Raw genomic sequence first — 56,401 nt, forward strand, 5'->3', positions numbered from 1 at the left:
CGACGCCTTCACCTGGACGCTCAACGTCCCGAAGGACGGCACGTACACCGCGTACGTGAAGTACCCGCGGGTCACGGGCGCGGCCACGGCGGCCACGTACACGCTGTCGCAGGGGACGACGACCCACCCGTCGGTCAGCAAGGACCAGACGGCCGGCACCGGCACCTGGGTGACGCTGGGCTCCTACAGTCTGAAGCAGGGCAACGACGCCAAGCTCAAGCTGGCGCAGGGCAGCTCGGGCATCGTGGTCGCCGACGCGGTCAAGCTGGTCAGGGACACGTCCGGCGAGACGGACTCCGAGAAGCGGACCTTCACCTACGGCTACGACGTCAACGGCAACGTGACGTCGATCGACGACACCTCTTCCGGCGCCGAGATCGACGCCTACACGATCGCCTACACCGGCCTGAACAAGGTCCAGAAGGTGACCGAGGCCCTCGCGGGCCAGGAGAAGAAGGTCACGTCGTACACGTACGACGCCAACGGTCAGGCCGATACGGTCACGCACCCCGACCAGTTCTCGAAGTACGCCTACGACCTGCGCGAGCTGGTCAGGTCGGTCTCGGTCGGCAAGTCCGCCGCGGACGCGTCGCCGAAGGTCACGTCGTTCACGTTCAACGACCGCGGCCAGCGGCTCACCGAGACCAAGGCCAACGGCAACACCGTCGACCACACCTACCTCCTCGGCGGTGATCTGAGGTCGACCACGGAGAAGAAGGGCTCCGGGACGCTCGTCTCCTCGCACACCTACGCCTACGACCTGAACGGCAGCAAGGCGCGGGACGTCGCGAAGAAGATGAACGCCGACAACCACGCGGCGTACCTCGAATCGACCACCGACTACACCTACGACCCGGCGGGCCGGCTCACCCAGTCGGTCAAGACCGGCACCGGCGCGGGCACCGAGAAGTACGTCCACGACGACAACGCCAACGTCATCTCGCAGACGGTCAAGAACGTCACCACCGCCTACGAGTACGACCGCAACCGCCTGCTCCGGGCCACCACCGGGGGCTCGGCGGCCACCTACAACTACGACCCGTTCGGGCGGCAGGAGTCCGTCACCGCGGGCGGCCAGGTCATCGAGAGGAGTGTGTACGACGGCTTCGACCACGTCGTGGAGTCCCAGAAGCGGGACGGGACCGGCGCGATGAAGTCGACGACGTACACCTTCGACCCGCTCGACCGCACCGCCTCGAAGACGGCCGACGGCAAGAAGACCGACTTCAACTACCTCGGCCTGTCCGGTGAGGTGCTGAGCGAAGAGGTCGCCGGCCAGCTCACCAAGTCGTACCAGTACAGCCCGTGGGGCGAGCGCCTGTCCCAGGTCAAGCACAACGCCGACGGCACGGGCGAGGACGGCTTCTACGGCTACAACGCGCACAGCGACGTCGAGACGCTGACCGACAAGGACGGCGACACCAAGGCGACCTACGGCTACACCGCCTACGGCACCGACGACGAGTCGGAGTTCACGGGCATCGACAAGCCGGATGCCGGGGACCCGACGAAGCAGGCGTACAACCCCTACCGCTTCAACGCGAAGCGCTGGGACGCCCAGTCGGGCACGTACGACATGGGCTTCCGGGACTACAGCCCGGGTCTCAACCGCTTCACGACCCGGGACATGTACAACGGCGCCCTGGCCGACATGAACCTGGGCGCGGACCCGTTCACCGGCAACCGCTACGCGTTCGCCGGCGGCAACCCGACCAGCTTCGTCGAGCTGGACGGCCACCTCGCCTTCGCGATCCCGGCCATCTGGTGGGCGGGCGCGGCTCTGGTCACGGCCCTGTACGCGGCCACGCCCGAGGGGCAGAAGAACCTCTCGGACGCGGCGACGGCGATCGGCCAGATGATCCCGACCGCGGAGGAGGCGTCCTCGTCCAGCGCGTCCAGTGGGACCAGCACGGCGCCCACGCCGTCCCCGTCGCCGGGATCGGCTCCCACGCCGCCCGGCAGCGGTCCGCAGGGCTTCCACACCGGGAAGGCGGTCTCCGACCTGGTCCGGCTGTTCGCGCGCCTGGCCCCCACGGCCGAGGAGGACAACTCTCCCCAGCGCAAGGCGATCGACGGCGCCGGTGAGGAGAGCCGGAAGTGCCAGAGCTCGTCCGGGCCGAGCCTCGTATGGAACACCCCGGTGGACACGCAGGGCCGCGCCACCGGCGGGTTCGCCTGTCTGGACCCCTCCCAGCCGGCCAGCCTCGACAACACGGGTCCGCAGAACCCGCGCGGCTGGGACCTCCAGGACGAGGCCGACGACTGGAACCGGGCCCACCTCATCGCCCGTGAGTTCGGCGGCAGCCACTACCGGGAGAACATCGTCCCGACGACCATGTACCAGAACCAGAAGGAGGGCATGCGGACCGTCGAGTACGAGATCGAAAGGCGTCTCAAGCTCGGCGAGAAGGTCTACTACCAGTCCATTCCGGTGTATGCCCCTGGCTACGTGAACCCGATCGGCGTGCACATGTACGTCTCGAGTTCATCGGGGGCGTTCTCCCGGCTGATACCGTCCGGAGTCCACGACTGACGGGCCCGGAAGCCACTGAAGCCGTGAGTCCCCCGAGGGGCTGATGCGGCGCAGAAGAGGCGGTGGGGTGAGCGGCGTCGGCCGCCGCCCCACCGCCGCTGCCGTCAAGGAAGGAACACATGAATCATCTCGACGTCGTCCGGCTGCTGGGTCTCGACGCCCCGGTGCGGCCGGAGGGAGAGGGGTACGGCCAGGTCGTCCCCGAGGACTTCGAGCTGCTGGTCCAGGTCCTGCCGCAGGGGGTGATCGCGGCTTCCGTGCTGATCGGCGGGACCGACGCCCCGGTGCGCTCCCTGGAGGACTTCACACGGGAGACCGCGCTGCGCATCGCGGACATGAAGGAGGCCCTGGAGAGCCGCGAGCAGGAGCTCTGGCTGCCGCTGCACCCGCAGCCCCGCGGCATGGTGCCCTGGGGGCGCACCGCCAACGACGGCGTGCTGCTGTGGGACACCACCTCCGCCGACACCGCGGACTGGACGACCGTTCTCACGGACACCGACTTCCAGTTCTGGCTGGACCTTCCCTTCTCCGCCTCGGAGTTCGTCGCGCGGGCCGTCACGGGACGTTCCGAGGGAACGCCCGCTTTCGAGACGTACCAGGAGTACGAGGCGGGCACCTTCTGGAAGGTCGCCGACGACAAGCGTGCGACGGCCGTGGTGCTGGCGAACCGCGACATCGGGGCGGTCGAGGAGATCGTCACCCGCGTGCGGAGCATCGGCGTTCCCGGCGTCCGGCAGTACGCGGAGGAACTGCTCGGCCGGGCGGGCGAGTCGCTCGGCGCGCTCCCGGAGGACTACCTGGCGATCATGAGGGAGTTCCCCGGCGGCGTCGTCGCCGGCGTACGGGTCTTCCCCGTCTCGGGCGGTCCGGGGACCCCGGCACTGCGCCGGCTGGACGAGGACGGGCTGTTCCTGCAGTGGGGAGAGGTCGGGGGCCGGGCGTTCGGCTGGCTCACCGCCAAGGGCGCCCCCGAGGAGTGGCGCGTCGCCTACATCGAGCCGGACGCCTCGGCCCTCACCTGCCTGGAGGACCAGACCTTCGCCACGTTCCTGCGACGCCGGCTGCGGGGTGACAACTCGCTGTTCTGACCCGCCGGGCGACCCGTCGCCCAGCGGTACTCGCAGAGGTGGGCGGTCTCCATCGCGACCGTCAGCTGGAACCTGCCGTCCCCGGGGACCTCGAAGCGGTCCCCGGGGCGGCGAAGGCCTTCCACGCGTCGGAGGTGACGAGAAGAGGGTCGTGCCGAGCCACGGCCAAAAGTGCCCACGCACCCGTGCGCGATCACGTTCTCGCGTCGAGAACTGCACCATGATGCGCACTCGCAGGGCTCGGACACGGCCGCCATACCTGATGACGCATCAGAGAAGTCGGCATCGAGTCGTCATCAGCACCGTGCAGAATCACCCCTCACGGCCGTGAATCGCCGAGATCATGGACTCGCCCCGCCTACTCCGACCTGCGAAGACCCCTCTCAGAAGCTTGCCGTCAATCTCATGAAGATCCTTCGGGACGCCCATCACAGGGGCGGGACAGCCGACGCCCTCTTCCGGGGTGTTGTCCCGCCGGAGTACATCCCCACTCGGATCACCATTTCCACCGTGGAGGAGATCCACGCCCTCAAGGAGGTCGCCTCCAAGGCGCTCGTCGTCGTCATCGACCTGATGTCCGGGTGCGGGCACCGGAACGGTGAAGCGTTCGCAGCCGACCTCGAAGGGATGGTCGCCGACGGCGTGTACCGCATCACCGAGCAGATCGACGGGAGGACCCGCCAGCGCGCCCCGCTCAAGCACCGCAAGGCCGGCGACTTCCGCGAAGTCCCCATGCCGGCCACGGTCCGGGAGTCCCTCCTCCGGTACGCGCACGACGTCGGCACGGACCGGAGCGACGTCCGCATCCGGTGAGTAACTCGGAAGCGGGAAGACGGTGAGCCGGTCCGCGTGGTCGGCGATGAACTCGCGCAGCGGCTCGACCAGGTTCATTCGCAGGTTGTCCCGTACGAGCACGATCGGACCGCCGAGCCGGATGTGCGCTCTGACCAACAGGTCGCGCCGGCCGATGCCCTTCGGCTCGCCCCTGCGGCCCCGGTGCTCGCGGACCGAGGAGGGCATCCGGGACCGCTTCCCCGGCTTGTAGCAGGTCAGCCCGGCCATGGACACCCGACCCGAGGGTCGGCCACGGACCCGGACCACCGGCGTGGAGCTCCGACGTGGAGCCCCGGCGTCCCCAGCTCCTGGCTCGCGGCGGTGTGTGGCGGCCGGCTTCGTCCTCGAAGACGATCCGGTCGCCACACGCCGCCGCGGTGCTCTCACCCGCGGCCAGGTCTCCTTCTTCCGGACCTCGACCGCCACGTCGTCACGCCCGATCGCCCGCCGGGCGGGCTGCTGCCAGAACCAGCCATGCCGCTTCAGCAGCAGCCACGTGTACCACCGTGTAGCCCACGTGGAACAGCCGGCCGATCAGCGTCCTGATCCGGACCGGTGTCCACCGCTGGTCGACCCAGCCGTGGACCAGCGGCCCGCGTCCCAGTTCCCGTTCCAGCCTCGCGATCTGCGCGTCGCCGAGCCTCGGCCGCCCCGGCGATCCCTTCGACAGGACCCCGCTACGCCGTACTTGCTCCACTGGCGGCGCCAACGCTCCACGGACCGCTCGCCGACCCGCGGCGCGGCGGCCGTCGCGGGGATCGAATCGGGAGGCGAGGGCGCGCCGGTCCTGCTGGTCGGGCTCCAGGAGTACGTCCTTCTGCCGGGATGGATCGCCCTGGCCGCGCCGACCGGGGCAGTCCTGCTGGGCCGAGCCCGGGACGCCTGACCGGCCATCACATTCCCTGTACCGACACCCCTGCCCGCCCCCATGGAGAGACGGGAATCTTGCGTGATCTGTTCAACTGTAAATCAGCGAAAATCGCCGCAGTGAAGCCGCTTCCCCGAGATGTATGACAGTGAAATCTGGAGCATTATTGAACTTGGGGGCGTTTGGTTCGACCGGGATTCGCCGACTGCGATCACCGATCACTCGTCGAACCTTCCAAGATCACAAGCCAGGCCAGGAAAAGTCCTTCAGTGGTCAATCACTCTCGGCCCGGGCGTGTCCCGGAAATTCCGCCATCAGTAGAAAGTGATGGGGTAATTCACTATGTCCAACAATCAACCGACCGGTACCCCGGCGCCGCTCCAGAGTTTCGAGCCGGCTGTCGAACTGATCCAAGAGGCACCGGAGGAGGATGTTCGGAGCGGGCTCGACTCAACACTTCATGAGGTCGAGGTTCAGGCGGCCGATGGCTCTGGCGCCGCGGCGGCACCGGCACCTCCCGTCGTGTCCGTGGAAGAAGTGCCGCAGACCACTCTCGCAGAACGGTGGCGCGAGCACGTAGAGGCGTCTCGGCAGCGAGGAGAATGATCATGCCGTACTTCCGCAACAGTCATTCCTCGACGATCCAGGTGGTTGGAATGTACTGGGACCCCCAGAGCTGTGGGCAGTACGGAAACTACCGGACCATGGGCTGGTGGCGCATCAAGCCCTACGAGCGAATCCTTCTCGCACCCAACAACCGGCAGTTCTTCTACTGGTACGCCGAGTCCGACGACGGCTACAAGTGGGAGGGGCGCTACGGGCCCGTGTATACGTATCTCTACCCGTTCGACTCCTGCATTCAAATCGGCTCGACCGGAGCATGGAAGACAGTGACGATGCGCCCGCACGACCAGTATGCCTATCCCGGTGGCGTGAACGTGGACATCTGAGCTCCACCGCGAGCATGAAGTCAGGAGCACCACCATGACCGCTCAACAGGAAAAGGATGCTCAGCGGTACTGCGCCCAGCCTCCACAGAGAATCCCCGTACTACCCTCGAGCCTCAGTCGTCCGCGGACCAGGGCGATACTGGCCAATCATGCGAAGTGGCTGAACGGTACCCAGCTGCGGTACAGCTTCCTTGACGGTGCCGGCGACGGCGTGGCGAAAGCGTGGTTGACCGAGGTCCACAACGGTTTCGAGGAGTGGGAGAGCCTTGGCATCGGGCTGAAGTTCCGTCCCGAGGACAACCCTGAGGAATCGGAGATCCGAATCACCTTTGCCGATGACGGCTCCTGGTCGTACGTGGGCACGGACTGTCTCGGCATCGGCTCCTCAGAGGCCACGATGAACTTCGGATGGGACCCGACCTCGCCCTACGGAAAAGCCACGGTCCGGCACGAGATAGGGCATTCGATCGGCTTCTGCCATGAGCACCAGAATCCGTTCGCCGGCATCGAGTGGTACGTGGACAAGGTCTACGAGTACATGGCGGGCCCACCCAATTTCTGGCCCGCGGAGACGACCTATCACAACATCATCCGCAAGCTCTCCACGGACCAGGTGAGCGGTTCGCAGTGGGACGTGCTGTCCATCATGGAGTACGGCTTTGTATCCGGTCTCATCAAGCGGCCGGAGGAATACCGGGCCGGAATTTCTTCTCCGCTTCAACTGTCTGATCATGACAAGGAGTACGTGCGCACGTGGTATCCGCCGCTGGCTCCGCACATGGAAGAGCTGAAGCCGTTCCAGTCGTCGGTACTTGACCTCGCCTCAGGAGAACAGGCCGACTACGAGGTCATCCCGGAGATGAGTCAGAAGTATCAGTTCAGCACCTTCGGAAACGCCGACGTGAAGATGGTCCTCTTTGAGCAAGTCGGTGAAGAGAACCCGCGCTACATCACTGGCGAAGACGACAGCGGCGAGGACCGCAATGGCCGCTTCGAGGCAAAACTCTTCAAGGGGCGCCGGTACATTCTCCGCGTCCGGATGTACTCCACGTGGGGTTCTGCGAACGCGTCGGTCATGTACTGGTGACCGCAGGCGGGTCAGGGCTGTTTCACAGTCCCGGTCGCGCATGAGTCCGCTGGTCGCGGCGGTGTGAGTGTCCGGGTCGGCCCGTCACGAACGCAACGAAGCTCCGGTTGAACCGGGTGACCTTCCCAAGTCGCCCTGAACCACCGGAGCTTCGATGTGCCGCCAGTCTGCCACCGTGCGTCTGATCAAGTCGCCCGCGCCGGACGGCACGGCAGGGTTGTCGCTGGTGGAACGACTGCAACTGCTGCCCGACCCGCGTAGGCGGCGAGGGCTGCGTCACCCACCTCCTGAGCATCGCCTGACCAGCGCACCCACGAGATCACCGGACTTTGCAACGCCCCTGGAACGGCAGCCCCGTGGTGATCGAGTTCAAGAAGGGCTCCGGCAGCGGGGTGCTGTCGCAGACGGTCTCGTACCTGTGCCGGCCGCGTTCGGCGCGGCACGAGTTAGAGGCGCCGGTCCGGAAGGTGCTGGGCGCGGGGGCCGCCGATCCGACGGGTTCCGGCCCCGTGCCGGAGTCCTTGCAGGACCTGCACGCGGAGCTGGACGAGGCGCTCACGACGTGGGGCGGGGTCGAGGTGGCGCCGCTGCGGCACTTCACCGTCTACGGGACACCGTCAACGCTCCGACATGTTCACGCACCGCACCCTGCAGGCTGCCCTGACGGGCGGGCCGCTGCGCCTGTACGGAGACGGACACCAACGCCGGGGCTTCACCTACATCGACGACGCGGTCTCCGCCACGATCGCGGCGGCCACGACGTCGAACCCGAGGGACGTGATCAACGTGGGTGGCGGCTCCAGCGCCTCGCTGCTCGAAGTGATCGGCATAGCACGGAGCCTGGTCGGCCGCGAGATCGAGGTGCACCAGGAGAACCCTCGCAGCGGCGACGTCCTCACGACCCGCGCCAACCCCGGCCGCGCCCACGAGGTCCTGGGTCGGCAGCCTCAAGTCGACCTCCACAACGGCATGCGATCCCACATGCAAGCCCTCGCCGCCGACGCATACATCAACGTCCAGGGCGACGAGCCGTTCATCGCCCCGACCGCGATCGACGCCGTCTCCCAGGCGCTGGACGACCTACCCTCTGGCGCACTCGCGGTGAACGCGTGCACGAAGCTGGACAGCGCCATCCTTCAATCCCGAACAGGTCGATCTGCCCACACGGAGTCGTCCACGCTGCGATGACGTCCGTGGCCACGGGCGAGCCTGCCCCTACGCACATGAGGAACCTTGATGAGCAACGACCCGTGGAACACGATCCGCACCCTTGCCGCGCTGTTCACCCGGCTCGGTGCGTGGCACTCAACGCATCGGGCCGGAAGGCTTCGTCAAGCTCGCCTCAACCCAGATGGCGTTCCTCTGAGGTTGCTCACTGTCGCCCCAATCGGAACTGGCCTCCGGGCCCGAATCCCAGTCGCTCGCACAACCGTGTCAAATGGTTGGTCAGGGTGCGCGTGCTGACGTCCAGTTCGTTCGCGATGGACGCTTGAGTCCTGCGCCGACTCAGCCCACTCAGGATCGACCGCGTCATCGGGGTCGTGAGCATCTCCGTCGGCGCCCCGCTCGGCTCGCCGCCCCTCCACGGCTCCGCACGCCTCCGCTGGTCCTCGAAGACCGCCGCGGCAAAGGCGAGCATGCCGTCATGCTGCGCCTTCACGGGCGCCGAATTCAGTCCGGGCCGGCAGGCCCCCAGGCCGGCGGCCGGGCCTATCTCGCGCGCTTCGACCGGCACCGCACCGAACCCGACGGAAGCGTTCGGGCGTGGCACTGCGCCGACGTCCCCTTCGCCTTCGGCAACCACCACAACAGCGACCTGGCATTCCTCATCGGCGGCGTGCCGATCGCGCCCATGACGGCGTCACCACCTCTGGTGGTGACGCCGTTCGGCCATCATGCGGCCGAGGTACGGGGCGACGCCCCTCCTCGCAGGCCGCGGGCCACCAGGTTCGGGCGAGCAAGTGCGTGAACAGCGTGTCCAGTTGCTGTACGGCCGTGGGCGTAAGCGGTGTGTCGCGCAAGGTACGGCGGGCGGTGTACAGGTGGCGGAGTGCCTCGTCGTGGGTTGCCGACCGGCCGCCGGCCTTCTCCACCAGCGCTGCGACGTGTGCGGCCTCGTCGTCGTCAGGGCGCCCGTCTTCTGGTCGGCCATCGAACGGTACTCGTCCGGGCCTACCGCTCCGGACCCGTGCCACGGGCGGTCCTCGAAGCCCAGATCCTGTGCCTGGCCGCTCACCAGTGTGTTGAGGGTCCTGCACGGGCACCGGACCGCGGCTCCTGTGTGCCGGCTCCGGGCCTCGGCCAGGGTCGCCACGGCCTGGGCGAGGAGCGCGTCGCTGCGAGAACGGCCGGGCCCGTCCCGTACGTCTTCCACACCGCCGGGCGCTGTCGGCGCCGTGCGTCGGCATCCATGATGTCGTCGTGGAGCAGTCAGAAGGTGCGGACGAGTTCGACGGCCACGGCTCCCGGGACGGCGTCGGCGCCGTCGGCCCCGACGGCCTCTGCTCCGAGCACAGCCAGGGTCTGCCGTACCCCCCTTGCCCTCCGATCCGCCCGGGTTCGGCGTCCCTGAGGCGTCGGCCCAGCCCGGTGCGTACGCCGACATCTCACCGGTCCAGGGGTACAACCTTCCCACCGCCTCCACCAGTGCCGGCCGGACCAGCGCACGGCAGCGGTCCAGGACGGCGGACGGCGAGGGGTGGTGAGGGCGGGGCGGGCTCATCAGCGCCGCGCCCGCAGGACCGACGGCGGATGAGCCGGCAGGTGTGCCTACGCGTGAGCAGGCCGACGACGACGGCTTCGGCAGGGCGTTCATCGCAGCCCCTCCACGTCCACCGCCCGCAGGGCCTCCGGTACGAGAGCAGTACGCGCAGTGTCCCTGTGGTCGGACCTGGTTCTGCTGCCCGCGCCCGGCCACGGCTGGGCGACGCACTTCGCGGCCCCGGACGAGGCGACCCGGGCCGTCACCGCCGCCCTCGACGGCGAGCGACCGGCCGGCTACCGGTGCGCCTGCCCCGCCCCCGCGCCGGAGGCGCCCCTTCGTGAGGGGGTGCCGGTGCGAGCGGGGAACGGGCCCTCGACGAACTGACCGTCCACCAGCCGCTCGGGCGCATCGCGTACTTCCACGTCCTGTTCATCGCCCCGATCTGCCGGCCGCCGATCGGATGCCGGCGTCGGGGCCGGCCTGCTGCCACCATCGGGCTCACGGGTCCCTGTCCCCGGAGACGGTGCCGGCGGGCTCCGCGCGGGGAGCGCCCCTGGAGGTCGCTGCCGAGTTGCCCCACCACTACCGGCCCTGCCCGCGCACGTCCGGCACGTGCTGTGCGGCCTGCCGTGTCACGTCGGCCACGGCGGCGGTAGGGAGTGGCCGAGGCGTGCCCGGCTTGTCGCCGAAGCGGACGTGCTCGTCGCCCTGGGAGCAGGACGTGACGAACAGGGCGGGGCGGAGGAACCGTGCGGCCCCGGGGGGAGGGCCCGCACGGCATTACCAGACGTAGAGAGGGGAAGCGCGCACGTCCGGTTCCACTCCGCACCGCCTATGACTGTGATCCACGTCGCACCTCGCGTGCCCGCCGTGGCGGGCACGCGTCCGGGCTCAGGCCACGCCGTCCTCCCACCACCACGACTGCGAGCCGTACGCGTACTCGACCCGGGAGTCCACGTGCTGCCACGACACCGTGTACGTCTCCAGACCCGAGTACCCGCAGGTCTCGGCCTTCTGGTAGATGCTCTTCGTGGACAGCCCGGAGATGGCGACGTCCGCGGCGATGCCGTACAGGTGCATGGAGTTCGAGGCGCCGCCCACCGAGGAGTTGTGGGAGATGCTGCGGAAGCCGGAGTTGATCGTGACGGCCCGGTCGCCGCACTTCTTGCGCAGCGCCTCCAGCTTGTACATGTTGCGGCGCACGTTCTCCTTCACGGTCGCCGCGCCCACCTTGCCGCCCGAGAAGCCTGAGCCGTCCTTGCTCTGGAACTCGGAGAAGTCGAAGTGCGCGGTCGAGCCGTCGGAGCTCTCCAGCGCGTTGAGCTGGCTGAAGGTCTGGGGCCCGGCCACCCCGTCGGCGGAGAGCCCGTACGCCGCCTGGAAGCGGCGCAGCGCCGCGCCGGTGCCGGGGCCGAACTGGCCGTCGACGGTGACGTACGTCTGCTGGGCCGAGCTCGCCGCCCAGCCCGCGATCCTGATCTGGAGCTCCGTGACGGCCGCGCCGCTCGCGCCCTGGGCGAGCTGCGAGGGCCAGCCGTACGCGGCGGCCGGGGAAGCCAGGACCAGACCGCCGGCGACGGCCAGACCGGTGGCCGCAGCCGCGCCGGCGCCGAAGCGCAGCAGTGAACGGCGGGACAGGTCGGATGCCGTTGTCATGGTGAACTCCTCTTTTCCTAGTACCAGTTGTGGGACTGCCAGAAGGACCATGCCCCGCACGGAGTGCTGTAGCGGGACTTGATGTAGTCGAGTCCCCACTCGATCTGGGTGGCCGGGTTGGTCTACCAGTCGGGGCCCGCCGCGCCCATCTTGTCGCCGGGCAGGGACTGCGGAATGCCGTAGGCGCCGGACGAGGGGTTCGTCGCGTACACCTTCCACGCGCTCTCGCGGATCCAGAGGTTGTCGAGGCAGCCGAACTGGCCGCTCACGGACCAGCCGTGCTCGGTGATCTTCCACTGTGCGGTGATCTTCACGGTACGGGCCACCCGCATCGCGTTCATGGTCGCGGGACCCGCGACACCGTCGGCGGACAGGCCGTTCGCCTGCTGCCAGGACGTCACCTTGGACTTGGTGCCGTCGCCGTACGCGCCGTCGGCCGTGGCGCCGGCCTTGCGCTGCACCTCCTTCACCTTGTTGTGCAGGGCGAGTTCGGTGCGGCTGCCGTAGTCGCCGTCCTCGGCGAGCCCGTTGTCCTGCTGGAAGGAGCGGACCGCGGCGGTGGTCTGCGCGCCGTAGACACCGTCGATCCCGCTGGCCGGCAGATAGCCGATGCCCGCGAGGTTGCGCTGGATCCAGGTGGTGGAGTCCAGGGCGTGCGCGGGGACGGAGGGCGCCAGCACGGCGAGCAGGGCGGCGGCCAGCACGAGCGCCGCCTGGGCGAGCGGCAGGCGACGCCGGAGGTCCGGCGTTCGGGTGGGTATCACTCGGAGTCCTTGTCTTCGCGGTGGATCGGGGAGCGGCCGAAGTCATGGTGCTGCCGGGGCGATTGCTTCGGAGCCTCTCGCGAGCGATACGGGACGGGACCGGGACGCGCGGGACGCCGGGGGCGTGCGGGACGGGACGGGGCGGGACGACTCGTGCTACGCGGCTGCTTGTGGCACAGATCACTCGCGCGGGCCCTGGAGGTCTGTGAGTCCGCTGTGTCGCGGGTGTCCCGGTGTGACAAAGTCCTGCCGCAGGTAGCGGCAAGTTGTTCATGAACTCCCTTACTTGCAAGGTGGGTTCAACACGGGGAGAGGCTTCGGATGACTGCTGTCGAGAAGCAGGCCCGGGACGATCGGCGTCGGCGGGACGCCGAGCTCAGGGCCGTCCGCGAACGGGTCCTGGCGGGGATGCGCCGGATCAAGGAGGAGTTCGGCCTGAGCTACGGCCGGCTCGCCGAGAAGACGCACTACAGCCGCTCGTCCTGGGAGCGCTTCCTCAACGGGAAGCAGTGGCCGAGCCGCGCCGCGATCCAGCAGCTCGCGGACGTGGTCGGACAGGACCCCACGCCCCTGATCGCCCTCTGGGAACACGCCGAGAAGCTGGCCCGCAGAAGCAGACGCGAGGGAGCCGGGCCAGAGGTCCAGGGGGAGCAGGAGCCGGAGCGGGGAGAGCGAGAGGGGACGGACGGCCTGGGCCCGGAGGGCCTGGGCGAGGGCCGGGGCGAGGGGCAGGACGAGGGCCGGGGCGCGACGGCGCCGGGGCCGGAGGAGCCGGCGGGCCGGGGGAAGCCCGTACGGGACGGGGAACCCGTACGGGAGAGGGGACCCGTACGGGAGGAGCGGCCCGCGCCGGGTGGCGCGCCGGCCTCGTCACGAGAGCCCGACGGGTCCGCGCGGGCAGGGGCCGGTCCGGCCGCGGAGCCCGCCGGAGGCGCGGCCACGGCCACCGGCGCCGCGCCGGATCCGGACCGCGCCGCCGGGCCCGGGCCCCGCCCCGCCGGACGGGTGCGGCCGCTCGTCCACATGGCGATCGGCGCGGTCGTGGGCGCCCTGATCGTGATCGCCGTCCTCGGAGTGAAGTCCGCTCCGGACGGCGCGCGGTCGGACGCGGGTAAGCCGACGGCGAGCGGCGAGAGTTCGGGGGTGACGGCCCAGGGCGCGGCCGAGCGCACGCCCGGCGCCGAGTCCGACCACCCCCTGCCCGGCTGCTCCGGGGAGTCCTGCCTCGGGCGCGAACCGCAGACGATGAACTGCCAGTGGGACGCGAAGACCGTCCGGCTCCTCTACCTGCGCGGGCTGCGGATCCAGCTCCGGCACAGCGCCGCCTGCCAGGCGGTCTGGGGGCGGCTGGAGAACGGGGCGATCGGCGACGGTGTGATCATCACCGACAAGGGCAGCCGAACGGAGGAGTCCACCATCCGGGTGGACCGCGACACCTACACGCGGATGCTGTCGGTGGCCGAGTACCCCCTTTCGACCATCTCCATCTGCGGAGTGATCCCGAAGGTCAAGGAGCAGGAGTGCGACCCCTCGCAGGACGCCCCGCAGCCCTGAGGCGGCGACGCCCGGCGGGATACCGGGGCGTCCCGAGAAGCCGACGCGCCCAAGTCCGAGGTGCGGGACTCGCTGATGGGACAAGGGAGTTGCTCATAGCATTCGGCCGCCGCTCCGCGTTGTGCGGGGCGGCTGCCGAACACATGGGGAGAGACGATGAGCGACCTGCCGATGCCGCGTCCGCGACGGCGCGCGCTGCTGTCCGGGGCCTTCGCCCTCGGTGCCGGAGCGGTCCTGGGGACCGCGCTGCCGGGGACCGCGCGCGCCGCCGCGGGGGCCGCGCTCGCCGGACCGGTGATCTCCGGGTGCGTGGCCTGGGGCGCCCGCGAGCCGAGCACCCCGGTGAAGCTGCTGGCCACCGGGCCGCAGAAGATCATCGTCCATCACACCGCGACCCCGAACAGCACCGACCACTCGCAGGCGCACGCCTTCGAGCTGTCCCGGTCGATCCAGGCCGACCACATGGACGCGCGGGGCTGGATCGACTCGGGCCAGCACTTCACGATCAGCCGCGGCGGCTGGATCACCGAGGGCCGACACTCCAGCGTCGCCGCGCTGGCCGCCGGTACCCAGCAGGTCGAGTCGGCGCACTGCACCGGCCAGAACACCGTCGCCGTCGGCATCGAGAACGAGGGCACGTACACGTCGGTGGACCCGCGGTCGGCGCAGTACGCGAAGCTGGTCGACCTCTGCGCGTACATCTGCTCCCAGTACGGGCTGCGCGCCTACCAGATCTTCGGGCACCGGGACTTCAACAACACCGAGTGCCCCGGCGACCGGCTGTACGCGCTGCTGCCGCAGCTCAGGGCCGACGTCGCCGCCCGGATCGGCGGCAGCCCGGCGTGGGGCGGCTGGCCGGTGGCGCGGCTCGGCGACTCGGGCGAGCGCGTCAGGTCGCTGCAGTACCTGCTCGACTCCCGGGGCGCCACGGTCGTGGTCGACGGCTCCTTCGGGCCGGCGACCGAGAGCGCGGTGCGGGCGTTCCAGACGACCAACCGGGCCGGGGTCGACGGCGTGGCCGGAAACCAGACCTGGCACCAGCTCGCCAACCCGCTCGCGCGCGGAGCGCAGGGCGACGCGGTGAAGGCGCTGCAGGGCCAGCTCAACGCGCGCGGTCAGACGCTGGTCGTCGACGGCAGCTTCGGCTCGGGCACCGAGGCGGGGGTGCGGGCGTTCCAGACCTCGGCGAGCCTGCCGGCCGACGGCGTGGCGGACGCCCGTACCTGGAGCCGGCTGCTGGCCTGAGTGGCCGGTATCCCGGGCCCCTGGCCTCCCGCTGCCCGTCCCGTCCCCTCGCGTCCCCTCCCGTGTCCCGTGCGTCCCGGGGGGGCGCGCGTCCCGGGAGTGTCCCGAGTGGGCGATGGGACCTACGCATTCGCCGGTCGGCATGGTCAGGATTCCGATGGGCCGAGAACGGCGGCGGCCGGAACAGGCCCCTCGCGCATCATCCATCCCCACCACTCATCCGACCACAGGAGTCACGGCATGCGTCGCAACGGGACGACCCGCGAGGCCCTGCGGACCCTGCCCGGCTGCCTCACGTGGTACGGCGTCGAGGTCGAGGACGAGGACGGCTTCTTCGCCCTCGTCGACCGCACCGTCCAGGGCATCGAGGACGGGTCGGAGGCCGCCCGCGCCGACCGGGGCCTCGGGGCGGCCTACGCCGCCTGCATGGCCCCGGTGGAAGCGGTCCGGGAACCCCTGCGCACCGCCCCCGCACCGCCTTCGCGGCGGCGCACCGCGACGAACTCCGCGCGCTGGAACGCGGCCTGCTGCCGCGCATCCGGGAACTGGAGCACCGGCACGGCCTGACCTTCGGGCACCCGGTGCCCTGAGCACCGTCACGAGGACGTCCGCGGGAACGCGCCAGGCACACCCCGCGCACGTGACCCGCCCCCCCGTTCCCGCACTCCGTCCCCGTAACCCATCGCAACCGAGCCCGACATGATTCGACACGAGAGGGATCGCACCATGCTCCGATCGTCCGGTCTGCGCAAGCAGAGCGTCCGGATCGCCCTGTTCCTCGCCCTGACCACGGCCCTGTTCGTCCAGACGGGCACCCCGGCCCAGGCGTTCGCGGGAGCGGCGTACCACCTGCAGAGCTCGGGCAACCGAGGCAGCGACGTCGTCGCCCTCCAGCACCTGCTGAGCGCGCGCGGCCAGTCCGTGGCCGCCGACGGGGTCTTCGGCTCCGGCACGGCGACCGCCGTCAAGGCCTTCCAGAGCTCCCAGGGCCTGACGGCGGACGGCATCGTCGGCCCGAACACCTGGGGCAAGCTCGTCGCCACAGTGCGCCAGGGCGACAACGGACCGGCCGTGAAGGCCGTGCAGTACCTGCTCAACGCCAAGCGTTCGGCGGGCCTGACGGTCGACGGCGACTTCGGCCCGGCGACCGCCACCGCGGTGAAGACCTTCCAGAGCCACGCGGGCCTGTCCGCCGACGGAGTCGTCGGCCCCGACACCTGGCGCAACCTGGTCTGGCACTACGAGCTGGTGAACTTCACCAACATCTGCGACCAGAACCCGGACGGCAACGCGACCGCGAACTGGGCCACCGCCGCGGCCGTCGGCCAGCTGGAGGCCGCAGCCGCGTCGTTCGCCTCGACCGGTCAGGGCAAGGTGCCGATGGGCGACGCGAGCTTCGAGCACGGCGGCGACATCCCGGGCCACGCCAGCCACGAGGTCGGGCTCGACATCGACATCTGGCCGATCCGCACCGATTCTGCGCAGTGCTCGGCGGGCCGGATCACCTGGCAGTCCGGCACCTACGACCGGGCGGCGACCCGCCAGCTCGTGCAGGCGATCCGCGCGGCGGCCCCCGGGCACATCGAGGTCATCTACTTCAACGACCCGACGCTGATCTCCGAGGGCCTGACCACGCAGTACCCGAACCACGACAACCACCTGCACGTCCGCTACCGCTGACGCGGGCCGACGCAGCACGCGAAGGAGAGACATGCGCAGACGCTTCCCGGCGCTGGTCGCCGCGGTCATCGCCGCGATGATGGCCGTCCTGCTCGGGCCGAACACCGCCTCGGCCGCCACCTGGCCCGTCATCGCCAACGGCGACAGCGGGGCCCAGGTGACGACGATCCAGCACCTGCTCAACCACCGCGGGTACACGACCGCGGTCGACGGCCAGTTCGGTCCCACGACCGAGGCGAAGGTCTCGGCGTTCCAGAGCGCCAACGGGCTCACGGCCGACGGCTCGGTGGGCCCGCTGACCTGGCCCAAGCTGGTCGCCACGGTACAGAGCGGCAGCACCGGCAACGCGGCCAAAGCGGCACAGACCCAGCTGAACCGGTACGGGTACGGCCTCGTCGTCGACGGTGACTTCGGCACCGCGTCGACCAACGCCGCCAAGGACTTCCAGTCCAAGCACGGCCTGACGGCGGACGGCATCGTGGGCCCGAACACCTGGAACGCCCTGGTCGGCGGTTCCGGCAGCGGCGGGGGCGGCACCAGCCGCGCCCAGCTCGCAGCGTCGATCGACGCCAACTCCCGTATCTCCCTGCTCACCTACCACGTGAGCGGGGTCGTCGACGCCGACTCCACGGCCCAGGCGAACATCACCGACACGAAGAACGGCACCACCGCCGAGACCAGCAACTACAGCGACGTCGGCGAGCGCGAGGTCTGGCTCTCCACGGCCATGCTCAACGGCATGCTGAAGCTGGCCACGGAGCGGGGCTACACCTTCCTGGTCACCGAGATCGCGGGCGGCGACCACTCGTCGAACTCGAACCACTACAAGGGCATCGCGTTCGACGCGGACAACATGTCCGTCAGCAACGCCACCTTCGTCAGCGCCTGCCGCGCGTACGGCGCGACGGAAGCCCTGGACGAGGGCAACCACGTCCACTGCGCCTGGCAGTAGCCCGAAAGGCAGGAGAAGCGGCCGACGCCCACCCCCGGCGTCGGCCGCACCGCTCTACTCGCCGTCCGGCCCGTCGGCGTCCGACCGCCGCTTCAGGTCCTCGACCTCGGCGTCCAGTTCCCCGACGCTCAGCCGCTCCACCGAGGCGCCGTGGCGGGCGGCGAGTTCGTCGGCGGGCTCGGGGTGGCGTTCGTGGAGGTGGAGGACGAGCATGGCGCCGCCGTCGGGGCCCCGGGCGCTCAAGGTGATCAGCGCCTCGCCGCCCGCCTCCAGGTTGTGCTGCTCGGCCGCGTCGCCCAGCAGCGCACCGGCGGTGAAGCCCAGCAGCGCACCGACCGGGCCGCCGAGCGGCCCCAGCGCGAGACCGGCCGCGCCCCCGCCGACGGTGGCGGCACCCGTCCCGCGCACGTGCGCGTCCAGCACCTCCAGCTCACCGTCGGTCCGCCGCGCCACGCTCACCTCCTGCCGGTACCCCGGCAGACGCTGCACCTCCCGGAACGCGGCGCCGCAGCGCTCCGGATCCTGGAAGGCCAGCAGCAGGACGTCGTCACGAGATGAGCTCTCCACGGCCCGAGCCCAACCGCGCGTCACCCCGAACCCCCGGCTGCCCGAGGTCGCCGAACGAGTGAGCCGCGAGCCAGAAGTCGTAGGGGCGGGGGTGGTAAAGCCTCTGGGCGAGCGACCGTCGGACCAAGATCCGGACCATTCCCGGACCAGCCATCGCCACAGAGCCACGCCTGGCAGCATTTCCCCAGGTCAGCATGGGTTCAGCTGCTGCACCACCAGCAGGCGAAGAACCTGCTGGTCAGCCACTCGCCGAAGTAGAGCGAGTTCTTCTGGGCGTTTGGGCGATACGCACCAGAGAAAGCTCATCGAGTTCGCGAGCTGCCGGGCGCCGTCGTGGTCCCGTCGCACGACCCCTACGGCTCCGGGGGCGGAACGGGCCCGACCCTGGACTGATGACCCGTCAGCAGATTCAGCAGAAGGTCAGCATTCAGCTGACCGGACCCGCTCGCACACGGGCACGCTCCGGGAACACACCCGTCGGCCGCGCGACTGCGGGAGGGCTGCAACGCACCCCCTCCCACAGTCGCCACGGCAGCCACAGGAAGAGGCCGAGCACCCCCGACCCCACATCGAATCGGCAGAGGAAACAGCAGTTCAGCGCACCCGTCCCCCGCGCCTTTAGCTGCGTCGCCGGCACCTCCGGGGCGTCCAGCCGGCCTCCGTCGCACCCCTTCACCTCGCCGAAGCGCGAGCCGGTCATCCAGTTCTCCCGGGCCTTGCGGATCTCGCCGTCGGTGCGGCCGCGGCGCTGCGGCTTCGCCGGCTTCAGCGTGTTCGGGTGGACCTGCCCCCGCACCCGGTAGATGTCCTGCGTCGCGACGTCGTGGACGTTCAGCCGGTCGCCCCCAGCACCGCACGAAGCCGACCGGCCCGGAATCGGCCGCTTCCGACCGCCGACGCACCGGTGCGCGGCCGCGCCCCTGCAGCGATAATTGCGTCATCATGCACAGATGCAAAGAGCACCCACCACAAGCCCTTCCTGATGACCAGTCAGGAAAGTCGGCACCGGGTCGGTGCCAGTACCGCACGGAACCGCTCCCGAGCGCCATGAAACGCCAAGGCCAATAACATTCCTCACCCATTCTGACCTGCGAAAAGCCTGCTCAGCTACATGACTGCCAGTCTCACCAGGAGGTACCCGTGAGGATGCTCATCAACGTTCCGGAGACCGTCGTCGCCGATGCGCTGCGGGGGATGGCGGCGGCTCATCCCGAGTTGACCGTGGACGTGGAGCGGCGGGTCGTGGTGCGGCGGGACGCGCCGGTGGCGGGGAAGGTGGCGCTGGTGTCCGGGGGTGGGTCGGGGCACGAGCCGTTGCACGGGGGGTTCGTGGGGCCGGGGATGCTGGCGGCGGCGTGTCCCGGGGAGGTGTTCACGTCGCCGGTGCCCGATCAGATGGTGCGGGCCGCGGCGGCGGTGGACAGCGGGGCCGGGGTGTTGTTCGTCGTGAAGAACTACACCGGGGACGTGCTGAACTTCGAGATGGCGGCGGAGCTCGCGGAGGACGAGGGCATCCAGGTCGCGAAGGTGCTGGTCGACGACGACGTGGCGGTGACGGACAGCCTGTACACGGCGGGGCGGCGCGGGACCGGTGGCACGCTGTTCGTGGAGAAGATCGCGGGGGCGGCGGCCGAGGAGGGCGCGCCGCTGGAGCGGGTGGAGTCGATCGCCCGCCGGGTGAACGAGCGGTCGCGGTCCTTCGGCGTGGCGCTGAGCGCGTGCAGCACGCCCGCGAAGGGCAGTCCCACCTTCGACCTGCCGGACGGAGAGCTGGAGTTGGGCGTCGGCATCCACGGTGAGCCGGGCCGCGAGCGCCGGGCCATGATGACGTCGCGGGAGATCGCCGACTTCGCCGTGGACGCCGTCGTCGAGGACCTGGGGCCCACCGGTCCGGTGCTCGTGCTGGTGAACGGCATGGGCGGGACGCCGCTCCTGGAGCTGTACGGCTTCAACGCGGAGGTGCAGCGGGTGCTCACCGAGCGGGGCGTGCCGGTGGCGCGGACGCTCGTCGGGAACTACGTGACCTCGCTCGACATGGCGGGCTGCTCCGTGTCGCTGTGCGAGGTGGACGAGGAACTGCTGCGGCTGTGGGACGCGCCCGTACAGACGCCCGCCCTGCGCTGGGGCCGGTGAGCCGGGCCGTGGGGACGCCGGCGGGCGAGAGAGAGGGAGAGGGAGAGGTCATGACGGAGACGTTCGGTGCAGAGTTCCTGCTGCGCTGGCTGGCCGCGGTCGCCGAGGCCGTGGAGCGCGAGGCGGAACGGCTGACGGAGCTGGACTCGGCGATCGGCGACGCCGACCACGGCGCCAACCTCAAGCGGGGATTCGCCTCCGTGGCCGAGACGCTGGCCAAGGAGCCGCCGTCGACACCCGGCGCCGTGCTCACCACCGCCGGACGGCAGCTCATCTCCACGGTCGGCGGCGCGTCGGGCCCCCTGTACGGGACGCTGCTGCGCCGCACGGGCAAGGCCCTCGGCGAGGACGAGCGGTTCGACCGGGCGCGGCTCGCCGAGGCGCTGGGTGCCGGCGTCGCCGCCGTGTCCCAGCTCGGCGGGGCGCAGGTGGGCGACAAGACGATGCTGGACGCGCTGGTGCCGGCCGTGGAGGGCCTGCGGACCTCGTTCGGCGCGGCCTCCGCCGCCGCCGGGGAGGGCGCCGTCGGGACCGTACCCCTGCGGGCGCGCAAGGGCCGGGCGAGCTATCTCGGCGAGCGGTCGGTCGGGCACCAGGATCCGGGGGCGACGTCGTCGGCGCTGCTGTTCTCGACGCTGGCCGGGACCGCGCGCACCGAGGGGGCTTCGTGAGCGCGGCGGCCGATGGTTCGGCTGACGGCTCGGCGTCCGGTGCCTCCGCGTTCGTCGGCATCGTGCTCGTGTCGCACAGTGCGGCGGTCGCGGGGGCAGTGGCCGAGCTGGCGCGGGGGCTGGCGGGGGGCGGGAGGCTCGCGCCGGTGGCGGCGGCGGGGGGAACGCCGGACGGGGGTCTGGGGACGAGTTCGGAGCTGATCGCCGAGGCGGCGAAGGAGGTCGACCGGGGGGCGGGGGTGGCGCTCCTGGTCGATCTGGGAAGTGCGGTGCTCACGGTGAAGGCCTTGCTCGCCGAGGGGGACGAACTGCCCGCGGGTTCGCGGTTGGTGGACGCTCCGTTCGTCGAGGGCGCGGTCGCGGCGCTGGTGACGGCGAGCACGGGCGGAGACCTCGACGCGGTGGCCGCGGCGGCCTCGGAGGCGTACGCGTACCGCAAGGAATGAGCCCGCGCGGCGAGTGCGCGGAGTGACGGAGGGGGCGCGGCGGGTGGCGGCCGTGTTGTGATGCAGCAGGTCAACCCACTAATGTCGCAGGGCCTTGGTGTACGGGAAACCGGTGGAGTACCGGTGCGGCCCTCGCCACTGTGATCGGGAGGTCCGGCTCCACCCCCGCGGGTAACACCCTCGGGGAAGCCACTGGACCGCGGCGGGAGACCGTCTCGGTGTGGGAAGGCGGAGTCGGACGGCATGACCGTCAGCCAGGAGACCGGCCAGGGTGCGTTGTCCATCCACGAGGTGCTGGAGAGGTCTCCCGACCATGCATATAGCCGAGGGGTATCTGCCCCCCGCTCACGCCGCCGCCTGGGGCGTCGCGGCCGCCCCGTTCGTCGTCCACGGGGTCCGCGCGCTGACCCGCGAGGTGCGGTCCAATCCCGAGTCCACGCTGCTGCTCGGCGCCTCCGGCGCCTTCACGTTCGTCCTGTCCGCGCTCAAACTGCCTTCGGTGACGGGGAGCTGCTCCCATCCGACCGGTACGGGACTGGGCGCGATCCTGTTCCGGCCGCCGATCATGGCGGTCCTCGGCACGATCACCCTGCTGTTCCAGGCGCTGCTGCTCGCCCACGGCGGCCTGACCACGCTCGGCGCCAACGCCTTCTCGATGGCGGTCGTCGGGCCCTGGGCGGGGTACGGGACGTACCGGCTGCTGCGCCGGTTCGGTACGCCGCTGATGGTCGCCGTGTTCTTCGGCGCGTTCGTCGCCGACCTGTCCACGTACTGCGTCACCAGCGTCCAGCTGGCGCTCGCGTTCCCGGACGCCGGTACGGGGGTGCCGGGCGCGCTGGCCAAGTTCGGCGGGATCTTCGCGGTGACGCAGATTCCGCTGGCGGTGAGCGAGGGCCTGCTCACCGTGCTCGTGATGCGGCTGCTCAGCCAGTCGAGCAAGGGCGAGCTGACCCGGCTGGGTGTCCTTCCCCGGCCGCGGACCGCGCTCGACAAGGAGGCGGCCGCGCGATGAGCGTCAAGATCAGCCGTAACACGAGGATCAACGGACTGCTGCTGCTCGTCGTCGTCGCGCTCGCGGTGCTGCCGCTCGCGCTGGGTCTCGGCGACCACAAGGAGCAGCCGTTCAGCGGGTCCGACGGGGAGGCCGAGACGGCCATCACCGAACTCGATCCCGACTACGAGCCCTGGTTCAGCCCCCTGTACGAGCCGCCGTCCGGCGAGATCGAGTCGGCGCTCTTCGCGCTCCAGGCGGCCCTGGGCGCCGGATTCCTGGCGTACTACTTCGGCCTGCGGCGCGGCCGCCGGCAGGGGCAGGCGCGGGCCGCGGCGGCCGTGACCGGGGCGGACGGCGCGGCGGACGGGGACGGGGACGGGGCGGTCGGTGCGGCGGCCGTGACCGGGGCGGACGCTCCGGCGGCCAAGGCCGAGGCGGAAAGTACGCCGGCGGCGGACGAGGGCGGCGCGGGTGCCGCTGCCCCGCCCGTCGACGGGCGGGGCGTGTAGGCGCCGATGCTGCCCATCGACGCGGCCGCGCACAGCAGTCGCTGGCGCTCCCGCCATCCCGCCGAGAAGGCGCTGCTCGGTTTCGGTCTGACGCTGTGCGCGGTGGCCCTGCCGCCGTGGCCGGGTGCGGTGCTGGTGGCGGCGGTGACGCTCGGGGTGCTGCTCGGACCGGCCGGTGTGCCGGGCCGTCAGTTGTGGCGGGCGTTTCGCGTTCCGCTCGGCTTCTGTGTCACGGGCGCGGTCCCGCTGCTGTTCGAGGTGGGCGGGGCGCGGGGGATCGTGGCGCTGGCGCCCGGTGGCCCGGAACACGCGGGCGGGCTGCTGCTGCGGACGGCGGCGGCCTCGCTCGGGGTGCTGCTGTTCGCGTTCACGACGCCGGTGTCCGACGTGCTCCCCCGGCTGGTCCGGGCGGGGGTGCCGGCGCCGGTGGTGGACGTGGCGCTCGTGATGTACCGGATCATCTTCCTGCTGCTCGACTCGCTGTCCAGGATCCGGCAGGCCCAGGCGGCCCGGCTGGGGCACACCACCCGGGCCGCGACCTGGCGTTCGCTCGCGGGGCTCGGCGCCACCACGTTCGTCCGGGCCTTCGACCGGGCGCAGCGCCTGCAGTCGGGGCTCGCCGGGCGTGGCTACGACGGAACGCTGCGGGTGCTCGTGCCCGCGTGCGGGATCTCCCGCCGGTTCCTCGCGGCGACGGCCGTGCTGCTCGGGGGGCTCGTCGCCCTCACCCTCGTACTGGAAAGGTTCCTTCCGTGACGCCTCAGAACGCGACGACGCCCCGGGGCGCGACGCCCGTCGTGGAGCTGGTGGGGGCGGGGTACGCCTACGAGGACGGGCCGGCCGTCCTGTCGGGGGTGGACTTCGCGGTGGCGGAGGGGCGGGCCGTCGCGCTCCTAGGCCGCAACGGCAGCGGCAAGACGACGCTGCTGCGGTTGCTGAGCGGCGGGCTGCGGTGCGCGAGCGGGTCGCTGCTCCTGGACGGCGCGGAGGTGGCGTACGACCGCCGGGGGCTGACCCGGCTGCGGACCACCGTGCAGCTCGTGGTGCAGGACCCGGACGACCAGCTGTTCGCGGCCTCGGTCGGCCAGGACGTGTCGTTCGGGCCGATGAACCTGGGGCTGCCCGAGGAGGAGGTGCGGCTCCGGGTGCGCGAGGCGCTGGAGGCGCTGGACATCGTGGCGCTCGCGGACCGGCCGACGCACCTGCTGTCGTACGGGCAGCGCAAGCGGGCCGCCATCGCCGGCGCCGTGGCGATGCGGCCCCGGGTCCTGATCATGGACGAGCCGACGGCCGGCCTCGACCCGCACGGGCAGGAGATGCTCCTCGACGCCCTCGGGCGGCTCCGCGCGGCGGGCACGACCGTGGTGATGGCGACGCACGACGTGGACCTGGCGTTGCGCTGGGCCGACGAGGCGGCGGTCCTCGCCCCCTCCGGTCTCCGCACGGGTCCGGTCGCCGAGCTCCTCGCCGACGACGCTCTGCTCGCGAACGCCCGGCTCCGCCGCCCCTGGGGGACCGCCGTGGCCCGCCTCCTGCGCGAGCGGGGCCTGCTCGCCCCGGGCGCCCCCGAGCCCCGGACGCCGGAGGACCTGGACGCCTGGGTCGGGGCCGGGGCGTACGCGGCGGACGGCTCGCCTTCCTGAGCGGCGGCGGCCCCGTGGTTGCCGAGCAGCGCCTGTGGGTGCCAGCAGCGCCCGTGGGCGCCGAGCAGCACGCGTGGTCGCCGAGCAGCACGTGTGGATGCCGAGTGGCTCCCGCGGTCACCGAGCAGCCTCCGTGGTTACCGAGTAGTAGACGTCACGTCCCGAATCTTCTGCAACTAGTTGCATAACGACAGGGGGTCCCCTAGAACTGAGGTCGACGATCCTGCGCGAGGAGGCGCCCCCATGACCCCGTACCCGCACCTGCTGAGCCCGCTCGACCTCGGGTTCACGACCCTGCCCAACCGGGTGATCATGGGGTCGATGCACGTCGGACTCGAGGAGACCGAGCACGGCTTCGAGCGCATGGCCGCCTTCTACGCGGAGCGGGCCAAGGGCGGCGCCGGCCTGATCGTCACCGGCGGCATCGCGCCCAACGAGGCCGGGCGGCCGTGGGACGGCGGGGCCAAGCTGACCACCGCCGAGGAGGTCGCCGAGCACCGGCTGATCACCGACGCCGTGCACGCCGAGGGCGGCCGGATCGCGATGCAGATCCTGCACTTCGGCCGGTACGCGTACCACCCCGGCCTGGTCGGCCCCAGCGCGCTCAAGGCGCCGATCAGCCCCTTCGTACCGAACGAGCTGACCGACGCAGAGGTCGAGCAGACCGTCGAGGACTACGCCCGCTGCGCCGAGCTGGCCAAGGAGGCCGGCTACGACGGCGTCGAGGTCATGGGCTCCGAGGGCTACCTGATCAACGAGTTCATCGCGGCCGCCACCAACCAGCGCACCGACCGCTGGGGCGGCAGCTACGAGAACCGCGTCCGCTTCCCCCTGGAGATCGTCCGCCGGATCCGCGAGCGGGTCGGCGAGGACTTCATCCTCGTCTACCGCCTGTCCATGCTGGACCTCGTCCCCGGCGGCTCCACCCTGGAGGAGGTCGTCCAGCTCGCCAAGGAGATCGAGGCCGCGGGCGCGACGATCATCAACACCGGCATCGGCTGGCACGAGGCGCGCATCCCCACCATCGCCACCTCGGTGCCGCGCGGCGCGTACACCTGGGTGACGAAGAAGCTGATGGGCGCGGTGTCCGTGCCGCTGGTCACCAGCAACCGCATCAACACGCCCGAGGTCGCCGAGGAGATCCTCGCCGACGGCCGTGCCGACCTCGTCTCGCTGGCCCGGCCGTTCCTCGCCGACCCCGCCTTCGTCGCCAAGGCGGCCGCCGACCGCGCCGACACCATCAACACCTGCATCGGCTGCAACCAGGCCTGCCTGGACCACACCTTCAACCTGAAGATCACGTCCTGCCTGGTCAACCCGCGCGCCTGCCACGAGACCGAGCTCGTCCTCTCCCCCACCCGCCTCGCCAAGCGCGTCGCCGTCGTCGGCGCCGGCCCGGCCGGTCTCGCCTGCGCGGTGTCGGCGGCCGAACGCGGCCACGCCGTCACCCTCTTCGACGCCTCCGCCGAGATCGGCGGCCAGCTCAACGTCGCCAAGCAGGTGCCCGGCAAGGAGGAGTTCGACGAGACGCTCCGCTACTTCCGCGTCCAGCTCGCCGAGCGCGGCGTCGACGTCCGGCTGAACACCCCGGTCGCCGCGGGCGACCTGGACGGCTACGACGAGGTCGTCGTCGCCACCGGCGTCTCCCCCCGCACACCCGCCATCGCGGGCGTCGACCACCCCAGCGTCGTCAGCTACCTCGACGTGCTGCGCGACGGCGCACCCGTCGGCGACCGGGTCGCGATCATCGGCGCGGGCGGCATCGGCTTCGACGTCGCCGAGTTCCTCACCGACGGCGGCGAGGGCGCCAGCCAGGACCCCGAGACGTACTTCCGCCAGTGGGGCGTCGACACCTCCTACGAGAACCGCGGCGGCCTGCGCGCGCCCGAGCGCAACGCCCCGCCCCGCCAGGTGCACCTCCTCCAGCGCAAGACCTCCAAGGTCGGCGCGGGACTCGGCAAGACGACCGGCTGGATCCACCGCACCGAACTCAAGCACCGGGGCGTCACCATGGTCGCCGGCGTCTCCTACGACCTGATCGACGACGAGGGCCTGCACCTCACCATCGACGGCGAGCAGCAGCTCCTGCCCGTCGACACCGTCGTCCTCTGCTCGGGGCAGGAGCCGAAGCGGGACCTGTACGACGCGCTGGTCGCGGCGGGCCGCACCCCGCACCTGATCGGCGGCGCCGACGTGGCGGCCGAGCTGGACGCGAAGCGCGCCATCGACCAGGGCACCCGCCTCGCGGCCACCCTGTGACGCCCGCTCCGTGATCACCGTGGCCGGCCGAACCTAGGATGCGAGCATGTCCCTCCCGCACGCGATCCTCACCGCGCTGCTCGAAAAGCCGTCCTCCGGCCTCGAACTGACGCGCCGCTTCGACAAGTCGATCGGCTACTTCTGGTCGGCCACGCACCAGCAGATCTACCGCGAGCTCGGCAAACTGGAGCAGGCGGGGCACATCCGCGCCCTGCCCGCCCCGGTGCCCGCGCGGGGGCAGAAGAAGGAGTACGAGGTGCTCCCCGCGGGCCGGACCGAACTGAGCACCTGGGTGGCCCGCGCGGAGGACCCCAAGCCCATGCGCGCCGCCCTCCTCCTCCGCATGCGCGCCGCCGCCGTCGTCGGCGCCCCCGGACTCCGCGCCGAACTCCGGCGCCATCTCGACCTGCACCAAAGGCAGTTGGACGAGTACCTCGCCATCGAAGCCCGCGACTTCCCCACCGACCGCCGCCACACCGAACCCGACCGCCTCCGCCACCTCGTCCTACGCGGCGGCATCGACATGGAACGCTTCTGGGTCCAGTGGCTCACCCACGCCCTCACGGAACTCGACGAGAAGTGACGGAACCGGGGAAGCCGAATCGGCGGACCGGAGGGGAGCGAGGCGGCGGCCGGACGGGAGGAGCCGGACGGGGACCGACCGCTGCACGACCGGTCCCCCGCCTCCGCCGACCGGTCCAGGCGCGCCAGAGCGCGCCGCGTCGGTGGCGTGTCGGCGGGACGTCCATGGTGTCCGGGGCCGTGCGGGCGATCGTGCCGTCGGTGCCGTTCAGCAGGCGGGTGAGGGTCCGGGTCCGGGCGCGCAGGCGCTGTCGTGCCCTGCGCTCGTCGTGCGCCGACCAGCGGGCGACGGCGCGGTCCTGGCAGAAGCGGGGCCAGGTGTAGAGGTCGACGGTCCGGTGGACCGCCTCGGGTCGGGGTCTGGCGTGTTTCCGCGCTGCCTCGGCGAGGTGTTCGGCGCTGTACCTGAGGTCTCGGAGGACTCCGGAGCACCAGGGGGTGCCCCGGAGGCGGTCGATCGGGAAGGGGCGGCGGGAGGCGGGGAGGTGATGGGCGGTGCGTGACATGCGGCTCCGTGGGTGAGGACCGCCAGGGATCTCCTGGCGGCTACCTGAAGCCGGTGGGGGCGGTGGGGCGTTCGGATGCCATGGGCCCGCCTTACGGCAGGGGCGACGGGGGTGGTGGGGGCGTGGATACTGGGGAGTTCTGGTTCCGGGAGAGGAAAGGGCGGGTATGACCGACGACTTGGGGCACCGGGGGACGCGTCACGCGGTGGTCATCGGGGGGAGTCTGGCGGGGCTGCTCGCGGCACGGGTACTGGCGGAGCACGCGGAGCGGGTGACGGTGGTCGAGCGCGACCGGTACCCGGAGGGGCAGGAAGCGCGGCCGGGGGTGCCGCAGGGGCGGCACCTGCACGTGCTGATCGCGGGCGGGCAGCGGGCGCTGGACGAGCTGCTGCCGGGGTTCATGGCCGAGTTGGGGGAGCTCGGGGCACCGAAGGTGGGCGTGCCCGAGGACATGGTGCAGTGGCAGAACGGCCGGTGGTTCCGGCGGACGCCCGCGACCGCGCACTTCTACACCGGTCCGCGGCCCCAGCTGGAGTGGCTGGTGCGGCAGCGGGTGCTCGCCGATCCGCGGATCGAGCTGGTCGAGGGCACCGAGACGGTGGGACTGGCCGGTGACTCCTCGCGCGTGACGGGCGTACGGCTGCGCGGGCGCGGCGCGGGGGCCGACAAGGAGACCCGCGTCCTGGAGGCCGATCTGGTGGTGGACGCCTCGGGGCGGTCCACGAAGGCCGCCGACTGGCTGGCGGGGATCGGCGCGGAGGCCCCGCACGAGGAGACCCTCGACACCGGTCTCGCGTACGCCACCCGGGTCTACCGCTCCCCCGCCGACCTCCCGGGCACGGACGCGGTCGGCTACTACCTCGTGCCCAACCCCGCGCAGGTGTACGGCGGTGTCGTGCTGCCGCTCGGCGACGGCCGGCACCTGGTGACGCTCTCCGGGCTGCGCGGTGACGAACCGCCCACGGAGGAGGGCGCGTTCGAGGAGTACGCGAAGCGGCTGCCGCACCCCGTGGTCAGCGACTGGCTGGCGCGGGCCGAGCCGGAGTCGCCGGTGTACGGCTTCCGCAAGACCGCCAACATCCGCCGCAGGTACGACCGTCCGGGTCGCCGGCCGGCCGGCTTCCTGGCCACCGGTGACGCGCTCTGCGCGTTCAACCCGATCTACGGGCAGGGCATGGCCGTCGCCGCGATGAGTGCGGTGGCGCTGCGCCGGGCGCTCACCGACCCGAAGCGCACGCCGACCACCTTCCAGGTGCAGCGCGCCCTGTTCGACGCGTCGAAGCAGGCCTGGGACATCTCGGCGGGTGCCGACAAGAAGATGCCCGGCGCCACCGGCGACGCTGCGCGCCCGGGGCCGGCGGACAAGGCGGTCGGCTGGTACCTGCGCCGGGTCCAGGAGCGGGCGGCGGGCGACCCGGTCGTCGGGGCGCCGTTCCGCGCGGCTCTCACGCTGACCGCCCCGCTGACGGCCCTGTTCGCGCCGGCGGTGGCACGGGCGGTGCTGTTCGGCCCGGTCCGGGAGACGCCGGCCGAGCCGCCGCTGCGGCGCGACGCGTGAGGCCGTTCGCGTGAGGCCGTTCGCGTGAGGCCGTTCGTGTAAAGACCGTTCGCTTAAAGACCGTTCGCGTCAAGGTCGCTCGCGTAAGGCCGTTCGGGTGAGTGGCCGCCCCCGGTGACACGGGGACGGCCACTCGTCGTCGTCGCGGCCGGTCAGGCGCCCGGGGCCGCCGTGATCACGCCGGCGGCGATGGCCGCGCCGAGGCTCGCGTAGTCGTCGGCGTTCTGGCCGGCGTAGGCGAGGGAGAAGTCGGCGACGGCGCGGTCGAAGACGTCGGTGGAGCCGAGGTAGGAGGCGATGGCGATGCGGTCGCCGGAGCGGGCGTGGGCGCGGGCGAGGGCCCGGCCGCAGAGCCGCGCGTAGTCCCGCAGGGTGCCGGGGGTCATGGTCTCGACCTCGGCCGAGCCCTTCATGTCCCGCAGCTGGCGCCAGTAGAAGTGGCGTTGCTGGGGGCCGGTCATCCAGCCGAGGAAGATGTCGCTGGCGGCCTGGATGAGGCGCTGTCCGGCGACGACGCGGTGGCCCTGCTGGTCGTACGCGGAGGGGGCGAGGTACGGCTCCAGGACGGAGGTGCCCGCTTCCTTGATCTGGAGGACGAGCGGGTCGGAGGCGTCGCGCCCTTCGAGGAGGAGGACGAAGCAGCGGGTGCCGACGCTGCCGACGCCGACGACCTTGCGGGCCGCGTCCACGTAGCGGTAGCGGTCGAGGAGGACGCGCTTGTCCTCGGCGAGGGAGCTGCGGTAGTCGCTGAAGATCTTTCCGAGGGTGACCCGGTCGATGTCCGTGACCCGTTCGAGGAGGGGCGGGTCCTCGACGAAGCGCCGGGTGCCGGAGTCGTCCTTCTCGGTGAGTTTGCCGAGCGCCTGGAGGCTGGTGCGGCGGCGGGCGCTCGCGAGCCTTCGGGTGACGCGGGCCTGTTCGCCGTGGCGGACCAGGGAGAGCACGTCGTCGGCGGCGATCCGCTCGTACCAGACGGGGAGTTCGCCGAGCTCGGCGAGGCGGCGCATGGCCGTCCGGTAGGACTCGACGGCCGCGAGGGCGGCGCGGTGGGCCTTGGACTTGGCGCTGCCGTTCTGGAGGGCGGCGACGGTGATGCTGGCGGCGAGCCTCTTGACGTCCCATTCGAAGGGGCCGGGGAGGGTCTCGTCGAAGTCGTTCACGTCGAAGAGCAGCGTCCGTTCGGGTGAGGCGTAGACGCCGAAGTTGAGCAGGTGGGCGTCGCCGCACAGCTGGACGGTGAGTCCGGTGTGGCGCTGGGCGCCGAGGTCCGCGGCCATGACGGAGGCGGCGCCGCGGAGGAAGGCGAAGGGGGAGGCCGCCATCCTGCCGTACCGGAGGGGTGCGAGGTCGGTCAGCCGGTCCACGGCCTCGCGTTCGAGGACGTGGATCGGGTCGGGGCGCTGGGAGCTGGGTATCCAGCGGCCGTGGGACGAGCGGGACACCCGCTTGCGGGCCGCCTTGCCCAGTGCGGCGCGCTCCGACGGTGTGGTCATCCGGCCCCACCCCCTTCTTCCGCCGTAGCGGTCTCGTGCCTGTCACCTGCTTCCTCATTACAAGGCGCGGTGCTCCTTTCGGCCACTCTGCGGGGCCGCCCTAGCGAAATGGTTTAGACCAATGATAGGAATTGATCACCCACACGGCCCACGCAGTCACGCTGAGCGAAGAAAGGGTTGAACATGGTCGAGCCCGCATCCGAGGCGGCGGAACCGCCGCTCTATCTCCGGGTCGCCGCCGCCCTGCGCGAAGACCTCGCCCAACGGCGCATCTCCCCCGGGACCCGGCTCCCGTCGGAGCGGTCCCTGGTCCAGCGCTACCACGTCAACCGGCAGACGGTACGCAGCGCGCTCCAGCTCCTCAGGGACGAGCGGCTCGTGGTCACCGACCGGCGCGGGACGTTCGCCGCCGGCGCGGGCGACACGACCGCCGCCGAGCCGGCGGGGCCAGCCCTGACGGCCCGTCGGCCGAGCTTCCCCGGCGGCCCCCGCGCGGCCGAGGCGCTGGTGCGGGCCTCGCTGACCTGGGAGCCGCCGCCCACCCCGCTGGCTCCCCGGCTGCTCCTCGCCCCCGGCGAGCCGACCCTCGTCCACCGGCACCGGGTGCTCGGACCGCACGGGTCGGCCCTCCAGCGCGCGGTGTCGTGGTTCTCCCGGCCTGCGCTCACCGAGATTCCCCAACTGGCCCGCTACCGGCGGGGCCGGGACTGCCACCGGCAGCCCGATCTGCGCCTGCTCTACCACTGGATGCACCAGGCGGGGCTGCGGATCACCCACCGCGAGTCGGTCGGCATGCCGCCGGGTCCCACCACGACGACGGCCGGCGGCGCGGCCCGGCTGCTCGTCCACCGGGTGGTCAGCGACCAGCACGGGCACGCCCTGGAGATCACGGACATCGATTTCTCGGCGCAGTCGGCGCCCTGGACCTACGAGTTCAGCGCCTGACCCCGCATGCCGCGCGCCCCGTGGTCCGCGTCGGCGGGTCACGGGGCGCGTGGCGTGTGAGGGCCCGGGCGGGAGCGGGGGGCCTCCCGCCGGGTGCGGCGGGCTTCCTAGACGATGCCCTCCGCGATCTCCGCCTCCTCGCGGGCCGTTCCGTACGCCGTCGGCGTGCCGTACGAGCGGCGGGCCACGTACCACCAGACGCTGGCCAGGACGAGGACGACGGCGAGCGCGATCACCGCGTAGTTCATGGTGTCGACGGTGACCGGGGACTTCTGCGGCAGGCAGAAGAGGACGGTCACGACGGCGACCCAGACGACGGCGGTCCAGCCGATCGGCTTGCTCCAGCGGCCCAGGCTCCAGGGACCGGGGACGAACCGGTCGCCCGCGCGCAGCCGCAGGTAGATCGGGATGGCGTAGGCGGGCGTGATGCCGATGACGTTGATCGCGGTGACGGCGCCGTACGCGGTGGCGGAGTAGAGCGAGGGGACGGCGAGCAGCGCGGCCACGGCGACCGCGAGCCAGACGGCGGGGACCGGGGTCTGGGTGTGGGCGCTGACCTTCCGCCAGAGCGCGGAGCCGGGGAGGGCGTTGTCGCGGCTGAAGGCGAAGACCATGCGGCTGGCGGCGGCGACCTCGGCGTTTCCGCAGAAGAGCTGGGCGACGATGACGACGAGCAGCAGGGCGGTGGCGGCGCCGGAGCCGAGCGCGTCGAGGAGGATCTGGGCGGGTGGGACGCCGGTGTCGCTGGCCTGGGTGGCGGCGTAGTCCTGGATGGCGAAGCTCAGTCCGGCGAGGAGCGCGAAGCCGGCGATCCAGGAGACCCAGATGGCCCGCACGATGCCCTTGGCGGCGGTGACGGAGGCGTTGGACGTCTCCTCGGAGAGGTGGGCCGAGGCGTCGTAGCCGGAGAAGGTGTACTGGGCGAGGAGCAGGCCGATGGCGGCGACGTAGAAGGGGTTGGCCCAGCCGGTGTCGTTGACGAACTCGGTGAAGACGAAGTCGACGGACTGGTGGCGGTCGGGGACGAACGCGAGGGCCCCGACGATGAGCGCCACGCCGGCCAGGTGCCACCACACGCTGACCGAGTTGAGCACGCTGACGAGGCGGACGCCGAACAGGTTCAGGACGGCGTGCAGCAGCAGGATCCCGAGGAAGATGAGGAAGGTGGAGCCGGCGGTGGGTTCGAAGCCCCACTGGAGGTTGAGGAAGGCACCGGTGAAGAGGGCGGCGCCGTAGTCGATGCCGGCGATGGCCCCGAGGAGGCCGAGGAGGTTCAGCCAGCCGGTGTACCAGCCCCAGCGGCGTCCGCCGAGCCGGTCCGCCATGTAGTAGAGCGCGCCCGAGGTCGGGTAGGCGCTGGTCACCTCGGCGAGGGCGAGGCCCACGCACAGCACGAACAGGCCGACGCCGGCCCAGCCCCAGAGCATGACGGCGGGGCCGCCGGTGGCCATGCCGAAGCCGTAGAGGGTCATGCAGCCGGAGAGGACCGAGATGACGGAGAAGCTGATCGCGAAGTTGCCGAAGCCGCCCATCCGGCGGGCCAGGACGGGCTGGTAGCCCAGCTCTCTCAGCCGCGCCTCCTCGTCGTGGACGGGGGATGGTTCGTGTATCGCGTCGGCGGGGACTGCGGTGCGGGACATGGGTGCCTCCGGGGGGACGGGCGGTGAGCGGGGTGGGGCGTACGCGGTGGGGCGCGGGGGCGGGCTTCAGCCGCCGAGACAGCGGGCGCGGGCGCGCAGGAAGACCTCTTCGGCCAGGTCGCGGTCGTCCGGGCGGGCGGTCCGGTAGGCCCAGGGAAGCGTCGTGTAGTACGGGCCGAGCGCTTCGAAGACCCGGGCCGCGTCGGGGAAGCGGAGGGCGCCGAAGAGGGCGTGGGCCAGGTGGTTGAGGTCGAGCAGCGAGGCCTCGTCGGTGGCGCAGAAGAGGAACCAGTCGTCGAGCGCGCGGCGGGCGTCGCGTACGGCGTCCTCGGCGACCCAGTGGAGGTCGAGGGCGCGCTCGTGGCCGCGCTCGCGGCGGTAGCGCTCGACGCGCACGTAGAGCGGGAGCGCGTGCAGGGCCGAGCCGACGGGGGCGGCCGACGCGGCCCAGTGGGAGTAGTTGACGGCCTCGGAGAGCGGTCCGGGGCGGCGCGCGTAGACGAACTGGAGCATGCGGTGGTGCGCTTCGCGGTTGTACGGGTCGCGCTTCTCGGCCTCGGCGAGCAGGCCCCAGGGGCCGGGCGGCAGCATGGGGGCGGGCGGGGTGAGCCGGTGTTCGGCCATGCGCTGGCGCTCGTCGAGGGCGGCGAGGGCGATGAGGCCCACCCAGGGCACGGGGTCGGCGGGGGACCGTTCGGCGGCGTCGCGGCAGGCGGTCCAGGCCTCCTGCCAGAGTTCCCTGGTGCGGGCGTGGCCGGCGCGGTGGGCGCGGACGGCCCGTTCGACGGTCACGCGGCTGTGCATCACGGTGGCGGCGGTGCTGTCGGGCTGTTCGGCGCGCCAGGTGTGGACGACGTCGGTGCCGGCGGCGACGGCGGCGAGGACCTGGGTGCGGCGGGTCCAGCCGTCCCAGCCGGTGGTCTCGTCGAGCAGTCGGGCCATGGCCACCCAGCGGCCGGTGCGTAAGTCCTGGACGGCGTTGCGCAGGGCGTGGTCGTGGCCCGCGGGGTGGTAGACGGGCCGGAAGCCGTGCGCGGCCATCAGGGGGTGGGGCGTGGTGTGGATGACATGGGTCCTCGGTGGCTGGAGGGGGTGGTCAGTCCCCCGGCGGGTGTCCCGGCCGTTGATCGGCGATCACTATAGAGGGCGATGGATGCGACCGGTCCACTTTCTTTCGTGACAGTAACTATTAGGCCAACGACCGAATTTGACTTACTGTCAGGTAGGTCGGCGGACCTGACGGGAACGGCCGCCGAGGCTTGACGCCGGACCGCCGCGACGGCACCCTGACCCCTTTCGGTGATCGGATGGTCACTGTGCGGTCCAGGGACGGGAGCAGCACGATGACAGGCGGCCCGGTACTCGCCGTCGACCAGGGGACGTCGGGCACGAAGGCCCTCGTCCTCTGCCCCGAGCGCGGCGTCGTCGGCAGCGGCACGGCGCCGGTCAGGCCCCGCTACCTGCCGGGCGGGCTCGTCGAGGTCGACCCGCGTGAGCTGTACGACTCGGTGGTCGCGGCCGGCCGGGCGGCGCTCGCCGAGGCGGGCACCTCCGTCGAGGCGGTGGGCCTCGCCAACCAGGGCGAGACCGTGCTCGCCTGGGACCCGGCCACCGGCGAACCCCTCACCGACGCGCTGGTGTGGCAGGACCGCAGGGCCGCCGGGGTCTGCGCCGGACTCGACGCGCACGCCGAGCGGTTGCGGCACCTGACGGGGCTCCCGGTGGACCCCTACTTCGCCGCGCCGAAGATGGCCTGGATCCGCCGCCACGCAACCGGCGCGGGCGTCGTCACCACCAGCGACTCCTGGCTCGTCCACCGCCTCACGGGCGCGTTCGTCACCGACGCGGCGACCGCCGGACGGACCGGACTCCTCGATCTCGACACGCTCGCCTGGTCGGACACCGCACTCGACCTGTACGGACTCGGCGGCGAGCGGCTGCCCCGGGTGGTGGACTGCGACACCCCGGTCGGCACCACGACCGCGTTCGGTCCGCCGCTGCCGCTCACCGGCCTCCTGGTGGACCAGCAGGCGGCCCTGCTCGCCCAGAGCGCCGACGACCCGGCCGCCGCCAAGTGCACCTACGGGACCGGGGCCTTCCTACTCGCCCAGACCGGGCCCCAGCCCGTGCGGCCCGCCTCCGGCCTGGTCGGCTGTGTCGCCTGGCGGCTCGACGGCCGGGTCACCCACTGCCTGGACGGGCAGGTGTACACGGTCGCCTCGGCCGTCCGCTGGCTCACCGACCTCGGTGTGATCGCCGGGGCCGAGGAGCTCGACGCGGTCGGCGGCGCCGTGCCGGACACCGGCGGCGTCACCTTCGTGCCCGCGTTCGCTGGGCTCGCCGCGCCCTGGTGGCGCGGTGACGTCCGCGGCTCGCTCACCGGACTCGGGCTCGACACCGGGCCCGGCCACCTGGTCCGCGCGCTGTGCGAGGGGATCGCCGCCCAGGTCGTCGAGTTGGCCGCGGCCGCCGCCGCGGACCGGGGCGCGCCGCCCTCCGCGCTGCGCGCCGACGGAGGCCTGACCCGGTCGGCGCTGCTGATGCAGACCCAGGCCGATCTGCTGCAACTCCCCGTCGAGGTCTCCTCTTCACCCGACGCCACGGCTCTCGGAGCCGGCGCGGTCGCCAGGCTCGGGCGCCACCCCGGGCTCGCCCTCCGCGAGGCCGTGCCGGCGTGGAAGCCCTCGGCCGTGTACGAGCCGCGGATCTCGGGCGACGAGGCGGCCGCGCGGCTCGCCCGGTTCCGTACGGAGGTGTCGGCGCTGGTCGCACGTTCCGGGGGCGGCGACGCCCCGGGGGCGGCCTGATGGGCGTCACGCGGACGGGTCCGCTGCCGGCCGGACCGGCCGCGGAGTACGACGTCGTGGTCGTCGGCGCCGGGGTCGTCGGCTGCGCCGTCGCCCGCGCGCTCGCCCGCCATCCGCTGCGGATCGCGCTGGTGGAGGCCGCGAACGACGTCGGCGACGGCACGTCGAAGGCCAACACCGCCATCCTGCACACCGGTTTCGACGCGGCACCCGGCACCCTGGAGGCGCGGCTCGTCCGCGAGGGGCACCGCATGCTCGACGCGTACGCGCGGGAGGCGGGCATCCCCGTGGAGCCGCTGGGCGCGCTGCTCGTGGCCTGGGACGAGCAGCAGCGCGCCGCACTCCCCCGCCTGGCGGAGAAGGCGGAACGCAACGGACACCGCACGACCCGACTCCTGACGGCGGCGGAACTCGCCCTGCGGGAACCTCACTTGGGCGCAGGCACGCTCGCCGCGCTCGAAGTGCCGGGCGAGTCCGTCATCTGCCCGTGGACGACGACCCTGGCGTACGCGACCCAGGCCGTCCGCTCCGGGGTGGACCTGCACCTGAACTGCCGGGTGGAGAAGGTGCGTCCGGGTGACACCCACCACCGGCTCGTCACCGGGCGGGGAGTGCTCCGCACCCGCCACCTCGTCAACGCCTGCGGGCTGCACGCCGACGGCTTCGACGCGCTGCTCGGGCGCGCCGACTTCACCGTCACCCCGCGCAGGGGCCAGCTCCTCGTCTTCGACAAGTTCGCCCGCGACCTCGTCCGGCACATCCTGCTCCCGGTCCCCGGCCCCCTCGGCAAGGGCGTGCTCGTCTCGCCGACCGTGTACGGGAACGTGATGCTCGGGCCCACCGCCGAGGACCTGGACGACAAGACCGCCACCGGCACGACGGCCGAGGGGCTCGCCGGGCTGCGCGAGCAGGGCGGCCGGATCCTCCCCGCGCTCCTCGACGAGGAGGTCACGGCCGTCTACGCGGGCCTGCGGGCGGCCACCGGCCGGGAGGACTACCGGATCGCCGCCCACCCGGCGCTGCGGTACGTGACGGTGGGCGGGATCCGCTCCACCGGGCTCACCGCGTCCCTCGCCATCGCCGACCACGTGCTCGGGCTCCTCGCCGACTGCGGGCTCGACCCGGGGCCCGAGCGGCCCCTCGCCCCGGTCCGCATGCCGAACATCGGCGAGGCCTTCCCCCGGCCGTACCGCGACGCCGGACTCATCGCCCGCGACCCGGAGTTCGGGGAGATCGTGTGCCACTGCGAGCAGGTGACCCGCGGCGAGGTGCGGGCCGCGTTCGCCTCGGCCATCCCGCCGGCGGGGCCGGACGGACTGCGCCGCAGGACCCGGGCCCGCGGCGGGCGCTGCCAGGGCAACTTCTGCGGCGCGGAGCTGAACGCGCTGAGCCGGGAGTACGAGGAGGGGACCGGGTGACCCGTACCGTCGACGTGCTCGTGGTGGGCGCGGGACCCGCCGGGCTCGCCGCGGCCGCAGGCCTCGCGGCCGCGGGCGCCGGCCGGGTCGAGGTCCTGGAACGGGAGCCGGCCCCGGGCGGCGCCCCGCGGCACTGCCTCCGGCCGGGGTTCGGCGCGGACGCCCTCGGCCGCCCCCTGGACGGCCCCGCCTACGCGCGGCGCGCGGCGCGGGCCGCCCTGCGGGCCGGTGCCACCGTCCGTACGGGCGTCTCGGCCACCGGCTGGGCCGGGCCGCTGACCCTGGACGTGACCGCCCCGACCGGTCCGGAGCGGATCCGGGCCCGCGCGGTCGTCCTGGCCACGGGGGCCCGCGAGCGGCCGCGCAGCGCCCGGCTGGTGCCCGGGTCGCGGCCCGCCGGGGTCCTGACCACCGGTGAGCTCCAGCGGACAATCGCCCGGTTAGGCGCGCGGGGCGGACACCTCGGGCGGCGGGCGGTGGTCGTCGGCGGCGACCCGGTGGCCCGGCACGCGGTCCGTATGCTGCGGGAGGCGGGCGTCACGGTGGCCGCGGTGGTCGGCGCACCGCCCGGGACCGCCGGGGCCTTCGGGGCATCCGGGTCCCGAGCCGCCGTACCGGTGCTCGTCGGCGCGGTCGTGACCGAACTGATCGGACGCGGCCGGCTGACGGGGGTCGCGGTCCGCGGGCAGGACGGGCGGACGGCCGTGCTGCACTGCGACACCGTGGTGTTCACGGGCGACTGGATCCCCGACCACGAGCTGGCCAGGTTCCTCGGACTGCCACTGGCGCCGGGCACCCGGGGCCCCCTGACGGACGGGGGCCTCCGTACCGCCGAGCCCGGCGTGTTCGCCGTCGGCAACCTCCTCCACGGCGGGGAGCCGGCCCAGCGGGCCGCCGCCGAGGGCCGTGCCGTGACCGGCGCCGTCCTCGCCCGGCTCGCCGGCCGGCCCTGGCCGACCGGCGGGGTGCCGGTGGTGACGGCGGGGCCCCTGCGGTGGGTGACGCCCGGACTCCTCGGCCCGGAGGCCGTCCCCCTGCTCGTACAGGCGGAGCGGCGGCTCGTGCGACCGGTCCTGGCCGTCCACCAGGGCGGCGTCCCCCTGCGGCGGGAGCGGGTGGCGGGGACGCTGGCTCCCTGGCGATCCGTACGGCTCGGGGAGCGGTGGACCGGCGGCGTCGACCGCGCGGGCGGTCCCGTGGTGGTCTCCGTCGAGGAGTGAGGCCGGGGCGGTGCGGGGTTGGGACGGTCCGGGTCGCGGACCGCCGGGCCGGGCCGTCCGGATCGCGGGCCGCCCGGGGCCGGGGGGCCGTTCGAGACTCGGGCGGCCCGGGGACGAGGACGAGACCGGGGCCGGGGACAGGGGCGGGGCCGGGGACGGCAGGCGAGGCTGCGCCGGCAGGGGGTGTTCGGCCACACTGGGGCCCATGCCGGACACACGCAGCGCGGGTCTCCTGGTCTTCCGCCGTACGGAGGGCGAGGGCGTCGAGGTACTCATCGGTCATATGGGCGGGCCCTACTGGGAGTCCCGCGAGGAGGAGGCCTGGTCGATCCCGAAGGGGCAGTACGGGCCCGACGAGACCGCCGAGGACGCCGCGCGGCGGGAGTTCCGGGAGGAGCTGGGGCTCGCGGCCCCGGACGGCGAGTGGGTCCCGCTCGGGGAGGCCCGGCAGCGCAGCGGGAAGATCGTCACGGTCTGGGCCGTCGAGGGCGATCTCGATCCCGCGCTGGTCGTACCGGGCACCTTCACCATGGAATGGCCGCCCCGGTCGGGTGTCACGGCCGAGTTCCCGGAGATCGACCGGGTGGGCTGGTTCGCCCCCGAGGCCGCCGCTCCCCTGCTCGTGACGGGTCAGCGGGTCTTCCTCGAACGGCTCGGCGGGCACCTCGGCGGGCGGGGCTGAGCCCGATTGTCAGACCCGTGCGAGAAGGTGGTGAGCGCCGAACTGTCGAGAGGGAGCCCGACATGACCACGTTCACCGCAACCGAGCGCGCGGCGGCCCAGGCGTACCTGCGGCTGCTCGAGTCCACCCAGGCCGTGCTGACCGACCCGCAGCTCGCCCCGTACGCGGGACTGATGCTCACCCATCCCATGGCGGAGGCGGACGAGGCGCTCCGCGCCGCCGGCCTGTCCGGGAACGAGGACCGGCTGCTGCGCCTCGTCTCCTCCCTGCGGGCCTCCCCCGTGACCACGTGGGGGCGCGGCGGCTGAACCCGCGCGCCCGAGGTCGCGCCGGGCCGGGAGCAGCCCCCGGCTGGGGGCGTGCGCCCGGCGGGGCGTGCGCCCGGCCGGGACGCGTGGCCGGTCAGGCCCCGAGGCGGACCGGGAGGGCGCGGACGCTGTTGCCGACGAAGCCCGCGTGCCGGGTCAGCTCGTCCTCGGGGAGGGCCAGGTCGAGGTCCGGGAAGCGGGTGAACAGCGCTTCCAGGGCGATCTCGGCCTCCATGCGGGCGAGCGGGGCGCCCAGGCAGTAGTGGGGGCCGTGGCCGAGCGAGAGGTGCTTCACCGTCGACGTGCGGGTGATGTCGAAGCGGTCGGCGTCCGGGCCGTGGGCCTTCGTGTCGCGGCCGGCCGCCGAGTACCCGGCGAGCACCGGGGTGCCCCGGGGTGCCCCGGGGGATGACGGTGCCGTCGACGGTGAGGTCACGGGTGGGGTAGCGGAACGGGAAGGCGCTGACCGGGCTGTCCCAGCGGAGGGTCTCCTCCACCACGTCCGCCCATCCGGCGCGTCCTTCGAGGACGAGGGCGAGCTGGTCGCGGTGGGCGCAGAGGGCCCGCACCGCGTTGGTGACGAGGTTCAGGGTGGTCTCGTGGCCCGCGATGATCATCAGGATCAGGGTGCCGATGAGCTCGGGCTGGCTCAGCCGGTCGCCGCCCTCGTCCCGGGCCTCGATGAGGGCGCTGATGAGGTCGTCGCCGGGGGCGGCGGCCTTGGCCGCGGCGATGGAGCCCAGGAGTTCGGCCAGCTCGCGGTTGGTGGCGACGGCTTCCTCGGGCCCCGTGTCGGTGGCGACGACGAGGCTGGACAGGCGGTGCAGCCGGTCCTGGTGGACCGGGTCGACGCCCAGGAGCTCGCAGATGACGCCGAGCGGCAGCGGGAGCGCGTAGTGGCGGCGCAGGTCCGCGACGCCGCCGGCGGCGCGGGCGGCCTCGGCGAGTCCGTCGAGCAGTCCGGCGGTGACCGCCTCGACGCGCGGGCGGAGCTCCTCGACCCGGCGGGCCGTGAAGGCGCTGCTGACCAGGGTCCGCAGCCGGCGGTGGTCGGCGCCGTCGGCGGTGGTCATGCCGGGCACGGTGGCGAACGTGAGCAGCGGCCAGCCTTCGGGTATGCGGCCCTCGGCGAGCGCGGTGAAGTGGTGCGGGGCCTTGGCGACGTCGGGGTGGGTGAGGAAGTCCCGCAGGGCATCGTGGCCGAGCACCGCCATGCCCTCGATCTCACCGGGCAGGATCACCGGGGTCACGGCGCCCTCGGCGAGCAGTCGGGCGTTCGCCGCGTGCGGGCAGCCGCCCGACGTGTCCATGCGGTACGGGGCGCGGCCCGCGGCGGCGCTGTGCGGTGTGTTCAAGGAAGGGGCTCCTGACTGCGGATGCGGGCCGGTTCGGCACGCGAGCGGTCAGATCCTACGGTCAACCCGCCTCCGTTCGTACGGAGTTGTCCACCCCTTCGCCGCCACCCGGTGGGCCGCTCAGGGCGCCCCTGCCCAGGAGTTCGGCCAGGCCGCGACGGGTGGCAGCCACGACGACCCGGTCGCCGGGGACGAGGACCCGCTCCGGGTCGAGCCGCCAGCCCCTCCCCGGGTCCGCGGCGCCGGTGCGGGACGCGGCACCGGCGGCGCCGTCGAGGGCGATGACCCGCCAGGCACCGGGGACGAACGCGTCGGCGACCGTCCGGCCGTCCAGGAGGGGATGGTCGGCGACGTCCACGGCGGCGAAGAGCAGCACCCGGCGCTCGACGGGCACGGCACCCAGGACCTGGCGGCCCATCATGGCCCCGGCGAAGGCGGGCGCGGCGAGGTGGGAGACGCTGCGGCTGCGGGTGACGGCCGCCGGGTGGGCGGTGCGCAGGGTGCGGAAGACGGCGGTGGCGAAGTCGTCGTCGTACAGGCGCAGGACGACCCGCAGGTCGGGGGTGACGGCGCGGGCGGAGAGCGCGGCCTCCAGATTGGTGATGTCGACGCTGGTCAGGGCGAGGAGGGCGTGGGCGCGGTGGATCCTGGCGGCCTCCAGGACGCCTTCCTCCGTGACGTCGCCGACGACGGTGGGCACGCGCAGCCGGCGGGCGACGGCGATGCCGCGGGCCTCCGGGTCCGACTCGACGCAGACCACGGGGATCCCGAGTCGGCGGAGCCGGGCCAGGACGCGGGTGCCGACCTTGCCGAGGCCGAGGAGGACCACGTGGCCGGAGAGGCCGCGCGGCGGCCGGCGCAGGGTGGTCGCCGTGCGGAAGGTGCCGAGCCCTTCGAGGAGGGCGGCGACGATCACCGGCAGCAGGAGCAGGCCGACGAACCCGGCGAGGATCTGGAGCAGCTGGCGGCCGGCCGGCTCGCCGACGGCCGGGTCGCCGATGGCGAAGACGTCGAGCAGCGTCAGGTAGGCGGCGTGCAGCGGGTGGTCGCCGGTGGTGAACGCGAGGGCGAGGGCCAGCGCGAGGACGGCCGCGGCCGCGCCGCCGAACGACCAGCGCAGCCGACGGGAGAAGAGCGAGCCGACGGGCAGCGCCGAGGCGGCCAGGCGGGTCGCCGGGAGGGCCGGGCCGGCCGCCGTGACCGCTTCGAGGGTGACGGCGGCGCGGCCGGTCGCGGCGGCCACCGTGCGGTCGTCCGGGAGGAGCCGGGGGCCGGCGTCGCCGCTGTGCTCCGAACCCTCGCAGCCAGCCGGGTCGCCCGCGGTGGCCGAGAGCAGCGCGAGCGTGCACAGGCCGGGGTCGGGCGCCTGCCCCGCACGGGGCGGCCGGTCGACCGCGTGGAACAGCAGCCCGCCGGCCTGGACGACCTTGCTGGTGCCCGCGACGGCGGCCGCGGCGAGCCCGGGGGCCGCGGTGTCGACGTCGGAGAGCACCGTGGTGGCGGCGTCGGTCTTCTCGGGGTCGAGGCCGGGTTCCACGACGGCTGCGGCCTGGTCGAGGAGGGTTTCGAGGTGCTGTCCCAGCTTGCGGTTGTACAGCCGGATGACGAGCCGCAGCCGGGGGTTGAGCCGGCGGGCGGTGAGCGCGGCCCGGATGTTGGCCTCGTCGTCCTCGTGGACCAGGGCGAGCGCGGCGGCCCGCTCGACGCCCGCGTCCGTCAGGGCCCGGTCGTCCGCCTCCGCGGACTCGACGACCCGCAGGGTGCCGGCCGGTTCGCCGCCGTCGGCGGTCCCGGCCGCCGGGCCGGCCCCGGTGGTGCGGGTGACGGCGGCGGTCACCCGCCCGAACAGGGCCAGTGCCCGGCCGGTCCGGCCGGCGGGCGCCACGGCAGCGACCGGCGGCGCCGGCACCAGGAGGGTGACCCGCTCCCCGTACACCTCGTGGAGTTCGCGCGCGAGGCGGTGGGCGAGGGCGTCGTCGCCGCACACGACCATGTGCCCGGCGGGCGCCGTGCGGGCCTGACGGTCCGTCCGGAAGCCGGGCACGCCGAGCGGCCCTCCGGTGGACGCGCCCGCGGGACGGGCGGGGCCGGGGAGGGAACCGGCGGGCGGGCCGGCCGGCGGGGTCCCGTTCGGAACGGCGTTGCTCTGACGTGGGTATGAGGGCACGTCACAAGGATGCCCTGCGCCGCCGACAGCGGTCCGGGCGGCCGTCCACCACCCGGGCGGCGGCACGACGCGCCCCCGTACGGCACGTTCGCTACGCCGGTCGGCGCACTTCGATCTGCGCGGCCGGCACCGCGTTCCTACCGTGACCGACATGATCGTCACGTCAGCTGTCCGTCATGCTGCCGCCGGTACCGCGGCGCTGCTGTTCGTCCTGCCGGTTCCGGCGGCCGTCGCCGCCACCGACGCGGTCGGGGAACCCACGCCGCCCTCCCGGCAGTACGTCGACCCGGCCCGGCTCGACCGGCAGGGCACCCAGGTGCAGCCCCTGCCGGGCGCGCCCAGGGTGCCCTCGGTGTCGGCGCTCTCGTGGGTCGTCGCTGACGCCTCGTCGGGCGAGGTGCTCGCCGCGCGGAACGCGCACCGGAGGCTGCCTCCGGCCAGCACCCTCAAGGCGCTGTTCGCCCTCACCGCGCTCCCCCACCACGACCCCTCCGAGCGGCACACCGTCGCCGACGCCGAGCTGACCGGGATCGGGGCGGGCAGCAGCCTCGTCGGCGTGAAGGAGGGCTACACGTACAAGGTCTCGGACCTGTGGAACGGGGTCTTCCTCAGCTCGGGCAACGACGCGGTCCACGTCCTGGCCGCGATGAACGGCGGCTGGGACTCCATGATCCGCCAGATGCAGGAGAAGGCCAGGTCCCTCGGCGCCCGGGACACCCACGTGGTCTCCCCGGACGGCTACGACGCCCCGGAGCAGGTGTCCTCCGCGTACGACCTGGCGCTCTTCGGGCGGACCGGGCTCCAGGACCCGGAGTTCACCCGGTACTGCTCGACGCCGTACGCGAACTTTCCCGCGGGCTCCTGGTCCTACGGCATCGCCAACACCAACCGCCTCCTGACCGGCGCGGACGGGGTCGCCCGCTACCCCGGGCTCCTCGGGATCAAGAACGGCTACACCAGCAACGCGGGCAACACCCTGATCTCCGCTGCCAAGCGCGGCGACCGGACCCTCGTCGTCTCGGTGATGAACCCGCAGGACGGCGGCGGTCTCGCCGTGTACGAGGAGGCCCGTTCGCTGCTCGACTGGGGCTTCGAGGCCGCGGGCCGGGTCCGGCCGGTGGGCTCGCTGATCCCCGCGCGGACGAAGACCGCGGCCGAGCCCGCCGCCCGTGCCGTCACGGTGGCCGGCGCCGACCGGGGCGCTCCGGCGGCCGGCCCCGCGCGCGCCGCGGCCGGGCCTCCTGCGGCAGGGACGGTGGAGGAGGACGAGGCGCCGTCGGCCGGCCTGCCACTGGCCCTGGTGGCCTCGGCCTTCGCGGCGGCGATCGCCCTCTGGGCGTGGCGGCGCAGGACGGCCCAGCGGGGCTGACCCACCGGCGAGGCGCGGCTTCGTGACGACGGCGGCCCGGCGCCGCACGGCGGACCTTCGTGACCTTCGTGACCAGGCGGCCCGGCGCCGCACGGCGGACCTTCGTGACCTTCGTGACCAGGCGGCCCGGCGCCGCACGGCGGACCTTCGTGACCTTCGTGACCACGGCGGCCCGGCGCCGCACGGCGGACCTTCGTGAGCGCGCGCCGGGACGTCCGTCGCGCTTCGGCGCGGGTGCGTGCGCCCACGTGCGCGCGTACCCCGGCGCGGCTGACGGTCAGGCGCCGACGTACTGGGCGAGGTGCTCGCCGGTGAGGGTGGAGCGACGGGCGACGAGGGCGGCGGGCGGGCCCTGGTAGACGATGCGGCCGCCGTCGTGGCCGGCGCCGGGGCCGAGGTCGATGATCCAGTCGGCGTGGGCCATGACCGCCGGGTGGTGCTCGACGACGATGACCGACTTGCCGGAGTCGACGAGGCGGTCGAGCAGGCCGAGGAGCTGCTCCACGTCGGCGAGGTGGAGGCCGGTGGTCGGCTCGTCGAGGACGTAGACGCCGCCCTTCTCCGCCATGTGCGTGGCCAGCTTGAGCCGTTGCCGTTCGCCGCCGGACAGCGTCGTCAGCGGCTGGCCGAGGGAGACGTAGCCGAGCCCGACGTCGGAGAGCCGCTCCAGGACGCGCTGCGCGGCCGGGGTGCGGGCCTCCCCGGCGCCGAAGAAGTCCTCGGCCTCGGCGACGGGCATGGCGAGGACCTCGCTGATGTCGCGGCCACCCAGGCGGTATTCGAGCACGGAGGCCTGGAACCGCCTGCCCTCGCAGTCCTCGCAGGTGGTGGCGACGCCCGCCATCATCGCGAGGTCGGTGTAGATGACGCCGGCGCCGTTGCAGGTGGGGCAGGCGCCCTCGGAGTTGGCGCTGAACAGGGCCGGTTTCACCCCGTTGGCCTTGGCGAACGCCTTGCGGATCGGGTCGAGCAGACCCGTGTACGTCGCCGGGTTGCTGCGGCGCGAGCCGCGGATCGCGCCCTGGTCGACCGACACGACGTCCTCGCCGGCCGGGATCGACCCGTGCACGAGCGAGCTCTTGCCGGAGCCGGCGACGCCGGTGACCACGCAGAGCACGCCGAGCGGGATGTCGACGTCGACCTTCCGCAGGTTGTGCGCGGTCGCGCCCCGGATCTCCAGGGCGCCGGTGGGCTCCCGCACGGTGTCCTTGAGGGCGGCGCGGTCGCCGAAGTGGCGGCCGGTGACCGTGTCGCCGGCCCGGAGCCCCTCGACGGTGCCCTCGAAGCAGACGGAGCCGCCCGCGGTGCCGGCGCCCGGGCCGAGGTCGACGACGTGGTCGGCGACGGCGATCGTCTGCGGCTTGTGCTCCACGACGAGCACCGTGTTGCCCTTGTCGCGCAGGCGCAGGAGCAGGTCGTTCATGCGGTTGATGTCATGGGGGTGCAGGCCGGTGGTGGGCTCGTCGAAGACGTAGGTGACGTCGGTGAGCGGGGAGCCGAGGTGGCGGATCATCTTGACGCGCTGCGCCTCGCCGCCCGACAGCGTGCCGGACGACCGGTCGAGGGAGAGGTAGCCGAGGCCGATCTCGACGAACGAGTCGAGGGTCTCCCGGAGCGCGGTGAGCAGGGGGGCCACCGAAGGCTCGTCGAGGTCGCGGACCCAGTCGGCGAGGTCGCTGATCTGCATCGCGCAGACGTCGGCGATGCTCTTCCGCTTGATCTTCGACGACCTGGCGCCCTCGGCGAGGCGGGTGCCGTCGCAGTCGGGGCAGGCGGTGAAGGTGACGGCGCGCTCGACGAACGCCCTGATGTGCGGCTGCATCCCCTCCTTGTCCTTGGCCAGGAACGACTTCTGGATCCGCGGGATCAGCCCCTCGTAGGTCATGTTGATGCCCGCGATCTTCATCCTGACCGGTTCGTGGTGCAGGAAGTCGTGGAGTTCCCGTTTGGTGTAGCGGCGGATCGGCTTGTCCGGGTCGACGAAGCCCGACTCGCTGTAGAGCCGGTGGTTCCAGCCGCCCGGGGTGTAGCCGGGGATGGTGAGCGCGCCGTCGGCGAGCGACGCGGAGTCGTCGTACAGCTGTGTGAGGTCGATGTCGGAGACGGTGCCGCGGCCCTCGCAGCGCGGGCACATGCCGCCGGTGCGGCTGAACGTCGCCTTGACGGTCTTCTTGTCACCGCGTTCGACGGTGATCGCGCCGCTGGCCCGTACCGAGGGGACGTTGAAGGCGTACGCGCTCGGCGGGCCGACGTGCGGCTTCCCGAGGCGGCTGAAGAGGATGCGGAGCATCGCGTTGGCGTCGGTGGCGGTGCCGACCGTGGAGCGGGGATCGGCGCCGAGCCGCTGCTGGTCGACGATGATCGCGGTGGTCAGCCCTTCGAGGACGTCGACGTCGGGACGCGCGAGCGTGGGCATGAACCCCTGGACGAACGCGCTGTACGTCTCGTTGATCAGCCGCTGCGACTCGGCGGCGATCGTGTCGAACACGAGGGAGCTCTTGCCCGAGCCGGAGACGCCGGTGAAGACGGTGAGCCGCCGCTTCGGGATCTCGATGCTGACGTCCTTGAGGTTGTTCACCCGCGCCCCGTGCACCCGGATCAGGTTCTGCCGGTCGGCGGCGTGCGGCCCGACCTCGCCCCGGGCCGGCCCGGCGGCGGACGACCCGGCGGTGCCGGCCTTCGCGGACGCGGACTTCGCGGACGCGGACTTCGCCGCACCGGCCCTCGTGGTGGTGGTCCTCGCGGTGGCGGTCTTGGCGGCGGACTTCGCCGTGGCGGTCTTGGCCGTGGCGGCCTTGGCGGCGGACTTCGCGGTGCCCGCCCGCGCGGTGTCCGTCCTGCGGGCCTTGGTCATCGTGTCTCCATCCGCCGGGCGGGCCGATACGTGCGCCGGCGCGCCCTGCCGCACCCGGCACCGGACGGCGCGCGACGCACCCCGCCACGCTAACCGCGGCCCGGGGGCCGCGCTTGTCGACGCCGGACCGCGACCGGGCCGGTCAGCCTATGTGCCAGGGGTACCTGGGCGCGCTGGGTCGGGGCCCTGTGGGCCGGGACGCGGTGGGCCGGGGCGCGGTGGGCAGGACCCCGGTGACGTAGCGCTCGGCCGCGTGCACGGCCTCGCGGGCGGTGCGCTCTCCCATCAGGACGCACAGGGTGTACACCGTGTCCTCGAAGCGGCGGCGCGCCGACGGGTCGCACGGGCTGGCCAGCACGGTCCGCTCCTGGGCGCGGTAGTGGCGGAGCAGCCGGTCGACCGTGTTCCTGTCGGGCAGCAGCATGGGGTTCTCCTGTCTCCTACGTCGCTCCATAGTCCCGGCCGTCGGCCACCCTCGCGACCGACATGGACACGATGAGTGACGGTGCCGCTCGGCCGGGCGCTCCGGGTGCGCTCGCGCCGCCCATGGCGGAGGGTCGAGGACATGAACCCGAGCACGATGCAGCGGGTGGTCGTCATCGGCGCCACCGGCAATGTGGGGACGAGTCTGGTACGGATCCTGTCGGCCGAACCGCGGGTCGGATCGGTCCTCGGGCTCGCCCGGCGCCGACCGGGCCTTGAGCTGCCGGGCGTGGAGTGGGCCGAGGTGGACCTGTCGCGGGACGGGGACGAACCCCGGCTGGCGCAGTACGTGGCGGACGCGGACGCCGTGGTCCACCTCGCCTGGCGGTTCGGGCCGACGCACGATCCGGTCGAGACCTGGCGGACCAACGTGCTCGGCGCGGTGCGGGTGTTCGACGCGGTCGCCGCGGCGCGGGTGCCGGTGCTCGTGCACGCCTCCTCGGTGGGCGCGTACTCCCCCGGTCCGGCGGGCGGCGCCCCGGTGTCCGAGGCGTGGCCGACGCACGGCTGGCCCGGCGCCGCGTACACCCGGGAGAAGGCCTATCTGGAGCGGGTCCTCGACACCTTCGAGCGCGATCACCCGCAGATCCGGGTGGTGCGGATGCGCCCGGCGTTCCTCTTCAAGGAGGAGTCGGCCAGCGGGCAGCGGCGGATCTTCGCCGGGCGGTTCTTCCCCGGTCAGCTGATGCGGCCCGATCTGCTGCCGCTGGTACCGGAGTTCGACGGGCTGCGGTTCCAGGTCCTGCACACGGACGACGCCGCGGACGCCTACCGCAGGGCGCTCCTGCGGGACGTCCGCGGCGCGTTCAACCTCGCCGCCGAGCCGGTGCTCGACGCGGCGGCGCTGGGCCGGCTGCTGCACGCGCGGCCCGTGAAGGTGCCCGCCGGAGCGGTGCGCGGCGCCCTGTCGGCGGCCTGGCGGATGCGCCTCGTCCCGGCCTCCCCCGGGCTGTTCGAGGCACTCAGGCAGCTTCCGCTGCTCGCCACCGAGCGGGCGCGCCGGGAGCTGGACTGGGAACCGTCGGCGACCGCCGAGGAGGCCCTGGCGGCGTTCCTGCGCGGGGTCAGGTCGGGTGCGGGCGACGACACGGAGCCGCTGGCGGGTCACCGGATCGGCTGATCCGGTGTGGCGGTGGCGTCATCGGGTTCCCGCTGACGAATGCCGCGTGGCGTAGACCGTCAGTGGGAACCCGCCGACGGATCCGGTGCGGCAAGGACCGTCAGCAGGACCCGCCGACGGATCCGGTGCGGCAGGGACCGTCAGCAGGACCCGCCGACGGATCCGGTGCGGCAGGGACCGTCAGCAGGACCCGCCGACGGATGCGGCACGGCAGGGACCGTCAGCGGGGATCCGCCGACCAGTCGACGATCCTGATGCCCGCGCCGGCGGCCTCGCGGCCGCGGCAGTGGGCGTGGTGGCGGCGGAGGACGGCGTCGACGTCGAGGCAACGGGCGAACTCGGGCTGCGCGGCGAGGCGTTGGGCGTAGGCCCACAGGGCCGGGTGGCCCGCGACGCGGTCCATGGCGGCGGCGTCCAGGTGCCAGCGGTGGACGGTGTCGAGCTGGACGAGGGTGACCCAGACGTGCACGTCGGCGGCGGTCGGCGCGTCGCCGAGCACGTACGGCGAACGGGCGAGCCGGCGTTCGAGGCGGCCGAGCGCGCCGAAGAGGACGGCCAGCGGGTCGCGGTGGGCGGCCGCGCCGTCGATGCCGAGTTCACCGGCCCGCTGGGCGGCCCGGTTGACGCTCCGCTCGCACAGGTCGGAGAGGGCGTCGATCTCGCGGCGCCGCTCGGCGGGCAGCAGGTCGGGGCCTTCGCCGCGGAAGCGGAGGGCGAGGTCGCGGAGGATGTCGGGGACGTGGGTGCTGACGATCCGTCCGGTCCAGCCGTCGCTCAGGACGGGGGCGGCGGCCGGACCGTCGTAGAGGTGGGCGCTGGCCTCGTACAGCGGGCGGAGGGCGGCGTGTCCGCCGTCGGGAGTGTCGGGGGTCTCGGGCAGCACGGCGAGCGGGAGCGTGTCGTCGAGTCCGAGCAGGGCGTGGGTCACGGCGATCCTCAGACAGCCGGGGTCCGAGGGGGCCACGTGGAGGCGGTAGCGGTGCGGGACGGCGTAGTGGCCGCTGGCGGCGTCGCGGCCGATCCGGCCGCGGAAGGCGGGCGCGGCGGAGGCGGGCAGGAGCGAGGACGGGACGACGGACATGCTTCTCCCTTAAGGGTGCTCGGTGCCGGGTCCGGGCGGGGCCCCGAGGCACCGGTCGCCGGGCACGGCGAACGGCACCTGCGCGGTGACGGAGGCGGCAGAGGTACGGGAAGGGTGCGGGGAGGCGGTGCGGGCGGACCGCGGCGCGGCGCCGTACCGGGCGGGGTGGCCTTCCGAGCGCCGGTCCCGGATCCCCCGGAAGGCTCCGGGCGGCGCGGGCGGACGGAACGGTGGCCCCGGCGGGGCGCGACCGGGCGGTGTGCTGCCGGTCGGGCTAGGCGGCGCTGCAGACCCGCAGCAGATCGATGTGACGGCGGGACGTGAGGGGCAGGGAGCGCGGGAGGGGCGCGGCGTGTGACGTGTCCCGCCGGCCGCTGCGTCCCATGGTTCCCTACCCGTTCGCTCGGTTTCCCCGTCCTCGAGTGTCCGGCCGCCCATCGGTGGCGTCAAGGGTGCGGTACGGCCGAGCACCGGATCGGCGACCCGATCGGCCGAAGCCGGTCCCGTCGGCGCCGTACGCGCCTCCGCGCCGACCGGAGTTCGCGCGCCTCCGCGCCGACCGCAGCGCGTCGGCCGGGTGTGCGGCGTCCGCTCGCGGCCGTACGGAATAATGCGCGCATGCGCATTTCAGCCAAGGCCGACTACGCGGTGCGGGCAGCCCTCCAGCTCGCCGCCTCCCAGGATTCGGGGCCGCTGAAGGCCGAGGCCATCGCCGAGGGCCAGGGCATCTCGCACAAGTTCCTGGAGGGGATCCTCGGCGACATGCGCAAGGGCGGTCTCGTGCAGAGCCAGCGCGGCGGCAACGGCGGTTACTGGCTCGCCAGGCCCGCGGAGACGATCTCCGTCGCGGACGTCATCCGCTGCGTGGACGGCCCCCTGGTCTCCGTCCGCGGGGAGCGCCCGCCGGACCTGTCGTACACGGGGCCGGCCGAGTCGCTGCTCACGCTGTGGATCGCCCTGCGGGCCGGTGTCCGCGAGGTGCTCGGGGTCTCGCTCGCCGAGGTGGCGGCGGCAGAGCTGCCGGCCGGCGTCATCGCGCTGGCCGACGACCCGGAGGCCTGGACCAACCCCTGACGGGCGGAGCGGACCCGCACGGAACGACGCGGCCCCACCATGACCCGAGACCGAACCGCGCGGCCCGAGGCTGAACCGCGCCCCGCCCGTCGAGCCGCATCGTGCCGCTTCGACCACGACCGAGCCACTGCCGGGCCACGCCCACCTGCGTCGATCCGGCACGGTCTCAGTGATCAAGACGACCTTGTCCAGCTCGCGGACGCCCCTTGGGGCCGGACCTTCACCTCTGCCACTATCCCTACTGTTCCAGTGGGGATACGAGAGATCAGGTGAGGTGACGTGAGCACGCCGAGGAAATCGCCGAAGAGACCCGCCCTACGCACCGCCTCCGCACCGGCCGTCCGGCTCGTCGACCGCCCCGCGGACGACGAGATCTGGCCCCGCGTCACCCGTGAACTCGCCGACGACCTCGCCGTCGACGCCCTCGCCAGGGACCGCGCCGGCAAGGCGCCGTTCGACGAGGTCGCCCGCCTCCAGGAAGCGGGACTGCCCGCGCTGCTCACGGCCCCCGGGCCGACCCGGCGCGGTGCCGACTGGCGCGCCGCGTGCGCCGTGGTGCGCGAGATAGCCGCCGCCGACAGCTCGGTGGGCGAACTCCTCGCCCACCACTACGCGCTGTCCTGGAGCAGCCGCTTCTTCGGCCCGGCGCCGGCCGAGGAGCCCGCGCCCGCCCAGAACCCCGACGAGGACCCCGCAGTAGGCTCCGACGCGGACCCCGGCGAGGACGGCGGCGGCGACCCGCCGAGGACCGCGGCACCGCGCGCACCCCGCACCGGGCGGACGGCCGGCGCGCCGCGTACCGCCCGGGCCCCGCTCGCCCTCGACGTCTGTACGTCCGAGGAGCGCTGGGTGCTCGCCGGCGGCATCGAACCGCCCCACGGCGGGACCGGCCAGGGGCTCACGCTCACCCCCGCCGAAGGCACCGGGGGCGGCGGCTGGGTGCTCGACGGGCGCCGCTCGTTCGCCTCCGGCGTGACCGTGGCCGACCGGCTCGTCGTCGGCGCCCGCCCCGGTGGCACCGGCGACCTGCTCGTCGTGCTCGTGGACCCTGCGCATCCCGGGGTGTTCACGGACGCGGGGACGGACCGGGTCGGGCAGCGGCTGGCCGGAGCCGGGACCGTCACCTTCGACCACGTGCCGGTGGAACCCGAGCACGTCCTGGGCACGCTCCCCCACGACGAGCACGCCGTCGCCCCGTTCACCACCCTCGCGCCGCTCGCCCTGCGGCTGCTGCTGGTGCACGTCGGACTCGGGATCGCCGAGGGCGCGCTCGCCGAGGCCCGGGACATCAGCCGCGCCGGACAGGCCGGACCGGCACCGGCCGACGGGACGGGCGGCCCGGCGGACGCCGAAGGCGCCGCCCCGGCGGGGGCCGGCGACGACCCGTACCTCCTCCTCGCGTACGGGGAGTTGGCAACGGCCGCGCACGCCGCCGCGGCGGTGGTGGAACGGGCGACGGACGCCCTGGCGCGCGGTCTGCTCGCCGGATGGTCGCTCGGCCCGGAGGAACGGGCCGACATCGCCGTCCTGGTGGCGGCGGCCGAGACGGTCAGCGGGCGGGCGGCCGTCCACATCACCACCCGCATCCTCGAACTCGTCGACGCCCCGGGCGCCGACGCCCGGGGCGGCGGGCCGGGCTTCGACCGCTTCTGGCGCAACGCCCGTGCCCTCACCGCCCCCACGCAGGCGGCCCACCGGCTCCGCGACATCGGGGACCACTACCTCAACGGCACCCACGCACGGCTCACCCTCCGGGCCTGAGTCCGCCGCCGCGTGCGGACGACGGCGCGCACGAGAGGACCGACGGCCCGGCATGTCAGGGCGTCCGGCCAGGTGGGACGTTCGGCACGTCAGGACGTCTGACCAGTCGGGACGTCCGGCATGTCGGGACGTCCGGCCCTGTCGTCAAGCGGCCGATGGGCCCAAGCTGGAGGCAACAGGGTCCGGCCGGCCGGCGGGACCCGTCACCGCATCGACGGAGGAAACCTGATGAGTCGTGAGATCGTCGCCGGAGTGGACGGATCCCCGGAGAGCCTCGCCGCGGCCGACTGGGCCGCCCGCGAGGCCCTCCACCGGGGGCTGCCGCTACGTCTCGCGCACGCCTGGCGCTGGGAGCCGCTCGACATCCCGCTGGTCCAGGAACCCGAGACCCAGCAGCGCGCCGCGTTCGCCGTGCTGCGCGAGGCCGAGGCGACGATCGCGGAGCGCCACCCGGAGGTCGCGCTCTCGGCCGAGGTCCTCCCCGACACCCCGGTCGCCGCGCTGCTGGGCGCCGAGGAGGACGCCGAGATGCTGGTCATCGGTTCGCGCGGGCACGGCCCCGTGGCCGGGTTCCTGCTCGGCTCGTACGGTCAGCAGATCATCGCCGCCGCCGCGTGCCCGGTGGTGGCCGTCCGCACCCGCGACGGCGAGCAGGCCGAACCGCCCACCGGGTACGTGCTCGTCGGCCAGCACGGCGACCCGGAGGACAGTGCCGCCGCCCTGCGCTTCGCCTTCGAGACCGCCGCCGCGCGCGGGGCGGGGGTGCGGGCCGTCCGTGCGTGGAGCCTGCCGTCCCTCTACGCGTACAGCCCGGCGTCGATGCGGCTCGCCGACGAGGCCGGCGGGCTCGTGCCGTACGAGGAGAAGGCGCTGCGCGAGGCCCTGGCCCCCTGGCGGGAGCGGTACCCGGACGTACCGGTGACCGAGCACGTCGAACTGGGCAGCGCGGGCCAGGTGTTGCTCTCCGTGTCGGGCGCCGCCCAGCTCCTGGTGGTCGGTCGGCGCGCCCGGCGCGGCGCGATCGGCCCGCGCATCGGTTCCGTGGCCCACGCGGCGCTCCACCTCGCGCCCTGCCCGGTGGCGGTGATCCCGCAGGGCTGAAAGGCTCGGACGTGGATTGACGCGTCGTGTTGACGGAGAGTGTCGGGGCGGCCCGGTCAGGAAAGTGTTACCGCCGTCGCCCCGGTGGCTCGACCGGCACCGGACCCTCCGGCGACCTCGGCGAGAGAGCGGAACTCCATGCGGCACCACGACCGTCCCGACCACCACGACCGTCCCGACTCCTCCGACCACCACGACCGTCCCGGGCAGCCGAGCCACTCCGACGGCCCCGACCGCCCTCGGCTCTCCGGCGCGGACGCGTCGACGCGCGCGGGCGGCCGGCACCGCAGGAGCGGCGGAACGGGGCGACGGGCAGTGCGCCGCCCGTCCTTCCGTACCACCGTCACCCTCACCGGGGCCGCCGCGGCCCTGCTCACGGTGGTGACCGGGATGTACGTGGCCTCGCCGGCGCCCGCGGTCCCGGCGGCCGTCACGCCCGCCGCCGCGCCGGCGGCGGCCGGAGCCGTGGTGGTGCGGTACGCCCAGGAGGTCGTCACGCTCGCCAACGCCGAGCGGGATAAGGCCGGTTGCGGTCCGCTCCGCACGGAGGGCCGTCTGCGCGCCGCCGCGCAGGGGCACGCCGACGACATGGCGGCCCGTGACTACTACCGACACGACAGCCCGGAGGGCCACGACGCGGGCGACCGGATCACGGGGGCCGGGTACGCGTGGTCGACCTGGGGGGAGAACATCCACCGCGGACCGCGGACCCCGGCCCGCGCGATGGAGGACTGGATGGAGAGTCCGGGCCATCGGGCGAACATCCTCAACTGCGCCTTCAGGGACATCGGAGTCGGCGTGACACTCACCGCCAACGGCCCCTGGTGGGTGCAGGACTTCGGCACCAGACGCTGAGGAAGGGGCCGAAACGGAGAGGGCTCCGAGCGCGTCAGGACTCGGGGGCCGCCAGTTTCTGCACCCAGATCGTGCCGCGGGGACCGGGCGCCGACGCCACGCCGGTGTCCCGGAAACGGCAGTCGAGCATGTTCTCCTCGTGCATCGCCCCGTCGGTCCAGTCGTCGACGACGGCCGCCGGGTCGGACGAACCGCGGGCCAGGTTCTCGGCCCAGGCGCTCCAGTCGTACCCGGCGGCGGTGATCCGCACGTCGGCGAAGTCGCCCTCCGGGCTGCTGTGCCCGTAGTAGCCGCGCGCGACCATGTCCCGGGCGTAGGCGCGCGCCGCGGCGACCAGCCGCGGGTCGGTGTGCAGCGGGGCGCAGCCCGCGGCCGTCCGGAGCCGGTTGACCTTCGCGGTCAGCCGGTCCTCGGCGGTGGGCCGGGGCGCCGGGGGCGTGGTCCTGCGGGGTTTCGGCGGCCGGGTCGTCAGTGTCGGGACGGCGACGGTCGCCGACGGGGCGGGGGCCGTCGTCGTCGTGGCGGGCGGGGGTGCGGCGACGGGCCGGGCGGGGGCGGGTCGGGGGTCGGGCTGCCGGGGTACGAGGAGGGCGACCGCCCCGAGGACGGCGACGGCGGCGGCCCCGGCGACGCAGGCGCGCGTGAGCGGTGTCCACCGGGAGGCGGCCTCGAAGGCGACGGGTTCGGTGGCCAGGGTCTCGGTGCCCCGCAGGGCTGCGGCGGCGAGCGGGGGCACGAGGCCGATGCCGACGAGCAGTCCCTCGACCGGGGCGAGTCCGCGGCGGCCGGTCACGCGGTCGGTGCAGGCGGCGCAGGTGCGCAGGTGGCGGGCGACGCGCTTGCGCCAGAGCGGGGAGGGGCGGCCGTCCCAGCCGGCGAGGATGT

General features: G+C 73.2%; 47 protein-coding genes, 4 pseudogenes and 1 riboswitch (2 of these 52 cut by a window edge). Of the genes and pseudogenes, 35 read left to right on the forward strand and 16 right to left on the reverse strand.

Annotated elements, in window-relative coordinates; all coding sequences use genetic code 11:
* Nucleotides 1–2,533, forward strand: the 3' end of a protein-coding gene (locus ACIQFX_RS21225; protein ID WP_402465642.1) for a DNRLRE domain-containing protein. 5,108 nt of this gene lie to the left of the window's left edge; only the last 2,533 of its 7,641 coding nucleotides appear in the window; its start codon lies beyond the left edge, outside the window; it ends in the stop codon at nt 2,531–2,533.
* Between the two features lie 119 nt (nt 2,534–2,652).
* Nucleotides 2,653–3,621 carry a hypothetical protein gene (locus ACIQFX_RS21230; protein ID WP_402465468.1) on the forward strand — a complete coding sequence of 323 codons (969 nt, stop codon included), beginning with the start codon at nt 2,653–2,655 and terminating at the stop codon, nt 3,619–3,621.
* 312 nt (nt 3,622–3,933) lie between these two features.
* On the opposite strand, the gene ACIQFX_RS21235 is transcribed toward ACIQFX_RS21230, so the two are convergent.
* Together ACIQFX_RS21235 and ACIQFX_RS21240 are read right to left on the reverse strand one after the other, a co-directional pair.
* Entirely contained in the window at nt 3,934–4,683 is a 750-nt protein-coding gene (locus ACIQFX_RS21235) for a hypothetical protein (protein ID WP_402465471.1), read from the reverse strand.
* A 216-nt stretch (nt 4,684–4,899) separates the two neighbouring features.
* Nucleotides 4,900–4,947 (reverse strand): annotated as a pseudogene (locus ACIQFX_RS21240) (hypothetical protein); the annotation flags it as partial.
* Nucleotides 4,948–5,143: 196 nt separating this feature from the next.
* Between ACIQFX_RS21240 and ACIQFX_RS21245 the strand changes: the two are divergent.
* From ACIQFX_RS21245 to ACIQFX_RS21265, 5 genes are all read left to right on the forward strand, one after another.
* Nucleotides 5,144–5,341: a hypothetical protein gene (locus ACIQFX_RS21245; RefSeq protein ID WP_402465473.1), complete on the forward strand. Its 198-nt coding sequence runs from the start codon at nt 5,144–5,146 to the stop codon at nt 5,339–5,341.
* A gap of 590 nt (nt 5,342–5,931) precedes the next feature.
* Nucleotides 5,932–6,273 (forward strand): hypothetical protein, encoded by a 342-nt coding sequence (locus ACIQFX_RS21250; RefSeq protein WP_402465476.1) that lies wholly within the window; start codon nt 5,932–5,934, stop codon nt 6,271–6,273.
* 34 nt (nt 6,274–6,307) lie between these two features.
* Entirely contained in the window at nt 6,308–7,360 is a 1,053-nt protein-coding gene (locus ACIQFX_RS21255) for a M12 family metallopeptidase (protein ID WP_402465479.1), read from the forward strand.
* Nucleotides 7,361–7,990: 630 nt separating this feature from the next.
* On the forward strand, nt 7,991–8,548 hold the full coding sequence (locus ACIQFX_RS21260; RefSeq protein ID WP_402465481.1) for an NAD-dependent epimerase/dehydratase family protein: 558 nt from the start codon (nt 7,991–7,993) through the stop codon (nt 8,546–8,548).
* 457 nt (nt 8,549–9,005) lie between these two features.
* On the forward strand, nt 9,006–9,329 hold the full coding sequence (locus ACIQFX_RS21265) for a hypothetical protein (protein WP_402465648.1): 324 nt from the start codon (nt 9,006–9,008) through the stop codon (nt 9,327–9,329).
* Between the two features lie 156 nt (nt 9,330–9,485).
* Here ACIQFX_RS21265 and ACIQFX_RS21270 read toward each other — a convergent pair.
* A pseudogene (locus ACIQFX_RS21270) lies at nt 9,486–10,082 on the reverse strand (polyprenyl synthetase family protein); the annotation flags it as partial.
* Between the two features lie 150 nt (nt 10,083–10,232).
* Here ACIQFX_RS21270 and ACIQFX_RS21275 point away from each other — a divergent pair.
* Nucleotides 10,233–10,448 (forward strand): hypothetical protein, encoded by a 216-nt coding sequence (locus tag ACIQFX_RS21275; protein WP_402465484.1) that lies wholly within the window; start codon nt 10,233–10,235, stop codon nt 10,446–10,448.
* A gap of 507 nt (nt 10,449–10,955) precedes the next feature.
* Here the strand turns inward: ACIQFX_RS21275 and ACIQFX_RS21280 are convergent.
* Both ACIQFX_RS21280 and ACIQFX_RS21285 read right to left on the reverse strand, forming a co-directional pair.
* Nucleotides 10,956–11,720, reverse strand: coding sequence for a D-Ala-D-Ala carboxypeptidase family metallohydrolase (locus tag ACIQFX_RS21280; RefSeq protein WP_402465486.1), 765 nt, complete (start codon nt 11,718–11,720; stop codon nt 10,956–10,958).
* 122 nt (nt 11,721–11,842) lie between these two features.
* The gene (locus ACIQFX_RS21285) at nt 11,843–12,484 is read right to left on the reverse strand and encodes a peptidoglycan-binding protein (RefSeq protein WP_402465489.1); all 642 of its coding nucleotides are present in this window, start codon (nt 12,482–12,484) and stop codon (nt 11,843–11,845) included.
* Between the two features lie 321 nt (nt 12,485–12,805).
* Here ACIQFX_RS21285 and ACIQFX_RS21290 point away from each other — a divergent pair, with 321 nt between their 5' ends.
* From ACIQFX_RS21290 to ACIQFX_RS21310, 5 genes are all read left to right on the forward strand, one after another.
* Entirely contained in the window at nt 12,806–14,038 is a 1,233-nt protein-coding gene (locus ACIQFX_RS21290) for a helix-turn-helix domain-containing protein (protein ID WP_402465492.1), read from the forward strand.
* Between the two features lie 156 nt (nt 14,039–14,194).
* On the forward strand, nt 14,195–15,283 hold the full coding sequence (locus ACIQFX_RS21295) for an N-acetylmuramoyl-L-alanine amidase (protein ID WP_402465495.1): 1,089 nt from the start codon (nt 14,195–14,197) through the stop codon (nt 15,281–15,283).
* Nucleotides 15,284–15,523: 240 nt separating this feature from the next.
* Entirely contained in the window at nt 15,524–15,850 is a 327-nt protein-coding gene (locus tag ACIQFX_RS21300) for a hypothetical protein (RefSeq protein WP_402465497.1), read from the forward strand.
* A 159-nt stretch (nt 15,851–16,009) separates the two neighbouring features.
* Entirely contained in the window at nt 16,010–16,963 is a 954-nt protein-coding gene (locus tag ACIQFX_RS21305) for a penicillin-insensitive murein endopeptidase (protein ID WP_402465500.1), read from the forward strand.
* A gap of 31 nt (nt 16,964–16,994) precedes the next feature.
* Complete coding sequence (locus ACIQFX_RS21310) at nt 16,995–17,915, forward strand: peptidoglycan-binding protein (RefSeq protein WP_402465503.1); 921 nt, start codon at nt 16,995–16,997, stop codon at nt 17,913–17,915.
* A 54-nt stretch (nt 17,916–17,969) separates the two neighbouring features.
* Here the strand turns inward: ACIQFX_RS21310 and ACIQFX_RS21315 are convergent, their stop codons facing one another.
* Nucleotides 17,970–18,482 (reverse strand): hypothetical protein, encoded by a 513-nt coding sequence (locus ACIQFX_RS21315; RefSeq protein ID WP_402465506.1) that lies wholly within the window; start codon nt 18,480–18,482, stop codon nt 17,970–17,972.
* A 607-nt stretch (nt 18,483–19,089) separates the two neighbouring features.
* Nucleotides 19,090–19,224, reverse strand: a pseudogene (locus tag ACIQFX_RS21320) (pirin); the annotation flags it as partial.
* Between the two features lie 398 nt (nt 19,225–19,622).
* Here ACIQFX_RS21320 and dhaK point away from each other — a divergent pair.
* From dhaK to ACIQFX_RS21370, 10 genes are all read left to right on the forward strand, one after another.
* Complete coding sequence (gene dhaK / locus ACIQFX_RS21325; protein ID WP_402465509.1) at nt 19,623–20,615, forward strand: dihydroxyacetone kinase subunit DhaK; 993 nt, start codon at nt 19,623–19,625, stop codon at nt 20,613–20,615.
* 50 nt (nt 20,616–20,665) lie between these two features.
* Nucleotides 20,666–21,286 carry a dihydroxyacetone kinase subunit DhaL gene (gene dhaL, locus ACIQFX_RS21330; RefSeq protein WP_402465512.1) on the forward strand — a complete coding sequence of 207 codons (621 nt, stop codon included), beginning with the start codon at nt 20,666–20,668 and terminating at the stop codon, nt 21,284–21,286.
* Nucleotides 21,283–21,732, forward strand: coding sequence for a PTS-dependent dihydroxyacetone kinase phosphotransferase subunit DhaM (locus ACIQFX_RS21335; protein ID WP_402465514.1), 450 nt, complete (start codon nt 21,283–21,285; stop codon nt 21,730–21,732). The genes dhaL and ACIQFX_RS21335 overlap by 4 nt, the downstream gene beginning before the upstream one ends.
* 78 nt (nt 21,733–21,810) lie before the next feature.
* Nucleotides 21,811–22,018, forward strand: a riboswitch (cobalamin riboswitch).
* A gap of 27 nt (nt 22,019–22,045) precedes the next feature.
* Nucleotides 22,046–22,744 (forward strand): energy-coupling factor ABC transporter permease, encoded by a 699-nt coding sequence (locus ACIQFX_RS21340; RefSeq protein ID WP_376489194.1) that lies wholly within the window; start codon nt 22,046–22,048, stop codon nt 22,742–22,744.
* Nucleotides 22,741–23,235, forward strand: a complete 495-nt coding sequence (locus ACIQFX_RS21345) for an energy-coupling factor ABC transporter substrate-binding protein (protein WP_402465519.1) — start codon at nt 22,741–22,743, stop codon at nt 23,233–23,235. Before ACIQFX_RS21340 ends, ACIQFX_RS21345 begins: the two co-directional genes overlap by 4 nt.
* A 6-nt stretch (nt 23,236–23,241) precedes the next feature.
* A complete protein-coding gene (cbiQ, locus tag ACIQFX_RS21350; protein WP_402465522.1) occupies nt 23,242–23,991 on the forward strand; it encodes a cobalt ECF transporter T component CbiQ in 750 nt (249 codons plus the stop codon).
* A complete protein-coding gene (locus ACIQFX_RS21355; protein WP_402465525.1) occupies nt 23,988–24,878 on the forward strand; it encodes an ATP-binding cassette domain-containing protein in 891 nt (296 codons plus the stop codon). The genes cbiQ and ACIQFX_RS21355 overlap by 4 nt, the downstream gene beginning before the upstream one ends.
* Nucleotides 24,879–25,121: 243 nt before the next feature.
* Entirely contained in the window at nt 25,122–27,137 is a 2,016-nt protein-coding gene (locus tag ACIQFX_RS21360) for an FAD-dependent oxidoreductase (RefSeq protein WP_402465527.1), read from the forward strand.
* Nucleotides 27,138–27,183: 46 nt separating this feature from the next.
* Nucleotides 27,184–27,720 (forward strand): PadR family transcriptional regulator, encoded by a 537-nt coding sequence (locus ACIQFX_RS21365; protein WP_402465529.1) that lies wholly within the window; start codon nt 27,184–27,186, stop codon nt 27,718–27,720.
* 671 nt (nt 27,721–28,391) lie between these two features.
* Nucleotides 28,392–29,783 (forward strand): FAD-dependent oxidoreductase, encoded by a 1,392-nt coding sequence (locus ACIQFX_RS21370; RefSeq protein WP_402465531.1) that lies wholly within the window; start codon nt 28,392–28,394, stop codon nt 29,781–29,783.
* Between the two features lie 152 nt (nt 29,784–29,935).
* Here the strand turns inward: ACIQFX_RS21370 and ACIQFX_RS21375 are convergent, their stop codons facing one another.
* Nucleotides 29,936–31,276: a DUF2252 domain-containing protein gene (locus ACIQFX_RS21375; RefSeq protein ID WP_402465533.1), complete on the reverse strand. Its 1,341-nt coding sequence runs from the start codon at nt 31,274–31,276 to the stop codon at nt 29,936–29,938.
* Nucleotides 31,277–31,459: 183 nt separating this feature from the next.
* On the opposite strand from ACIQFX_RS21375, the gene ACIQFX_RS21380 reads away from it, so the two are divergent.
* Entirely contained in the window at nt 31,460–32,221 is a 762-nt protein-coding gene (locus tag ACIQFX_RS21380; protein ID WP_402465536.1) for a GntR family transcriptional regulator, read from the forward strand.
* Nucleotides 32,222–32,328: 107 nt separating this feature from the next.
* Here the strand turns inward: ACIQFX_RS21380 and ACIQFX_RS21385 are convergent, their stop codons facing one another.
* Nucleotides 32,329–33,861 carry an amino acid permease gene (locus ACIQFX_RS21385; RefSeq protein WP_402465539.1) on the reverse strand — a complete coding sequence of 511 codons (1,533 nt, stop codon included), beginning with the start codon at nt 33,859–33,861 and terminating at the stop codon, nt 32,329–32,331.
* A 66-nt stretch (nt 33,862–33,927) separates the two neighbouring features.
* Entirely contained in the window at nt 33,928–34,902 is a 975-nt protein-coding gene (locus tag ACIQFX_RS21390; RefSeq protein WP_402465541.1) for a hypothetical protein, read from the reverse strand.
* A 302-nt stretch (nt 34,903–35,204) separates the two neighbouring features.
* Between ACIQFX_RS21390 and ACIQFX_RS21395 the strand changes: the two genes are divergently transcribed.
* From ACIQFX_RS21395 to ACIQFX_RS21415, 5 genes are all read left to right on the forward strand, one after another.
* Entirely contained in the window at nt 35,205–36,668 is a 1,464-nt protein-coding gene (locus ACIQFX_RS21395; protein ID WP_402465544.1) for an FGGY family carbohydrate kinase, read from the forward strand.
* The gene (locus tag ACIQFX_RS21400) at nt 36,668–38,086 is read left to right on the forward strand and encodes an FAD-dependent oxidoreductase (RefSeq protein WP_402465546.1); all 1,419 of its coding nucleotides are present in this window, start codon (nt 36,668–36,670) and stop codon (nt 38,084–38,086) included. The genes ACIQFX_RS21395 and ACIQFX_RS21400 overlap by 1 nt, the downstream gene beginning before the upstream one ends.
* Nucleotides 38,083–39,306 carry an FAD-dependent oxidoreductase gene (locus ACIQFX_RS21405; protein ID WP_402465549.1) on the forward strand — a complete coding sequence of 408 codons (1,224 nt, stop codon included), beginning with the start codon at nt 38,083–38,085 and terminating at the stop codon, nt 39,304–39,306. The genes ACIQFX_RS21400 and ACIQFX_RS21405 overlap by 4 nt, the downstream gene beginning before the upstream one ends.
* Nucleotides 39,307–39,511: 205 nt before the next feature.
* Nucleotides 39,512–39,988: an NUDIX domain-containing protein gene (locus ACIQFX_RS21410; protein ID WP_402465552.1), complete on the forward strand. Its 477-nt coding sequence runs from the start codon at nt 39,512–39,514 to the stop codon at nt 39,986–39,988.
* Between the two features lie 62 nt (nt 39,989–40,050).
* Complete coding sequence (locus tag ACIQFX_RS21415; protein WP_402465555.1) at nt 40,051–40,296, forward strand: hypothetical protein; 246 nt, start codon at nt 40,051–40,053, stop codon at nt 40,294–40,296.
* A gap of 94 nt (nt 40,297–40,390) precedes the next feature.
* Here ACIQFX_RS21415 and ACIQFX_RS21420 read toward each other — a convergent pair.
* Both ACIQFX_RS21420 and ACIQFX_RS21425 read right to left on the reverse strand, forming a co-directional pair.
* Nucleotides 40,391–41,606 (reverse strand): annotated as a pseudogene (locus tag ACIQFX_RS21420) (cytochrome P450).
* Nucleotides 41,607–41,712: 106 nt separating this feature from the next.
* Nucleotides 41,713–43,644 (reverse strand): NAD-binding protein, encoded by a 1,932-nt coding sequence (locus tag ACIQFX_RS21425; protein WP_402465645.1) that lies wholly within the window; start codon nt 43,642–43,644, stop codon nt 41,713–41,715.
* A gap of 325 nt (nt 43,645–43,969) precedes the next feature.
* On the opposite strand from ACIQFX_RS21425, the gene ACIQFX_RS21430 reads away from it, so the two are divergent.
* On the forward strand, nt 43,970–45,187 hold the full coding sequence (locus ACIQFX_RS21430) for a D-alanyl-D-alanine carboxypeptidase family protein (RefSeq protein ID WP_402465558.1): 1,218 nt from the start codon (nt 43,970–43,972) through the stop codon (nt 45,185–45,187).
* 277 nt (nt 45,188–45,464) lie between these two features.
* Here ACIQFX_RS21430 and ACIQFX_RS21435 read toward each other — a convergent pair whose 3' ends face one another.
* Nucleotides 45,465–48,041, reverse strand: a complete 2,577-nt coding sequence (locus ACIQFX_RS21435; protein WP_402465560.1) for an ATP-binding cassette domain-containing protein — start codon at nt 48,039–48,041, stop codon at nt 45,465–45,467.
* Nucleotides 48,042–48,183: 142 nt separating this feature from the next.
* Nucleotides 48,184–48,465, reverse strand: a complete 282-nt coding sequence (locus tag ACIQFX_RS21440) for a DUF5133 domain-containing protein (protein ID WP_402465562.1) — start codon at nt 48,463–48,465, stop codon at nt 48,184–48,186.
* A 141-nt stretch (nt 48,466–48,606) separates the two neighbouring features.
* Between ACIQFX_RS21440 and ACIQFX_RS21445 the strand changes: the two genes are divergently transcribed.
* Nucleotides 48,607–49,644 carry an NAD-dependent epimerase/dehydratase family protein gene (locus ACIQFX_RS21445; RefSeq protein ID WP_402465565.1) on the forward strand — a complete coding sequence of 346 codons (1,038 nt, stop codon included), beginning with the start codon at nt 48,607–48,609 and terminating at the stop codon, nt 49,642–49,644.
* Nucleotides 49,645–49,864: 220 nt separating this feature from the next.
* Here ACIQFX_RS21445 and ACIQFX_RS21450 read toward each other — a convergent pair whose 3' ends face one another.
* Nucleotides 49,865–50,725: a glutathione S-transferase C-terminal domain-containing protein gene (locus tag ACIQFX_RS21450; protein ID WP_402465567.1), complete on the reverse strand. Its 861-nt coding sequence runs from the start codon at nt 50,723–50,725 to the stop codon at nt 49,865–49,867.
* 618 nt (nt 50,726–51,343) lie between these two features.
* On the opposite strand from ACIQFX_RS21450, the gene ACIQFX_RS21455 reads away from it, so the two are divergent.
* From ACIQFX_RS21455 to ACIQFX_RS21470, 4 genes are all read left to right on the forward strand, one after another.
* Nucleotides 51,344–51,799: an RrF2 family transcriptional regulator gene (locus tag ACIQFX_RS21455; protein WP_402465570.1), complete on the forward strand. Its 456-nt coding sequence runs from the start codon at nt 51,344–51,346 to the stop codon at nt 51,797–51,799.
* Nucleotides 51,800–52,078: 279 nt separating this feature from the next.
* A complete protein-coding gene (locus ACIQFX_RS21460; protein WP_402465572.1) occupies nt 52,079–53,560 on the forward strand; it encodes an acyl-CoA dehydrogenase in 1,482 nt (493 codons plus the stop codon).
* 228 nt (nt 53,561–53,788) lie between these two features.
* Nucleotides 53,789–54,661 carry a universal stress protein gene (locus ACIQFX_RS21465; RefSeq protein WP_402465574.1) on the forward strand — a complete coding sequence of 291 codons (873 nt, stop codon included), beginning with the start codon at nt 53,789–53,791 and terminating at the stop codon, nt 54,659–54,661.
* Nucleotides 54,662–54,799: 138 nt separating this feature from the next.
* Nucleotides 54,800–55,516, forward strand: a complete 717-nt coding sequence (locus ACIQFX_RS21470; RefSeq protein WP_402465576.1) for a CAP domain-containing protein — start codon at nt 54,800–54,802, stop codon at nt 55,514–55,516.
* 34 nt (nt 55,517–55,550) lie between these two features.
* Here ACIQFX_RS21470 and ACIQFX_RS21475 read toward each other — a convergent pair whose 3' ends face one another.
* Nucleotides 55,551–56,401, reverse strand: the 3' portion of a protein-coding gene (locus tag ACIQFX_RS21475; RefSeq protein ID WP_402465579.1) for a sigma-70 family RNA polymerase sigma factor. Its footprint extends 610 nt past the window's final position; only the last 851 of its 1,461 coding nucleotides appear in the window; its start codon lies off the right edge, out of view; the stop codon is at nt 55,551–55,553.

The sequence above is a fragment of the Streptomyces sp. NPDC093089 genome (assembly GCF_044754405.1).
Classification (GTDB): Bacteria; Actinomycetota; Actinomycetes; order Streptomycetales; family Streptomycetaceae; genus Streptomyces.

Coding starts and splice junctions, on each gene's coding strand:
- ACIQFX_RS21295 (WP_402465495.1), top strand. CDS start 14,195: ATGAGCGACCTGCCGATGCCGCGTCCGCGACGGCGCGCGCTGCTGTCC.
- ACIQFX_RS21390 (WP_402465541.1), bottom strand. CDS start 34,902: ATGGCCGCGCACGGCTTCCGGCCCGTCTACCACCCCGCGGGCCACGAC.
- ACIQFX_RS21470 (WP_402465576.1), top strand. CDS start 54,800: ATGCGGCACCACGACCGTCCCGACCACCACGACCGTCCCGACTCCTCC.
- ACIQFX_RS21425 (WP_402465645.1), bottom strand. CDS start 43,644: ATGGTCGTGTGCGGCGACGACGCCCTCGCCCACCGCCTCGCGCGCGAA.
- ACIQFX_RS21250 (WP_402465476.1), top strand. CDS start 5,932: ATGCCGTACTTCCGCAACAGTCATTCCTCGACGATCCAGGTGGTTGGA.
- ACIQFX_RS21430 (WP_402465558.1), top strand. CDS start 43,970: ATGATCGTCACGTCAGCTGTCCGTCATGCTGCCGCCGGTACCGCGGCG.
- ACIQFX_RS21375 (WP_402465533.1), bottom strand. CDS start 31,276: ATGACCACACCGTCGGAGCGCGCCGCACTGGGCAAGGCGGCCCGCAAG.
- ACIQFX_RS21305 (WP_402465500.1), top strand. CDS start 16,010: ATGCTCCGATCGTCCGGTCTGCGCAAGCAGAGCGTCCGGATCGCCCTG.
- ACIQFX_RS21380 (WP_402465536.1), top strand. CDS start 31,460: ATGGTCGAGCCCGCATCCGAGGCGGCGGAACCGCCGCTCTATCTCCGG.
- ACIQFX_RS21395 (WP_402465544.1), top strand. CDS start 35,205: ATGACAGGCGGCCCGGTACTCGCCGTCGACCAGGGGACGTCGGGCACG.
- ACIQFX_RS21340 (WP_376489194.1), top strand. CDS start 22,046: ATGCATATAGCCGAGGGGTATCTGCCCCCCGCTCACGCCGCCGCCTGG.
- ACIQFX_RS21400 (WP_402465546.1), top strand. CDS start 36,668: ATGGGCGTCACGCGGACGGGTCCGCTGCCGGCCGGACCGGCCGCGGAG.
- ACIQFX_RS21260 (WP_402465481.1), top strand. CDS start 7,991: ATGTTCACGCACCGCACCCTGCAGGCTGCCCTGACGGGCGGGCCGCTG.
- ACIQFX_RS21445 (WP_402465565.1), top strand. CDS start 48,607: ATGAACCCGAGCACGATGCAGCGGGTGGTCGTCATCGGCGCCACCGGC.
- ACIQFX_RS21440 (WP_402465562.1), bottom strand. CDS start 48,465: ATGCTGCTGCCCGACAGGAACACGGTCGACCGGCTGCTCCGCCACTAC.
- ACIQFX_RS21235 (WP_402465471.1), bottom strand. CDS start 4,683: ATGGCCGGGCTGACCTGCTACAAGCCGGGGAAGCGGTCCCGGATGCCC.
- ACIQFX_RS21300 (WP_402465497.1), top strand. CDS start 15,524: ATGCGTCGCAACGGGACGACCCGCGAGGCCCTGCGGACCCTGCCCGGC.
- ACIQFX_RS21450 (WP_402465567.1), bottom strand. CDS start 50,725: ATGTCCGTCGTCCCGTCCTCGCTCCTGCCCGCCTCCGCCGCGCCCGCC.
- ACIQFX_RS21435 (WP_402465560.1), bottom strand. CDS start 48,041: ATGACCAAGGCCCGCAGGACGGACACCGCGCGGGCGGGCACCGCGAAG.
- ACIQFX_RS21265 (WP_402465648.1), top strand. CDS start 9,006: ATGCTGCGCCTTCACGGGCGCCGAATTCAGTCCGGGCCGGCAGGCCCC.
- ACIQFX_RS21290 (WP_402465492.1), top strand. CDS start 12,806: ATGACTGCTGTCGAGAAGCAGGCCCGGGACGATCGGCGTCGGCGGGAC.
- ACIQFX_RS21365 (WP_402465529.1), top strand. CDS start 27,184: ATGTCCCTCCCGCACGCGATCCTCACCGCGCTGCTCGAAAAGCCGTCC.
- ACIQFX_RS21465 (WP_402465574.1), top strand. CDS start 53,789: ATGAGTCGTGAGATCGTCGCCGGAGTGGACGGATCCCCGGAGAGCCTC.
- ACIQFX_RS21255 (WP_402465479.1), top strand. CDS start 6,308: ATGACCGCTCAACAGGAAAAGGATGCTCAGCGGTACTGCGCCCAGCCT.
- cbiQ (WP_402465522.1), top strand. CDS start 23,242: ATGCTGCCCATCGACGCGGCCGCGCACAGCAGTCGCTGGCGCTCCCGC.
- ACIQFX_RS21310 (WP_402465503.1), top strand. CDS start 16,995: ATGCGCAGACGCTTCCCGGCGCTGGTCGCCGCGGTCATCGCCGCGATG.
- ACIQFX_RS21415 (WP_402465555.1), top strand. CDS start 40,051: ATGACCACGTTCACCGCAACCGAGCGCGCGGCGGCCCAGGCGTACCTG.
- ACIQFX_RS21370 (WP_402465531.1), top strand. CDS start 28,392: ATGACCGACGACTTGGGGCACCGGGGGACGCGTCACGCGGTGGTCATC.
- ACIQFX_RS21345 (WP_402465519.1), top strand. CDS start 22,741: ATGAGCGTCAAGATCAGCCGTAACACGAGGATCAACGGACTGCTGCTG.
- ACIQFX_RS21360 (WP_402465527.1), top strand. CDS start 25,122: ATGACCCCGTACCCGCACCTGCTGAGCCCGCTCGACCTCGGGTTCACG.
- ACIQFX_RS21410 (WP_402465552.1), top strand. CDS start 39,512: ATGCCGGACACACGCAGCGCGGGTCTCCTGGTCTTCCGCCGTACGGAG.
- ACIQFX_RS21385 (WP_402465539.1), bottom strand. CDS start 33,861: ATGTCCCGCACCGCAGTCCCCGCCGACGCGATACACGAACCATCCCCC.
- ACIQFX_RS21455 (WP_402465570.1), top strand. CDS start 51,344: ATGCGCATTTCAGCCAAGGCCGACTACGCGGTGCGGGCAGCCCTCCAG.
- ACIQFX_RS21280 (WP_402465486.1), bottom strand. CDS start 11,720: ATGACAACGGCATCCGACCTGTCCCGCCGTTCACTGCTGCGCTTCGGC.
- ACIQFX_RS21230 (WP_402465468.1), top strand. CDS start 2,653: ATGAATCATCTCGACGTCGTCCGGCTGCTGGGTCTCGACGCCCCGGTG.
- dhaL (WP_402465512.1), top strand. CDS start 20,666: ATGACGGAGACGTTCGGTGCAGAGTTCCTGCTGCGCTGGCTGGCCGCG.